The sequence below is a fragment of the Pseudoalteromonas sp. SG45-5 genome (assembly GCF_014164085.1).
In the GTDB taxonomy this organism is placed as follows: Bacteria; Pseudomonadota; Gammaproteobacteria; order Enterobacterales; family Alteromonadaceae; genus Pseudoalteromonas; species Pseudoalteromonas aliena.
In genome coordinates this window covers 92,320-134,491 of sequence record NZ_JACJEM010000001.1, presented here as the reverse complement: position 1 = coordinate 134,491, position 42,172 = coordinate 92,320, and the positions used below count along the sequence as shown (strand labels likewise).

At 38.5% G+C, this 42,172-nt stretch carries 31 protein-coding genes; 13 read left to right on the top strand and 18 right to left on the bottom strand.

The genetic code is table 11. The annotated features are described in order from the left end of the window. Positions 1–112: 112 nt before the first annotated feature. The gene (locus H5119_RS00570) at positions 113–958 is read right to left on the bottom strand and encodes a carboxylate/amino acid/amine transporter (protein ID WP_182700819.1); all 846 of its coding nucleotides are present in this window, start codon (positions 956–958) and stop codon (positions 113–115) included. 114 nt (positions 959–1,072) lie between these two features. Then, the gene (locus tag H5119_RS00565) at positions 1,073–3,208 is read right to left on the bottom strand and encodes a M3 family metallopeptidase (protein WP_182700818.1); all 2,136 of its coding nucleotides are present in this window, start codon (positions 3,206–3,208) and stop codon (positions 1,073–1,075) included. 381 nt (positions 3,209–3,589) lie between these two features. Between H5119_RS00565 and H5119_RS00560 the strand changes: the two genes are divergently transcribed. From H5119_RS00560 to yegD, 6 genes are all read left to right on the top strand, one after another. Beyond that, positions 3,590–4,450, top strand: coding sequence for a mechanosensitive ion channel family protein (locus H5119_RS00560; RefSeq protein ID WP_077537350.1), 861 nt, complete (start codon positions 3,590–3,592; stop codon positions 4,448–4,450). A gap of 402 nt (positions 4,451–4,852) precedes the next feature. Next, on the top strand, positions 4,853–7,138 hold the full coding sequence (locus tag H5119_RS00555) for a TonB-dependent receptor (RefSeq protein WP_182700817.1): 2,286 nt from the start codon (positions 4,853–4,855) through the stop codon (positions 7,136–7,138). A gap of 105 nt (positions 7,139–7,243) precedes the next feature. Further along, positions 7,244–7,543 carry a hypothetical protein gene (locus tag H5119_RS00550; RefSeq protein WP_182700816.1) on the top strand — a complete coding sequence of 100 codons (300 nt, stop codon included), beginning with the start codon at positions 7,244–7,246 and terminating at the stop codon, positions 7,541–7,543. A 433-nt stretch (positions 7,544–7,976) separates the two neighbouring features. After that, positions 7,977–8,633, top strand: coding sequence for an HAD family phosphatase (locus tag H5119_RS00545; RefSeq protein WP_182700815.1), 657 nt, complete (start codon positions 7,977–7,979; stop codon positions 8,631–8,633). 32 nt (positions 8,634–8,665) lie between these two features. Next, on the top strand, positions 8,666–9,508 hold the full coding sequence (locus tag H5119_RS00540; protein ID WP_077538964.1) for a DNA ligase: 843 nt from the start codon (positions 8,666–8,668) through the stop codon (positions 9,506–9,508). Between the two features lie 62 nt (positions 9,509–9,570). After that, entirely contained in the window at positions 9,571–10,935 is a 1,365-nt protein-coding gene (gene yegD / locus H5119_RS00535) for a molecular chaperone (RefSeq protein ID WP_182700814.1), read from the top strand. A 9-nt stretch (positions 10,936–10,944) separates the two neighbouring features. Here the strand turns inward: yegD and H5119_RS00530 are convergent, their stop codons facing one another. From H5119_RS00530 to H5119_RS00520, 3 genes are read right to left on the bottom strand one after another with little or no spacing between them, the layout of a single operon-like run. Further along, on the bottom strand, positions 10,945–11,409 hold the full coding sequence (locus tag H5119_RS00530) for a methylglyoxal synthase (RefSeq protein ID WP_077537355.1): 465 nt from the start codon (positions 11,407–11,409) through the stop codon (positions 10,945–10,947). Between the two features lie 38 nt (positions 11,410–11,447). After that, positions 11,448–12,092, bottom strand: coding sequence for a LysE family translocator (locus H5119_RS00525; RefSeq protein WP_182700822.1), 645 nt, complete (start codon positions 12,090–12,092; stop codon positions 11,448–11,450). Then, positions 12,092–13,288 (bottom strand): multidrug effflux MFS transporter, encoded by a 1,197-nt coding sequence (locus H5119_RS00520; protein ID WP_077537357.1) that lies wholly within the window; start codon positions 13,286–13,288, stop codon positions 12,092–12,094. Before H5119_RS00520 ends, H5119_RS00525 begins: the two co-directional genes overlap by 1 nt. 182 nt (positions 13,289–13,470) lie before the next feature. On the opposite strand from H5119_RS00520, the gene H5119_RS00515 reads away from it, so the two are divergent. Next, on the top strand, positions 13,471–13,944 hold the full coding sequence (locus H5119_RS00515) for a hotdog fold domain-containing protein (RefSeq protein WP_182700813.1): 474 nt from the start codon (positions 13,471–13,473) through the stop codon (positions 13,942–13,944). Position 13,945: 1 nt separating this feature from the next. On the opposite strand, the gene H5119_RS00510 is transcribed toward H5119_RS00515, so the two are convergent. The 12 genes from H5119_RS00510 to bcsR form a co-directional block, all read right to left on the bottom strand. Beyond that, complete coding sequence (locus H5119_RS00510) at positions 13,946–14,428, bottom strand: polymer-forming cytoskeletal protein (protein WP_077537359.1); 483 nt, start codon at positions 14,426–14,428, stop codon at positions 13,946–13,948. Beyond that, positions 14,418–15,584, bottom strand: coding sequence for a M23 family metallopeptidase (locus tag H5119_RS00505; protein WP_182700812.1), 1,167 nt, complete (start codon positions 15,582–15,584; stop codon positions 14,418–14,420). Before H5119_RS00505 ends, H5119_RS00510 begins: the two co-directional genes overlap by 11 nt. Before the next feature lie 217 nt (positions 15,585–15,801). Next, a complete protein-coding gene (gene fahA, locus H5119_RS00500; RefSeq protein ID WP_182700811.1) occupies positions 15,802–17,115 on the bottom strand; it encodes a fumarylacetoacetase in 1,314 nt (437 codons plus the stop codon). Positions 17,116–17,251: 136 nt separating this feature from the next. Then, positions 17,252–18,298 (bottom strand): 4-hydroxyphenylpyruvate dioxygenase, encoded by a 1,047-nt coding sequence (hppD, locus tag H5119_RS00495; RefSeq protein ID WP_182700810.1) that lies wholly within the window; start codon positions 18,296–18,298, stop codon positions 17,252–17,254. Between the two features lie 304 nt (positions 18,299–18,602). Beyond that, positions 18,603–21,344 (bottom strand): metallophosphoesterase, encoded by a 2,742-nt coding sequence (locus tag H5119_RS00490; protein WP_182700809.1) that lies wholly within the window; start codon positions 21,342–21,344, stop codon positions 18,603–18,605. Between the two features lie 114 nt (positions 21,345–21,458). Further along, a complete protein-coding gene (locus tag H5119_RS00485) occupies positions 21,459–22,889 on the bottom strand; it encodes a peptide MFS transporter (protein WP_182700808.1) in 1,431 nt (476 codons plus the stop codon). A gap of 257 nt (positions 22,890–23,146) precedes the next feature. Next, positions 23,147–26,965 carry a cellulose synthase subunit BcsC-related outer membrane protein gene (locus H5119_RS00480; protein WP_182700807.1) on the bottom strand — a complete coding sequence of 1,273 codons (3,819 nt, stop codon included), beginning with the start codon at positions 26,963–26,965 and terminating at the stop codon, positions 23,147–23,149. Beyond that, entirely contained in the window at positions 26,956–28,086 is a 1,131-nt protein-coding gene (bcsZ, locus tag H5119_RS00475) for a cellulose synthase complex periplasmic endoglucanase BcsZ (RefSeq protein ID WP_182700806.1), read from the bottom strand. Before bcsZ ends, H5119_RS00480 begins: the two co-directional genes overlap by 10 nt. Next, a complete protein-coding gene (gene bcsB / locus H5119_RS00470; RefSeq protein WP_182700805.1) occupies positions 28,086–30,332 on the bottom strand; it encodes a cellulose biosynthesis cyclic di-GMP-binding regulatory protein BcsB in 2,247 nt (748 codons plus the stop codon). Before bcsB ends, bcsZ begins: the two co-directional genes overlap by 1 nt. Beyond that, a complete protein-coding gene (gene bcsA, locus H5119_RS00465; RefSeq protein WP_182700804.1) occupies positions 30,325–32,991 on the bottom strand; it encodes a UDP-forming cellulose synthase catalytic subunit in 2,667 nt (888 codons plus the stop codon). Before bcsA ends, bcsB begins: the two co-directional genes overlap by 8 nt. Then, the gene (gene bcsQ, locus H5119_RS00460) at positions 32,991–33,704 is read right to left on the bottom strand and encodes a cellulose biosynthesis protein BcsQ (RefSeq protein WP_182700803.1); all 714 of its coding nucleotides are present in this window, start codon (positions 33,702–33,704) and stop codon (positions 32,991–32,993) included. The genes bcsA and bcsQ overlap by 1 nt, the downstream gene beginning before the upstream one ends. Positions 33,705–33,717: 13 nt before the next feature. Beyond that, the gene (bcsR, locus tag H5119_RS00455; protein ID WP_077537369.1) at positions 33,718–33,915 is read right to left on the bottom strand and encodes a BcsR/BcsP family cellulose biosynthesis protein; all 198 of its coding nucleotides are present in this window, start codon (positions 33,913–33,915) and stop codon (positions 33,718–33,720) included. A gap of 103 nt (positions 33,916–34,018) precedes the next feature. On the opposite strand from bcsR, the gene bcsE reads away from it, so the two are divergent. From bcsE to H5119_RS00430, 5 genes are all read left to right on the top strand, one after another. After that, positions 34,019–35,635: a cellulose biosynthesis protein BcsE gene (gene bcsE / locus H5119_RS00450; RefSeq protein WP_182700802.1), complete on the top strand. Its 1,617-nt coding sequence runs from the start codon at positions 34,019–34,021 to the stop codon at positions 35,633–35,635. 1 nt (position 35,636) lies between these two features. Next, positions 35,637–35,813, top strand: a complete 177-nt coding sequence (locus tag H5119_RS00445; RefSeq protein ID WP_171037458.1) for a hypothetical protein — start codon at positions 35,637–35,639, stop codon at positions 35,811–35,813. Beyond that, positions 35,810–37,390 (top strand): cellulose biosynthesis protein BcsG, encoded by a 1,581-nt coding sequence (gene bcsG, locus H5119_RS00440; RefSeq protein ID WP_182700801.1) that lies wholly within the window; start codon positions 35,810–35,812, stop codon positions 37,388–37,390. Before H5119_RS00445 ends, bcsG begins: the two co-directional genes overlap by 4 nt. A 139-nt stretch (positions 37,391–37,529) precedes the next feature. Further along, the gene (gene tyrR / locus H5119_RS00435) at positions 37,530–39,086 is read left to right on the top strand and encodes a transcriptional regulator TyrR (protein ID WP_077537372.1); all 1,557 of its coding nucleotides are present in this window, start codon (positions 37,530–37,532) and stop codon (positions 39,084–39,086) included. Between the two features lie 94 nt (positions 39,087–39,180). Next, positions 39,181–39,717 carry a thioesterase family protein gene (locus tag H5119_RS00430; RefSeq protein WP_077537373.1) on the top strand — a complete coding sequence of 179 codons (537 nt, stop codon included), beginning with the start codon at positions 39,181–39,183 and terminating at the stop codon, positions 39,715–39,717. A 69-nt stretch (positions 39,718–39,786) separates the two neighbouring features. On the opposite strand, the gene H5119_RS00425 is transcribed toward H5119_RS00430, so the two are convergent. Beyond that, positions 39,787–40,440: an OmpW family protein gene (locus H5119_RS00425; protein WP_077537374.1), complete on the bottom strand. Its 654-nt coding sequence runs from the start codon at positions 40,438–40,440 to the stop codon at positions 39,787–39,789. Positions 40,441–40,702: 262 nt separating this feature from the next. Here H5119_RS00425 and dapE point away from each other — a divergent pair, with 262 nt between their 5' ends. Further along, positions 40,703–41,893: a succinyl-diaminopimelate desuccinylase gene (gene dapE, locus H5119_RS00420; protein WP_182700800.1), complete on the top strand. Its 1,191-nt coding sequence runs from the start codon at positions 40,703–40,705 to the stop codon at positions 41,891–41,893. Positions 41,894–42,172 lie beyond the last annotated feature (279 nt).

Here is a 42,172-nt window from a genome sequence, read left to right as displayed (position 1 = left end):
GCCTAGGGGCAATTTACTCTTTGTTGCTCGGTTTTTACTTAGCCCACTAGGTTACAAACCTCACGCCGCGATTAAATCGCCCCTAGATTGAACAAATTTTAATCCTGAAAGGTCAACAGGCCCTAAAAATTTGATTCACTAATAATGCACCTAACATTATGCCAGCCCCAATACTTAACCTAACTATGTCAGCGTCTCGGTTCCAAATAAGCACGTTAACAATAATCCCAGCCGGAATGAGTAAATTATTCATAACAGCCAGTGCACCCACATTGACAAGCGTTGCGCCTTTATTCCACATAAAGTAACCAAGGCCAGATGCTACAACGCCTAGATAAATAAGTATGCCCCATTGTGTTGATGTGCTTGGCAGCTTATTTGCGTTGCCAAATAAGGCATAACATACACTCGCGACAATTAATGCGCCGATAAAAAACCAGCCAAATACGGTTTTATCATCAAGCTGATTGTTCATCATTAAGCGTTTATAGGTTACTTGGCCTACAGCAAAACTTATATTTGCACCTTGAACTAATAATAAGCCGATTATGAAATTGCTATTTAGATTTTCGTAACGAATGGTAATTGCACCGATTACCGCAATAAGTGCGACTATAAAAAAGCGTGGGTTAAAATGTTTGTTTAATGCATCATTTAGCAGTGTAATGTACAAAGGAGTCATTACTGTAAATAGCAGTACTTCGGGAACGGTTAAAAATAAAAAGGAGTGGTAGTAAAAGCTATACATAACACCAAGTTGTATGGCGCCAATCAGCATGAGCTTTAACGCTTGCGGCCTAGGAGTTTGCTTAAACTTTAAAAAAGGCAAAAAGATTAATGTTGCCAGTGCGATGCGTATTAATACGCTAAACCATGCATCAACCTGACCTGCTAAATACACGCCAATTAAACTAAACGAAAATGCCCAAAGTAAAGTTACTGCAAATAAGTACCGCATAGTCATCATCTTTAAATAATTAATGACAGCAGTTTATCTGTTATATGTGAGGGTATAAACAATAAAAGCCCGCAAGCGGGCTTTTATAAAAGTGAGCTTAATAAATTAAGTTATTTACTCAACTAAACCACGGCGCTTAAGTAATGCGTCGGTAGTTGGTTTTTGACCTCTAAACTCAATGTAGCTTTGCATTAAGTCGCGGCTGTTACCTTTTGATAGGATTTCTTTACGGAACTTGTCACCATTTTTACGTGTTAAGCCGCCGTTGTTTTCCATATGTGCAAAGGCATCTGCTGCAAATACTTCAGTCCATAGGTACGCGTAGTAACCAGCTGAATAACCGCCTGCGAATGTATGACTAAAGAAGTTTGACTTATAACGCGGTGGTACAGGGTAGTAAGCAATACCGTGTTTTTCTAATGCATCTTGCTCAAAGGTTTGAACGTCAGTTACTTTTTCATCAGAACCAAATGAATGCCACTCCATATCAAGTAATGCAGCAGCTAAATACTCAGTAGTACCGTAACCTTGGTTGAATTTTTGCGATTCAAGCACTTTATCAAGTAACGCTTTTGGAATTGGTTCACCCGTTTTGTAATGCTTAGCGTAGTTAGCAAGTACCGTTGGTTCGATCATCCAGTCTTCGTTTGCTTGTGACGGAAATTCAACAAAGTCACGCGCAGTTGCAGTGCCCGCTAAGCTTGGGTATTTAACATCTGAGAATAAACCGTGTGCAGCATGACCAAATTCATGGAACATAGTAGACACTTCATCAAACGTCATTAACGTAGGCTCGCCTGCTGCTGGTTTTGGAATGTTTTGCGCATTATAAATAACCGGTTTAGTGCCTTTTAAGCCACTTTCGCTTACGTATGCACTCATCCATGCACCGCCACGTTTACCTTCACGTGCGTAAGGGTCTAAGTAAAATAAGCCAATGGCACTGTTATCAGCGTTAAATACTTCATACACAGTTACGTCTTCATGATAAACAGGCAGGTCTTTACGCTCTTTAAATGTAATGCCGTAAAGTTTATTCATTGCGAAGAATAAACCGTCGTGAATTACCGACTGCATCTCAAAGTATGGCTTAACAAGTGCAGGGTCTAAATTGTACTTTTCTGCTCGTACTTTTTCAGCATAAAAAGTCCAATCCCATGGTTTAAGCTCAAAGCTTTCGCCAGAATCGTTAATTACTTTTTGAATGGCGGCAGCTTCTATTTTCGCTTTTTCAACTGCTTTTGGTGCAAGATCATCTAAAATGCCATATACATTATCAGTGGTTTGCGCCATACGTGATGTCATTACATAAGAAGCCCAATCTTTATAGCCTAAAAGCTCAGCTTTTTGAGCGCGTAGGTTGGTTTCTTTGATAATGATAGGGCCGTTAGTTTTTGCAGCACGGTTTGCAGAAGCTTTAAAAACTTGCTCACGTAAGTCGCGGTTTTCAAGGCTGCTTAAAATTGGCTGTTGCGTTGTATTTACTAGCGTGATCATGTAGCCGTCTTTGCCCGCTTTTTTAGCAGAAGCTGCAAGACCGGCAATTTCACCTTCAGAAAGACCCGCTAATTTGCTCTTATCAGTAACTAAAATAACGTCTTCTTTGTACGATTTTAAAATGTTCTGTGAAAACGCAGTCGATAGCTGAGCTAGCTCTGAGTTAATTTCACGCATTTTAGCTTTTTCAGCATCGTTTAATTTAGCACCTGCTTTTACAAACTGCTTGTAGTAAAAATCAACTAAGCGTTGATCTTCTGCGTTCAATTTATCTTGGTTGTCGTAAATTGTTTGTACGCGTTTAAATAATGCACCATTTAAGTAGATATCATCTGAGTGAGCCGATAATACAGGCGCCATTTTTTCATCAATGCGTTGGTACTCATCATCTGAGATCAAGCCAGATAAGTTATAAAATGCGGCTGATACACGATTCAATAACTCGCCTGACAGCTCCATTTCAACTAATGTGTTTTCAAATGTTGCTGGAGCTGAGTTATTAGCGATAGCTTGAATTTGCGCTGTGTGTTGTGCAATGCCTGCATCGAATGCAGCTTCGTAATCTTTAGTGCCAAACTTATTAAACTCAGGGGCCATGTACTGTAATGGGCTTGGTTTAAATAAAACATTGTTTGCGTTAATATCTTGCACTTGTGCAGTGTCTTCTTTTGCCGTGTTTTTTGTTTCATCTGATGAACAGGCAGATAGTAATAGGGTACTAGCAATAGTAGTGGCGATCAGTGTCTTACGCATAATAACTCCATAGAAAGATTAGCCGGAATAGGCTTTGCGAGTTGAAAAACACAGCTAACTTATCAAATTTTGATTTATATACAATAAAGTTTATCGGTATTAAGCGCTATTTGGGCGCAAATTAACTAATAATGAGCATTTAGAAGGAAAAGCAGCCCTAAATAATATTATTTGAGCTACTTTAAAATATAAAAAAGGAGGTTGTTTGTGTATTAGGAGTTAACTACGGCTAAAGTCATAAAGAGTTAATAAATTGTACATAAAGCATATGTTGAACTTATTAACTGCACGTTTTAGTTATATTATAGCGCGCTAATTTAATGTTAAAATCTTACTTTATAGCGACTTAATTTAAAGCGCTCCTGCTTATTTGGAAAATAAATGACGTTAGAATACATAAACCAAATTCTCGCCTTTGTTGTATTTAGTTACAGCGATGTACACATTACCGTAGCCAAGATAATTAAAGTGCCTTTAATACTCTTTGCTATTTGGTTTATTGTTACGCGTATTGGTAAGTTAATAAAAAAAACCTTATTGGCAAAAAAATTAAGTCCAGACGCAGTGCATTTATTTACACGTATCTACTTTATTATCAGTATCGCTATTTTGGTTTTTACATCCTTAGAAGTGCTTAGCATTCCTGTTACTGCATTTGCATTTGTATCGGGTGCTATCGCTATTGGTGTTGGTTTTGGTGCGCAAAATATTATCAACAACTTTATAAGTGGTTGGATACTTATGTGGGAGCGGCCAATTCGTATTGGTGACTTTTTAGAAGTCGGTAATGCAAAAGGAGTCGTAGAGACAATAAATACGCGCTCAACACGTATTCGCCGAAACGATGGTGTGCATATGCTTATTCCCAATAGTCAGCTATTAGAAAACACGGTGACTAACTGGACATTAATTGATGGTAATGCACGTTCAGCCGTAAGTGTGGGGGTTGCTTATGGATCAGATGTGTTGCTGGTTAAAAAATTAATTCAGCAAGTGCTCGATGATCACGAAGCTATATTAGGTGATCCAAAGTCGACGGTATTATTTGATGACTTTGCTGATAGCTCACTGGTGTTTAATGCTATTTTTTGGGTGTGTGCAGAGTCTGAAACTATGCTCAGAAAAGTACGCAGTGATATTCGCTTTAGTATTTATGCCGTATTTGAAGAGCATGATGTTGTCATCGCTTTTCCTCAAAGAGATATTCATATAGACGGTGAGATTGCATTTAAGCGTAGCTAAAAACATTTCGTCATTAAAAATAGCAAAGCCGCTACGTGCGGTTTTTTATTTTTAATTTTCGTTATAAAAACCAAACTCGCTACTTTAATAGCCGCTTTCCAAGGAAGGACATATGTCCTCTTTTTCGTGCTTTTAGACGCTAAAGTGTATGAAAATGGCGTGAATTGTAGTTAAATGTTACAAAAAAGTTTACAATTTTATGCAGTAAAATTATTTGGCAGTGGTATAATCTCCAGCGTTCGTTCAGCCTTATCACATCGTTTTTGTACTCTCGATAATAAGGTCCGCGCAGCATATAGCAAGACGCGAAAAATTGGCCGAGCCCGCAACTTACCTCCATGGTATAAATTGCGCAACACATAAACCGTTGAATAAGAGTGCACACAAAAGGTTAAACCCAACATGAAAGCAATGAAAAGATCTACGTTAGCGACCCTAATCAATGCAACGTTGTTCTCTGCAGTAGCAGGTACTTCATTTTCTTCTTTAGCTGCGCAAGAAACAGCTAAAAAAAGTAACCAATTAGAAGTTATTCAAGTCACAGCTCGTAAACGTGTAGAAAACGCACAAGAAGTTCCTGTCGCAGTATCTGCACTGCAAGGTGATAATCTTGACGCCTACAGCTCAGCTGGTATGGATATTCGTTTTTTAAATGCAAAAATTCCAAGTTTATCTATTGAGTCTTCATTTGGTCGTTCATTCCCACGCTTTTATGTTCGTGGTTTAGGTAATACCGATTTTGATTTGAATGCATCACAACCTGTTTCTCTTGTAGTTGATGAAGTAGTTCAAGAAAATGCTATTTTAAAAGGTTTCCCTGTATTTGATGTTGAACGCGTAGAGGTTTTACGTGGACCACAAGGTACATTGTTTGGCCGTAATACACCGGCTGGTCTTGTTAAGTTTGATACAGTTAAACCAAGTCAAGAGTTTGATGGCTATGGCTCTGTTTCTTATGGAAGTCGTGGTGCTATAGATACAAGTGGCGCTGTTGGCGGTGCTTTAACAGATCGCTTATCTGCTCGAGTGTCTTTATTATGGCAAGACAAAGATGATTACATTGATAACCAAGCGCCAGGCTTTGAGGCTAAAGATGAGCAAGGTGGATACACTGAAAAAGCAGCGCGAGTTCAATTTTTATACGAAGGCGATGACTTCAGTGCTTTATTAAACTATCACACACGTGATTTAGATGGTTCACCCATTGCCTTTCGTGCAAACGTAATTAAACCAGGTACTAACGAGTTGGTCGATAATTTTGAAAACGATGTTGTTTATCAAGATGCGGCATCACGCTCTACTCAACAAGTAGAGTCTGAAGGCGTAAGTTTAAAGCTTGAATGGGAACTTGAAAACCACACAATTACGTCAATTTCTGCTTGGGAAAGTGCTGAAATATACTCACGTGGTGATATCGATGGTGGTTATGGTGGTTACTCTATTGATAGTGTTGCCGTTAATATGGGACCTGGTTTCATCCCTTTCTCTTCAGAAAGTGCCGATGGTATTCCTGATCACGACCAGTTAACGCAAGAGCTACGTTTATCAAGTAATTTCGATGGCGACTTAAATTATCAAGTGGGTGTATTTTACTTTGATGAAGAACTAACAATTGAAAACTTTAGTTACGATACATCAAGTAATGGCACTTTAAATGGCTTTGTTCGCCAGCAACAAGATACAACTGCTTGGGCTATATTTGGTTCAGTAGATTATACTTTTACTGATGATTTAAAAGTAACAGCGGGTCTTCGTTACTCTGATGATGATAAAGATTTTGTAGCTGACCGTACACTTAGCCCAATTGGTGGTGGTGCTTTACTTGTAGAGCGTGATGTAAGTGATGACCACGTTAGCTGGGATTTATCTGCAAATTACAAAGTAAACGATGACGTTAACTGGTACGGCCGTATAGCAAACAGCTTCCGCGCACCGAGTTTACAAGGTCGAATTTTGTTTGGTGATGATGTAACAACAGCTGAATCAGAAACAGTAACGTCATACGAAACAGGTATTAAATCAGACGTTTTAGACGGTCAAGGCCGTGTTAATGCAACTGTTTTTTACTACACAATGGACGACCAACAACTTACTGCCGTTGGTGGTGGTGCTAACTTTAACCGTTTAGTGAATGCAGATAAAACGACGGGATATGGTTTTGAGTTAGATACTCAATGGGTATTAAGCGATGAATTCAATGCATCATTTAACTTAAGCTACAATAAAACAGAAATTAAAGATAACGGTTTAGCTGTAGCCGTTTGTGCTCAATGTAAAGTTACAGACCCAACTTTCCAAGTCGCAGGTGCATTTGGACCTGAAGATCGCGCAATCCTTAATGGTAACAGCTTACCGCACGCACCAGAGTGGATCTCGAACTTTACACTTCGTTATACTAAAGAGCTTGCCGATGGTAACTTCTTCGCTAGCGGTGATATTTCTTACCGTAGTAAAATCAATATGTTCCTTTATGAATCAGTAGAATTTGAAGGTAAAGAACTTGTTGAAACAGGCCTTCGTACTGGTTACACATGGTCTGAAGGCGACTACGAATATGAAGTTGCTGCCTTTGTTCGTAACTTATTTGACGAGCAGCAAGTAATTGGCGCAGTCGATTTTAATAACAATACAGGTATTGTTAATGAAGAACGCTATGTTGGTGCTGAATTTAAAGTTAACTTCTTCTAAAGATAACCCTAAATTATATTAATTTTTAAAAGCCTGCCTTGTGCAGGCTTTTATGTTTTTATAAAGCTGGTAAAGTAGCGCTAATTAATTTAATGGGATAAAACAATGGCTGGATTTTGGAATTACCGTGTGATTTTTTGTGAAGCGACTAAAGATGAAGCAGCACAGTACCAAATACACGAAGTAGAATATAACCTAAATGGTAAAGTAATTAATTGGTCTGAAACGGGGGCTGCGCCTTTTGGAACAACGCTTGATGAATTAAAAGATGACTCGGAGCGCTTAAAAACAGCATTTGAAAAACCGGTGCTTAAAGTCGTGCGAAAAGCACGTGGTTATGAACTTGTTGATATTGAAACGGGTGAAGAAGCTATCGGTGAGCCGCCAGCTGGTTTAACTGAATAATACCAATTTTATAAAAAACATGATCATTCTAGCGTATTAAATAACTCACTAACTACGTTAAAAATTATTTATATAGAACAATATGTATCATAATTTTAGCCTTGTTATTGCACTATTTTCTTATCGCTATAATAGATCACTAATTTAATGCAATTGGTATAATGTTAATGATAGAGGTGCTTAAAGCGCCTTTTTTATTGCCAAAATTTAGCTCAAGTTAAATAACCTGAACTCTGGACAATAAATCTATCTCAAGCAGCTATTTTCAGCGCTAACTGCGTTGAATTTACTTGCAATAGGCCCGCTATTGACGCGTAAATTCGCCTTGCTTTCACTGAAAATCTCTGGATAGAGAAAATAAATTTAAATATCACTATAATTCAATATGTTAGTAAATGTCTTAACCAGAGTTCAGGTTAAATAAGGAATAAGGATGACTTTAAAAGCAATATTATTTGATATGGACGGCACATTAGTCGATTCAGAAAGTATGCACTTTGTATGTTGGAGTAAATTACTTAAGCCTTATGGCGTTAGTTATGCAGAAGATGATTTTTGTCAGCGTTTTTCAGGTCGTCCGACTTTAGAGGCCGCAATTGAAATTAAACAAGAGCATAACTTATCAGTAACCGCACAATTTTTAGCAGATGAAAAATACCGCTTGTTTGGTGAATATGTAATAACACATTTACCAGCGCTTATGCCATTTACTGAGCAAACCTTAAAGGCGGTAAAAAATAGTGGACTTAAAATGGCGTTAGTGACAGGCAGTGCTAAAAGTGAGGCCATACCAATACTCAAAGGTTTAGGCTTTTATGAATTATTTGACACGGTTGTGACAAAAGATGATGTAGTGAATCCAAAGCCAGCAGGGGATCCTTACACTCTCGCGCTTAAGCAGATAAATATACAGGCAGGCAATGCAATTGCTGTTGAGGATACATTCACCGGCGTTACGGCGGCCAACAATGCCTCTTTACGTGTTGTCGCTATTGCTAATAAACATACTCAAAGCCATGACTTTAGTCATGTTACATACTGTATGAATAACTTAGGTGAGTTTTGGCAATGGGTGCAATCTCAACTATAGTTTAAGCCAACTTTTCTAGCTTGGATGCGCCAATAATGACGATTAAATACATGCTTTTAATTATAGCGGTACTTTTTACGCAATGTATAAGTGCAGCACAACCGTCTGTTTTATTAGCTAAAGTATACGACGAAACTAAGCATTACGAGGTCAGTCAGTATTTAGTCAGTGAAAAGTTTGATGGCGTAAGAGCCATATGGACTGGCACTGAGTTTGTTACTCGTAAAGGTAATATTATAAATGCGCCGAGTTGGTTTACAGCCCCTTTACCAAATATATGGCTTGATGGGGAGCTTTGGGTAGAGCGCGAAAACTTCGCACTGGTGAGCGGCATCGTAAGAACAAAAAAACCTAATAACCATGATTGGCAAACAATTACTTATAAAGTATTTGATATGCCTGATGCAGCTTTGCCTTTTAGTATTCGCTACCAAAATTATAGTAAGCTTATTACTCGTTTAAACGCCCCTCATATTGATGCAGTCGAGCAATTCCGCTTTGCTAATAATGAACAGCTCACCAAGTACTTCAAACAAACCACTCAACAAGGCGGCGAGGGTGTAATGCTTCATTTAGCCTCTGCTAAACATAGTTCAGGGCGCAGTAATACATTATTAAAGTTAAAGCCTTATTTGGATGCTGAAGCGGTGGTGATTGCACATCTACCAGGTAAAGGTAAGTATCAAGGCATGCTAGGTGCATTAAGGGTAAAAACAGCACAAGGGCAGGTGTTTTCTATAGGTACTGGGTTTAGTGATGCTGAGCGCTCCATTCCGCCCGAGATTGGCAGCACTGTAACGTATCGGTTTCATGGCTTAACAAAAAATGGTTTGCCGCGATTTGCCAGTTTTTTACGAGTAAGAGATAGTTTATAGCGTTTATAATTTTCACAAAGTGTGCTAAATTGCGCGGCCTTTTTGGTAATGTGTGGTGAAGTATGTTTGTAGGTTTTGATTACGGTAGTTCTAATTGTGCTATGGGTGTAATGAACGAAGGTAATGTTCAATTGGTACCGCTAGAGCAAGGGAAGCATTACTTACCGTCTACACTTTACACTCATCACAGTGCGCTGGTGGTTGATTTTGTTGCTAAGCATTTACATGGCACGGCTCACGAACACGACTTTATATCGCAACGCCAAGCCCTTTTAAATACCTTACCCCGTATTAAGTCAGATCTTGATTTACATCCCTCAGATGACACCCTATTTATTGGTCGTGAAGCGATTAGCGAGTACGTGCAGTTTCCTGAAGAAGGCTATTTTGTTAAATCCCCTAAATCATTTTTTGGTGCAACAGGTTTAAAACAAGGTCAAATTAACTTTTTTGAAGACATTGCTACGGCAATGATCTTAAAAATTAAGCAGCGCGCTGAGCACTCTTTAGGCAAAATGCTGACACAAACAGTGATTGGTCGCCCGGTAAATTTTCAGGCCGTTGGTGGTGAGCAATCAAATCAACAAGCCGTGGGTATTTTAGAGCGTGCGGCCAAACGTGCTGGTTTTAAAGATGTTGCCTTTTTATATGAGCCACTTGCCGCAGGTATTGATTACGAAAGTGATTTGACACACGATCAAAAGGTACTTGTTATAGATATTGGTGGGGGCACAAGTGACTGCTCATTTGTACAAATGGGGCCAAGCTTTAGGGGCAACAGTGAACGTGATACTGATTTTTTAGCGCACAGTGGTAAACGTGTTGGTGGAAATGATTTAGATATTGCACTGAGTTACCACGGCTTAATGCCATTACTGGGGTTAGGTAGTACGTTTAAATCGGGATTACCATTACCAAATCAGGCATTTTGGCAAGCGTGTAAAATTAATGACGTAAACTTACAAAGCCAATTTTATAGCGAAAGCCATACCCGTGAGCTAAATGCACAATTACGTGACGTAAGTGCACCAGATCTTTATAAACGTTTAATGCATTTACAGCAAAATAAACAAGGTCATCAGCTAGTACAGCAAGGTGAGGCTGCAAAAATAGCCCTTTCATCAGCAAGCGAATTTAACTGTGATTTAAGTTTTTTAGATAAAGATCTTTATAAAAATCTATCAGTGCACGATCTATCTGTTGCGGTAGAGAGTAGCATTAGTCAAATTGTGACGCTTGCTAAACAAGCCATCAGTGACGCTGCAACTATCCCAGACGTTATTTATTTAACAGGTGGTAGTGCACAGTCACCTTTAATTAAAGCCGCGTTGAGCGAGCATTTAGGTGATATAAAAATGGTTAATGGAGATCACTTTGGTAGTGTAACTGCTGGCCTAACTAAATGGGCCAGCATGCTTTATAAGTAGCTTAAAAATTTATATATCTATTTGTCGGGTTGCGAGGTATTTTTCGTAATCTGGCAAAGTACGTTCAAGCTCAACGTCCATAAGCGGTGAGCTTAATAGCATATCAGCACTGACCTCATTACACGCCACGGGTATATTCCAAACAGCCGCTAAACGAAGCAATGCCTTAACATCAGGATCGTGAGGTTGCGATGCCAACGGATCCCAAAAAAATATCAAAACATGTATTTCATGTTCTGCTATTTTTGCTCCTAATTGTTGATCGCCACCCATTGGGCCACTTAAAAGTTGAATTACATCAAGACCAGTGGTTTTTTGGATTAAATGCCCCGTCGTACCGGTGCCATACAAAGTGTGCTTGCTTAGTATGCTTTTGTGTTTTTCACACCATACTTTTAATGCTGCTTTTTTACCGTCGTGGGCAACTAATGCGATATTTTTTTGCGCGGGAAGAGACTGTCTTTTTTGTTCCATGTTGATTCTTTTTTTTAGTTAACCAAAGTGCAGGTTAGTTAAAATAATAGATTGATAGCAAGGGCGATGAACACTAAGCCGGTGATCCTATCAATCCAAAGTTGGCTATTGGGATTACTTCTAAAAAATTGTGCTATTTTATCGCCAAAATAAATATACGTGCAGTCAATCGGAAAAGCAAAAATAGGGTAGAGCAAGCCAAAAAAAGCCAGTTGTAAAGTAGCAGATGAAAGTGTGGGATCTACAAATTGAGGAATAAACGCAATAAAAAACAATGCAACTTTAGGGTTTAATACTTCAGTCATCATGGCTTGGAACATCACATTACTTTTTTTGCTGGTACTCACGTGAGGTTTATCACATTGCTCATTATGAGCTGCTGGCTGACGCTTGCGCAATGTGCCTTTAATCATCATAAGCCCTAAATAGCACAGATATGCAGCTCCTGCATATTGTACTGTTGCATACGCTGTAGCGGATGCTTTTAGTAGTGCGCTTAAACCAACTACCGCTAAAAAAGTATGTACTACGCCGCCTAAAGCAAAACCAAAGGCACTTTGCATGCCTGCACTGCGCCCGTTAGCAAATGTTTGCGCCATTAAAAAAGCATTGGATGGACCCGGTGCAACCGCCATTAAAAAGCTAGCCAATAAAAACGAGAGTAAAAAGTCAGGGTTGATCATCATGCGCTTTTAGCCGGATGTAAAGTATGGGCTTTTTTAGTCATTAAAATAAACCAAAGTGGCACCAATAATAAAAGGTGAAAAGCAATTAACCAAGGTGTACTTAGCCCTAAAAATTGAGTTAAAACGACAAGTATACTGGCCCCGCTCATTTGCATTGCCCCCAGTAATGCTGAGGCTGTACCTGCTTGTTTAGGAAAGCTAGATAGAGCCATACCTGCTGCAGAGCCTAAACTTAACGCAAACCCTAATGCTGCAATTAAAATAGGTAACATAAGTGCAAACGCCGTTTCTATACTGCTAAGAGCAAGCATTAATAAACCTGAAAAAACCAACAAACTTACACCGAGTCGCAAAGCTTGCTGGCTATTTCGTTTAATGTACGTTGGTAATATAAAGCTCGCGACAATACTTATTACAGCATTTAACGTAAACCAAAAGGTAAAATCAGCTACCGTGCCACCTAAATGTGTAATGATCCAGCCAGGCGCGAGTGTTACATAAACCAAAATAGCCGACATCGCGACCATACAAATTAGACTATTAAATAAAAATACCGGTGTTTTAATAATCGGGGTAAAGCGACGTAAATCTAAAATATGGCCTTGATAATGGCTATCGGCTGGGCGTGTTTCTCTAAAAAAGAATAGTGTGACAATAAGGCCGACAATAGCAAAAACGGTTAAAAACATAAAATTCATACGCCAGCCAAACTGTACGGTCAGCCATGCACCTAAAATAGGCGCCATTGCAGGAATAAAACACACAATCCCATTTAGATAGGTGATCATCTGCCCGCTGCGTTCTGGGCCATATTTATCGCGTACTATCGCAAATGCGACAACAAAGGTGGCACACGCTCCTAAACCTTGAAAGGCGCGTGCAATCATCAATACATCAAAAGAAGGCGAGTAGTAAGCGAGCAATGCCGAACTTGCGTATAAACTAACTCCAACAATAGCCACAGGTTTTCGACCAAATCTATCCGCCAGCGGTCCCGCAATTAATTGACCTAAACCAACAGTTAACATAAAAATAGCAACGGTTTGTTGTACTTGTTGTTCTGTAACTGCAAATTGCTCTGCAATAGTAGGAAAGGCGGGTAAGTAAATATCGATTGCCATAGGGCAAAATATAACGAGTAACGCTAAGATAAGTAACAAAGTCGTATTTGGTTTTGCGGGCTGTGTTTGCATTGAATCTCCTTTTGCCGAGTATTTTAGGTGGGCGCCCATAAAAAAGAAAGGGCTTATGACCCCTGTGGATGCTATCCGCTCTATTTTTTATTTACATTAAGCTAAAAGGCAAAGTAAATGCACTTTTTTAAACTGGTCTGATGTGTTAATTTGAAAAAAGTAACCGTTGATGGAAAATAATAATGAGTAATAAATCCGCACTTGTAAAAACGTGGCTTAGGTTTAAGCGTTTACCTTTTGGTAATTGGCTTTTTACTAAAGCTGTTTGCTTTAAAGCGCCTTACTTTGGCTCTGTGAAGCCTTATGTACTCGATTTGCGAGAAGGGCATTGTAGCGCAGTGGTTAAAAACCGTCGTAGTGTTCATAATCACATTGGAACTATTCATGCTATTGCCCAGTGTAACTTAGCTGAGTTGTGTGCTGGCGTTATGGTGGATGCCACTGTGCCAGTTAAAACACATCGCTGGATCCCTAAAGGTATGACGGTTCAGTATTTAGCTAAAGTGGATACAGATGTGACAGCAATTGCTGAAATTGATTTACCGCATAAATGGGTTGATAAAGAAGACTTGGTGGTGCCTGTAAAACTTTATAATACCCGCAATGAGCTTGTTTTCACTGCAGATATTACAATGTACATTACTGAGAAAAAGTAACTTAAATTTTATCAGTAGCTTGTTTATTTACAAATGACAAGCTGCTGCTATCTTCCTCTAATAATATTTTGGCTTCGCTTGCTGGTTTTAGCTTATCACTAATAAGCTCAACTTCTTCTTTTTCGAAGCGTTGTTTTAAACTGCCTTCAATAATAGCCCCAGCATCAATACTCAATGTATCGTGAAATACATCGCCATGCACATGCGCACTTTCTTGAATTTTCACCTCACTCGCATTGAGAGTGCCAATAATTTTACCTTTAACGACAACACTTTTAGCTTCAACTACACCTTCGACAATACCGGTAGAGCCTATAACTAAATGCTCAGCTTTAATATCGCCATCAATGCGGCCATCTAACTGTACTTCGCCTTGGCTGATTAATGTGCCCGTCATACGTACATCTTCAGAAATAATTGAAGGAGTATGAGATACTCTTTTTAAAGATGAATTATCTACTTTCTGCTTTTTTTTACTGAACACTAGAAAACGCCTTTGTTATTTTTAGAGGATTGACTTGTTTGCCATTAAGTAACACTTCGTAGTGTAAATGAGTGCCAGTACTTCGTCCTGTACTGCCCATTAAACCAATAACATCATTTTTAGAAATTGTTTGATCTTTTTTCACATTAATTTTATTTAAGTGGCCAAAACGTGTTACTAAGCCATTTTTATGTTTAAGCTCTATAAAGTTACCATAACCGCCATTACGGCCAGCTCTAAGTACTACGGCGTCTGCTGGAGCAAATATTTCTGTTTTATGCCAACCTGCAAAATCCACCCCTTTGTGAAACGCATGACGACTGTTCATAGGATCGTTACGAAGACCAAAACCGCTTGAGATATAATACTTTTTAGCAGGTAATGGAAGCGTGTTTGGCAACTCAGTTAAAAAGCTTTCTAAGTTATTTAATAATAATAATTTGTCTACAACCGCTAGAAAGTGCTTAGGTATTTTAGTTTCGTCAAATGTGTCAAAAGGACCACCTTGTGCAACTGTTTGATCGCCTAACGCTAAACGCTTTTCAAGCACTGATTCAAGACCCGCGCCTTTTAACATTGCTACAATAGCTTTACGTCGAATGCTTATTTGCTCATCGAGTTGACTAAAGCTATTTTCGTATTGCAGGTTTAAATGTGCTGTTCGCTGCGCAAAGTCAACCGTTGTATTTAATGTGAGCGCAGCGTTTTCTTGTGCGTTATCATCTATTAACGGCTCATGAAATTCGTTTTCATTTTCGTTGATTGGTAATTTTAGATCGGTATCAAGTTTTATGGACTCTTTACTAATAGAGGCCGGCAACGATTCGATCATATTTTGTAGCAGCGCCTGTTTTTGCTCTAGCACTTCAAGTTGTTCTAGTTGCTTTATGTAAAGTGCGTGTTGATCACTCGTTTTTTTCTTCCAAAGAGTTTGCTTATCTTGTTGGCTTTGCTCAATATTTGAGATCTGATTTGTTTGCGAATAAACACGAAAACTAGAAATACTCATCCATGTGACAGTTCCTAAAATAAGCAATACAGCAAAAAATTGAAGCCAAGGTGCTAAAAGAACATGCTTAACTTCGCCATTTTGACGAATAAGCAGCTGACGAGCTGGGAAAAATTTATGATAAAAAGATTTTATAAATACTAACATGGCATATAAACACTGGCTATTAACCGAATTAAGATATCAATCTGAGCCTAAAAAGCCAGAAATAAATTGTAACCACTCAAAAATTAATAAAAAAGGGCTGCTTTTATTCAGCAGCCCATTTATAACTCATTGTGTTTTTTATACTATTTAACCTGAACTCAACGCAGTTAGCGCTGAAAATAGCTGCTCGAGATAGATTTATTATCCAGAATTCAGGTTATTTAGTTGGCAGTACCGTACTCTCTACTGAACCAAAGCCAATACGTACATAGCCTTCTTTTTCACACCAACCACGCATAATAACGTTATCGCCATCTTCTAAAAAGCTTCGTTGCTCACCATTACTTAGCGTGATTTTTTCTTTGCCACCACGAGATAGTTCAAGCAAAGAGCCCGCCTCTTCATGGGTAGGGCCTGATTGCGTACCTGAGCCCAGCATGTCACCAGGCATGAAGTTACAGCCATTTACCGTGTGATGAGTAACCATTTGCGCTACAGTCCAGTATGAGTGTTTAAAGCTAGATGTTGATACACGCGTTGGCGTGTGACCCTCATTGCGCATTTTTTGCGTTTGGATTTTAACATCCATTTGTATATCAAAAGCACCTTGCTCACGGTTCGCTTTTGATTCTAAGTAATCCATAGGTTGCGGATCGTTCTCATCACGCGTCCAGCTTGTTCTATAAGGAGCTAAAGCCTCAGTTGTTACAATCCACGGAGAGACAGTAGATGCGAAGTTTTTAGCTAAAAATGGGCCAAGCGGTTGGTATTCCCATGCTTGTAAATCGCGCGCAGACCAATCGTTAAATACACAAAAACCAAACACATGGTTTTCAGCATTCTCAATAACGATTGCATCGCCCAGTGCGTTACCTTTACCCAAATAAATACCAAGTTCTAACTCGTAATCAAGGCGCTTACATGGACCAAATGACGGTACTTCTGCATCAGGTGCTTTAGTTTGACCTTTAGGGCGGTGAAATGTTTGACCCGATACATCAATAGACGAAGAACGTCCGTGATAACCAATAGGTACCCATTTGTAATTTGGCAGTAATGGGTTATCTGGGCGAAATAAGCTGCCCACAGCGGTTGCGTGGTAGATTGACGTGTAAAAATCGGTGTAATCTCCGATACGACAAGGGAGTGAAAACTCAATATCAGCTTGTGAGACAAGCGCATCGCTCAGCGTTTGTTGATGCTCGGAGCCTACTCGTAGTGCTTTTGAAAGCGCTAAACGCAGTGCTGACCAGTATTGTTGACCCAAACCCATAAACGTATTTAGGGTGGCTTCACTTGCTGCATTAGCGGCTGTTTTAGCATCACCTGTTAAAACGTTTAATTTGCTCAGTTTTGCTAAATCAATTACTTGGTCGCCAATAGCAACACCACCACGAAAGGCTTCATCAGCGCCTTTACGACGAAACTCTGCAAACGGTAAGTTTTGAATAGGGAAGTCGCAGTTATCAACATTAGCTGATTCTACCCAGCTGATTAAATTAATATCGTGGGTTTCGTTAATTAGGCTCATTACATTTCCTTTGGATTTTACGGTATAGCGATAAAGTACAGTTTATTTAATCATACTTGTACTCAGCGCAATACTTTTTAAATATTAAAACGACAAAAAGCAGCGAATTTCGCTGCTTTTAATTTACTCAAATGTTTTATAAAACGCCGCGACGCTCTTGGTCGCGTTCGATTGATTCAAATAATGCTTGGAAGTTACCTTCACCAAAACCACCATCATCAACGCGTTGGATCATTTCTATAAAGATTGGGCCAAATAAGTTTTTAGAGAAAATTTGTAATAAGTAACAATTTTCACTTTGGCTATCAACGAGTATTTGATGCTGACGAATCTTTTCTTTATCTTCAGCAACCCAAGGTACACGGTCAAAAATAGTATCGTAGTACTCTGGGATAATATCCAAAGTAGCAATTGTTGATTTATCCAGCTTATCAAGAGAGCTTACTAAGTCATCGGTTAAAAACGCTAAATGTTGAACGCCTGGGCCATTGTACTGACCAAGATATTCGTCAATTTGGTTGTTATTATCACCTTTGCCTTCATTTATCGGAATAGAGAAGGTGCCACAAGGAGATTTAAGTGCATATGAAATGAGTGCTGTTTTTTGACCTTTAATGTCAAAGTAGCGCACTTCGGTAAAACCAAATACGTCTTTATAAAAGTTAGCCCATTTTTCCATGGTGCCTTTATAAACATTATTCGTTAAATGATCGATTCGGATAAAGCCTTTATCTTCAACAACATTTTGCGTTTCAAGGTCTTCAAAATCACTTTCGTAAATAGTACCTTTGTCGCCAAATTGTTCAATAAAGTAAATTAGGCTGTCGCCAATACCATAGATTGCAGGGTAGGGCATGTTTTTATGCGTTGAGTCGGTCGCTGGTTTTGCACCACGCTCTACTGCTGTTTCAAATGCTTTTTGCGCATTCTCAACACGCCAACCCATTGAACAAATAGCAGGACCATGGCTTTTAGCAAATTCTGCAGAAAAACCTTCGCGCTCGTTATTTAATAAAAAATGAATATCGTTTTGGTTATAATAAACAATGTCTTTACCTTTGAATTTTTTAAGCTTAGAGAAGCCAAAATCAGTAAATACTTTATCCATATAATCTGCATCAGGTGTGGCGTATTCAGTAAATTCGATACCCACTAAACCTAAATAATTATTTACTTCACTCATTATCATTACTCCCGCAATTAAGCACTGCGATTATGTGTTGTTGTCATATTGCAGTAGATAATCAACCAGAATTTTGCTTAGGGGAAGAGGGCGGCACTATTTAATATGCAGTCGATGTGTAAATTTTATAGGACGGTTATTACTAAGTAATGTGTTTGCAATACAGTTAAATGAATTGAGGTACTGTGGCAATAACTTATATTGCAATAAAAAGACCTCAACGTATTGTTTTTAAATGATATAAATTGCTATTGTGCTGCGCAAAAGCCCCTTTTTTAGTGAGTGATTAAAAGTTTACTTGTACTTAATTGTTTACAGTTAGAGACGCGTTACCAAAGAACTTGTTACGTTGCTCTAACCAAAGGTTAGGTTTTATAACAGGTGCGGTTTGATAATGGCGTTCAATTGCTTGATTCAGAACACGTGTTGATTGCTCAAAGGTTAGTTTTTGCTGTGCGGTGCCCATACTTTTTATTTCATCGCGGGTCATAGCATGGCCAGCATAAAGCAGCGCATTTAAATAACCAGGTACTGTTTCAAAATTGTTATCGGTAAATAAAAGCACTGATTTATTGAGTGCCCAACGGCGATTAATTTCGCCATCTTCTTTTACGCCTACGAGTTCACCGTCAATATATACTTCAAATACGCCATTTGTAGGTGCTGCGTAGAAAACAAATGCAACGCGGTGCCATGTATCTGGTTGAGTATTGCCAAAGTAGCCACTGTCGCTTGTTGACTTTCCGTAGCCGCCACTTGGGTCGATAAAGATATCTGCATCGTCCTCAAGGTAATTACTGGTTTCTGCTTGTATTACCGCGCGGTAAATATCGCTGCCTTCTGAAGGCCAATACAAGTCCATTACAAGTGTATAATCAGAGACCATTCCTTCATTTGCAAAATCACCGTTTGCAGCTGTATTGAGGTCAATCAATAACCCTTCAGTAGGAGAGTGCCTTGAAAAAGCCATTACACCAGAGGGGCCATCTCTCAAATCTGATATGTTTAGCTCGGTTGTGGTTTTATATTGAGTCTCTTCAGGGCCCCAATCTGTAGTTTGTGGGTCGAAATAACTTAGTACCGAAGGACCGAAGTCTGGCGTTAGCGGGCTTGCGTCATTATTAAAATTCCATACCGTAATATCTGTTTTATTATCACATGAAAATAGTTGATTGTTTGTATCAAGGTATAAACATTGGCTGGTTCTAAAGCGTGCATACTGATCGAGCAACCACCACGCTTCAGCAATTGGCTCTACATTTGAGAAAGTCACACCGTTAAAAAATAAATCAGCATTTAAAGCCGCACCTTTAAATAAAGCTACGTCGTAATTTTCTGTCGCTTTTATATCTTCGGGCTTTAGTAAAAACCAGTTAGGTTGACTGGCAAACATAGCGGTTAAATCACTGCCTGATACGGTGACTTTATAAATAGAATTAAATCCTGGTGTATTTGATGGCTGCCTCTCTACGTAAAAGGCTTTGTGGAAATCTTCTTGCGTGAGGGTACCCGGTGTCCAACGCTTTTGTACAAGTTCAGGGTTCAAAAGTGCTGCGCTAATTGAGCTCGAATGCAGTGTGGCTAAGGCGGTTATTTCAGCTAATTGCAAGGGACTAGGGTAATTTTCTGAAATAGCGATTTCTGTTTGTGCATCAGGAGCGTAGCGACCCATAATCGCATTAATTGCTTGTTGAGTTGTTTCATCGAGCTCGCTGATACTCTCGGTTTCAACTGTTTTATAATCAACAATAGGCGCAGACTTATCAGCTAAGTTAAACTTAAGTGTTAAATCGGTAATACCTTTAGCATAGAAATCGGGCTGAACAATAATAGCGCCGTTATCTAACGTCTCGTAGCTTTCACCGCCGTGGGTATGACCGCCAAGCACTAAGTCGATACCCGCTACATTGGTTGCCATTTCGGTATCAAGGCCTACACCTAAATGACTGAGCATGACAATATAATCTACGTCGCCGCGATATTGGCTTACAATACTTTGTGCAATCTGCTGCCACTGCCAACTCATTTTAAATTGTTTTATAAAATCAGGGATTGGTTCATCTTGAATTGGTTCATCAAGTTCATTCCATGGCACAGAAGTCATCCCAAATACGCCAAGTGTAATACAACCCGCTTGTACTTTTGCAAACCCCACAGCTGCAAAATCTTGGAGCTGCTGACCTTCGTAACGCGTATTACTTGCCAGTACGATGGCATTCTCGTCTTGTGAATAACTTAATAATTTTTCTGGGCCCCACGCGTAATCATGATTTCCAACAACGCGGACATCAAATTGCATCGCTTTAATTGCTTCTTCGGTTGCGATGCCTTGCGATAGCTGTTCAGCAACAGTGCCTTTTTCATAGTCATCACCACCGTTTGTAAATAAAGTATGAGGTGTTTGACTTGCTGCCTGATTGTAATAGGCTTTTATTCGGCTGAAGTATTGTTCTTGATAGCCAAAACGAGCATGTAAATCTGCAACGTGGACAAACCTTACTGACTGCTCTGTTGCGTTAGCGTCGCAAGTTGGGCCGATATTTGCGAAAGCTTCATTGCGCTGCATTTGTATTGCATAGGTACCAAGTTGATCCACTTGTGCGCTGACTAAACCTTCAGTAACGACTGAATTATTTATATTGACCCATGTGTCGCCAGTTAAGCGTGCAATAAATAATTGACCACCCAGCGCGTATGCTTGAGGTATTTTTATACCAATAGTCGCTGAACTTGTAAATATGAGTGTGTTTGGTGTCAGGGAATGAATATCTGAGATGATATTTTGGGCTGTTGTTGTTTCATCAGCTACAATGTTTGTGTAAGTAATATCAGTATTATTAGTGACTGCGTTAGCGGGAATCGTAACCGTAAAGTTTTCGTCATCGAGCGTGGCTGATAAACCGGAGGAGACAGTAACATTAAGTTGGCTAGGCTTTGGCGGATCGTTTGGATTTTGAGTAACAGCGTCACCAGAACCACCGCAAGCGCTTAAAAGTAGAACTAAAAAGGCCAAGCATTTTGCACGAAAAAAAGTAGACGTTTGCATGGTTTGCTGTTCCTAATGCCAGTGTAATGTTTATCTAAACATTGTATCAGCTAACAGAAAACCTATAAAGTGATAAGAAAACCTCCCCTGTAAAAGTACAGAGGAGGTTAATTGTTACTGTTTGTTAGCTGTAACTTCTAGTTCTTCAGCTAAAATATGTTCATGTGTATGAGGTTCGTGTTGACCCTCTGCACCATGCATCCATTTAACTAATTTATCACTTAGTAAATACATAATCACAGCCGATATAACGGCTGTAGCACCTAGGCCAATAAAGATACCAAGTGCATTGTCTAGCGCTTCTTCACCTTCACCTAAGTATGAACCTACAAAGCCAGCAATTTTGTTTGCTACAGCAGTACATAAGAACCAAATACCCATAAGCATCGATGCTAAGCGTAGTGGTGCTAGTTTACTTACCATTGATAAACCAATTGGAGACAAGCATAGCTCACCTAACGTATGGAATAAGTAAAAAAGAACTAACCACATCATGCTAATTTGAAGCGTGTCACCTTGACCTTGAGTCATAAGCGCAAGGATCATAGTTAAAAAGCCTAGCGCTAAAAAGATTAGGGCAATAGCAAATTTAACCGGTGAATTAGGCTCTTTTTTATCAAGTTTTAGCCAGATAATTGCAACCAATGGCGCAAAAACAATGATAAAAATTGAATTTAGAGATTGAAACCATGATGCCGGAATTTCAAAATTAAATAGCATACGATCAGTGTAGTCATTCGCAAAAAGGTTCATTAAGCCACCAGCCTGTTCAAAACCCATCCAGAAAATGATACTAAATACACTCATAGTAAAAATAACTTTAATACGGTCGGTTTCAACTTTAGTAAGCGGAACTTTAGTATTTGAAGTTGATTGCTCTCGAGCAAGCTTTGCTGCAGGTACAACCCCGATATCACCTAGGTATTTTTTACTTAGTGCGACTTGCATAGCAACAGAGATCAACATACCAATACCTGCTGCGATAAAGCCAAACTGCCATCCCATAGATGCGGCTACAAAACCAGCAACCAAAGGACCAAATGCACCACCTAGGTTAATACCCATGTAGAATATAGTGAATGCACCATCACGGCGTTGATCGCCTTCGTTGTATAAGTCGCCAACCATTGTTGAGATATTTGGTTTAAATAAACCATTACCCAAACACAGTAGTGCTAAGCCAATATAAAATATGTTTTCTTCTTGGCCTGCTAAGTAACTATGTGGAATACCCATAGTAAAATGACCGGCGGCCATTAACAAACCACCAATGATAATGGCTTTACGTTGGCCTAACACGTTATCAGCTAACCAGCCACCAAATAACGGTGTAATGTACACAGCCATGGTAAACGTACCATAAAGGCTTAATGCGTCTGCATTACTCCAACCAAAACCGCCTTCTTGAGTAATGGCTACAAGATAAAGAACCAAAATAGCACGCATGCCATAGTAGCCAAAGCGTTCCCACATTTCTGTACCGAACAACAGGAATAATCCCTTAGGATGACCTAAGAAATCACCTGATTTAGGTAATGAACTCATATTTACTTCCTAACTTTAAGAATTGTTGTAATGGCCTTATAATTTTTTGCTTTAGCTATTTTAGTATTTAGACTTACTAGAATGCTCGACCATCAGTATATTATTTGCAGCTAAGGTAATGGTTTGCTGAACGGTAATACCGCTATAAGGTAAGAGTCACACCCTTATCCTAGCTACAATTGCGCATTAGTATACATAGACCTTTGTGCTAGGGGAAGCATTGCGCGGGTGGTTCGTATAAACTGTATACAATTGTTTTAAAAGTTGGCGTAAGGGGTTATTGGTGTGCCAGGAAATTCAAGTGTTCCATAGACAGGGTTAAAGTAATATCGTATGTAGAGTTGGCCAAAGTTAGGCTCGTAAAAATCTGAACGATCTATTGCTACATAACCGCCAAAAAACCAGTGTGGTGTTATTCTATATTCAAAGCTTCCTTCAAGGTTGTACGATACACCAGAACTTGTATCCCCCTCAAACGCAGGGTTTACGCCTGTCTCAAGTTGACGAACAAACGCCTCTTCTTGCAAGTTTGGATCATTAGGGAAAAAGTCAATTGCCTGAGTTTTTGTTTGTGAATACGATACGCCAGTTTTGAAACGGTATACAAAATCATTCCCCCAACGTGCGTCATAACTAAATGGTACAGACACGCCTAAGTAGTTTTGCGGACTGTAGTAGCCGCCATGGCCCCATGTTTCTTCACTTAAATTATATTTGTATGCCCAATGTAATAAGCTAGCACCCACCGTAAATTCACGTTTTTGATTACTAATAACACGGTAGTAAGTACCTGCCATAGCACGATAGCGCTGATTATCTTTTACATTTTTACCTTTATACAAAGTGAAATCGGCACTTGACCAAAAGCCCCAATCACCACCTAAATCATGTGAAATATTTGCAGTAAGGCCTGTAGAGCGTACGCCACCCCAAGCTTCTTTTGTATTTGCATCCTCAAGACCCGCATAAGAAAGCACTGAACTTGTTACTGGACGTTTCTCTAGTTCAAGGCTGTAGCCAAAGTCGCCTAAATCGTCTGCATAGTTAACGCCCCATACTATATCTTCAATTAAAAAGCCCAGTGGGGTAGTACCTATATCTAAACGCCAATTTTTATTTTGCCAGCCTAGCCCGATATCTACACCACTTTCTTTTGGGCTTATTTCTTCAATAGCACACGTAAAAATACATACAGCACCTTGTCCATAACGGCTGCCCGCAAATTGCTCATCAAAACGTGTTGTTTGCGCACTAATTGTTGTGGGGTCTATTTTTACAAATCCTTGGCCTTGCCAAAGTGGAAAATAAGCTTCAATCGGCACTAAACCAGCGCCAAGTGTTGCTTCGCTCTGTGTACTTATTTGGCCGCTAAAATTAACACCCATAGCAATATAAGCTTGATCTTTGTTTTGCTCATCAATTAATTCGCGCTTAGCGCCATTTACATACCAATCATCGGCTTCATCGATTTGTGAGAGCGAGGTATAAAGTTCTTTTTCGCTTAATGTGCGATTAGGAGACAGGGTTTGTGCATACCAAATTTGAGCTTGCTCTGTTTCATTAAAATTACTGGCTACTTGAGCTCCTAAATAACGTAACTCTGGATCGTTCGGCGATTTTTCAATGAGTTTCTTTGCTAGATAGAGTGCATCTCCTGAGTAATTAAAGTCATTAAGAGAGCCCATAATTTGGCGCTGCAAATAACTTTCTTGCGATGTAGTTTGCGTTATGGCTTGCTGCGTTACCTCTTTGGCCCGAAAGTCGTCACCTAGTTCTCTATACGCTTTTGCGATAGACATTAACGCTTGGGGTTCAATGGCTTGATTATTTTTCACCTTTTGCTGATAAATAATCAGCGCGGCTTCACGTTGTTCAAGTGATAAGTTTGCATTAATTAATGCTGTCGTGATCACAGGGTTGTTTTTATACTTTTGGTCAAGTTGATTTAACTTAGCAATTAAATCACTGCCATTGTAGAACTGATTAATATAATTACTTTGTAATTGCAGATACTGATTAACCTCGTTTTCAGATGCATTTTCAGGCAGTTTATAACGTGTAAACCACTGCTTTATATTTAGCTCATTTTTTTGCTCTAATAGCCATTCACCATAAAGTAAATGCCAATAGGGGGAAATCGTTGGCTGAGCAATTAATGCATCATTAATAAGCTTCAGAGCATGTATTTTCTCATCTATTCTATACCAATTGCGAGATAACTCAGCCTGCATTACGGGGGTTAAATTTTGTGCTTCTAGTGCACTTAAATGATAGATAGCCGTGGCTTTATTTTTAGCATCAAGGTAGCGTTCACTTTGAGCAAGCGACTCGTTAAGCTGAAGCTGTTGCTCAAGTGCAATAATATCTGCACTCTTGGCGCTAAAAGGAACATATTGTAAAGACGCAATAGCACCTTGATAGTCATCAATAGCGCGCAGAAAAAGTGCGTGACTGTAACGAAGTTGAGGGTTTAACGGAAATTGCCACAGTACATTATTAAATAGTGTTCGCGCTTCCTTTGTTAAGCCTTTTTGCTGGTATATAAAGGCTAAGTCGTAATATAACCATGGTTGATCTGGTGCTAAGCTTATTGCGTTCTCTAGCGTTTTTTCGGCTAGTTCCAAATTTCCCAATTGTACAAATTTACTCGCTTTGTTACGAAGTTGGCTACTTAGATACTGTGAGTAAGGTTGTTTAATTAGCTCTTTTTGAGTATAGGTTAAGCTGTTGTAAAAAGAGCTTAATGCGAGTTCATTTTGTTCAAGTTCAGCTATTTCAAGTAAGCCCGATAAAGCGCCGATATTGAGTGGATCATTTTTTAAAACAATTTTATATGTAAGTGCTGCTTGAGAGTATTGTCCTTGCGCAAATTGTAATAAACCGCTGTTATATAAAACAGCGTTAGGGTCTTGCTCTAATGTATTAGCTAAATCTAATTTAAGCTTTGCGACTTTGAATTCGCTGCTATTAATTGCATCTTTGGCTTGGCGGATATAAAGCCAAAACTGGGCTGTTTTAGCTAAGTCCTTTAACGTTTCCCTTTGTGCAAAGTCTGCCGTATATTTTTGTGCTTGCGTAAAATACTTGTATGATTTTTTATTATCACCTAAACGCAAATAAAGTATGCCTAGGCTTCGCATTATTGCACCGTCTTGCGGGCGACCATTTACAGCCTTTAAAAGTAGAGGTTCAGCGGCTTTTAAATTATTTTTTTCAAGTAACGTATCACCTTTAACCCATAATTGATAAGCAGGGTCGGCAAGTAAAGTTTGGCGTGCTTTTAGGCTTTTTTTAAAATCTTGATATTGCAACTCACCTTTACTGCTAAATGGGTAAAGCGTGAAGTAATATTGGAACTGTCGATCGGTAGCGCTATTAATTGGCATGTTTGCTAGTGAACCGAGCCAAATCTCCTCTACTTCATTACTAAAACTTGAGGTTGAACCGTACTTACCTAAAATACTAATTGCTTTTTTATCACTCGGATCGCGTCTCAGCAAATGCCTTGCGTAGGCTATTTCGACTTGGCCTATATTAGAATAGCTTTTTAATAGTTTAATATATCCGCGCGTAACGTTTTGCCATTGGGAAGCGTCTTGCGCGTACCAGCTTAAATGTTCTAGTTCATAATTGAGTGTGGGATAAACGTTATTAAATATCTTATTATAAATTTGCCGAGCTTGTTCATATCTGCCAGCGCGTGCTAGTAATTTAGCATCTTGAATAGCAGACTTATCTTTACCCTGAATTCGAGACATAACCCGTAGCTTTTCAATACAGGGAGCCTGCTTTATTAGGCCGTTATCTATTTTACTTAATAACAGGTTTGCTTTGTCGGATGCGCCATTGGCAAAATCATAATGAACTAGAGCGCACTGCGTTTCTATACGAGTAGGTGCGATGGCTACGAGTTTTTGTAAGCTGCTTTCAATCAGCTTTTTATTTTGCTGCGCTTCGCCAATACTTATTTGACTTAGTAACCAATCAACAGATTGTGTATCTATATCATTGACTGTTTTGGCACTTACCCCAAAGCTAAGTGCCAAAGTGAAAACGAGGACAAACCTTAAGGGCATTCAATGCTCCACATTGGTTGTAGCGTCCCGTCTGCTGTAATTGAAAAACGTTTATTTAACGTACTTGTGCCAAATAAATTAAGTACACTGTCGTAATAACGTGTTTGGGTGAATGACTTATCGACCATTAATTTTTGTTTAATTGCCATAATTAATGATTCATTGCCTTGATCTGCCAATAGAGGTAGTAGCGCTGAGTTGAAGCCCAAAGGACCTGTTTTTTCGGATTTACCTGATTTAGCAAATGTATTTAAAGGTACATACCCACGCTCATTAATCGTTTTTATAAATGGATTAAATTGCGCTAGTAGCTCTTTTTTATATGGTGCATCATTTGCCATCATGCTAGCCCATAAATATACTCTAATAGCATTATAGCTGCCTATATCACTGGTTTTTCTATCATAGTAAAAACCGTTATTAGCATCGTACATAACCCAATCAGGGCTAACACCTTCAGTAGCTGTGTCTAAAATAAGCTTTGCGGAGCCTTCGTGTAACTGATGCCAAGGTGAGTGTGGGTAGAGCTTTTTAAATTGCTGATATATAAACAACGGTGAATAGCTGGGGTTGAGTTTAACGCGTGCGTTTTCAAACTCAAAGCCAGCGGGTGCTGGTAGCAAGGACAAACCTAGGCCAGAAATATAAGCCGTTTCTTCTCGTATTATGCGCTGTGCAAGTACGGCAGCTAAAATGCTGTAGCGACGATCGCTCCAAAGCCTGGCAGCTTGAGACAAGCTGTAGGCAATCCATAAATCAGAATCTGATGCAGGGTTTGAGTCTAATATTCCCCCCACATTTTGTTTATTAACCCCCCATTGCCATGCAGGTAAACGGGTACTTAAGTCACCCTCAGATAAGTGCTCTTGTGTCCAATCTAATACTAAGTCAAACATTGCTCTGTCGTTTGCGACTACAGCAAAAAATAATGCATAAGATTGGCCTTCAGAGGTTGTAATGTTTTGCTCGCTGCCTAAGTCAATAACACGGCCATCTTGGCTTATAAAGCTATTTTTAAAGACTTGCCATTGGTGCCAAGGTTGGCACTGCTCTACTTGCGCTTTTGCGTTAAAAGTAAATAGTGCAATCACAGCAAAAAATATATTAATGATTGATTTCATTACTTATCTCCTTCCGCTAAGCGTTTGTAAGTGAGTGCTTGGAGTAATCGCCACAGAATAAATGAGATGAGTAGCAGTATTAAAACAGACAACAGTGCCAGCACAAATGGGTGATCCGATAAATGGAACCAAATTAGAGTATGTACAGGAATATGACCAACAAAGTACTGCTTATCCGTTTTAATTGTTTTAATACCTTGGGAGTTTATAACGGCGGCACTGCCTTTAATTTGAGCAAGTTGAGCTGAGTTCATTAATGCATTATTGAGCAACGTATATGCATTTTGAGACGTTGCACTTAACGATACAATAGAGCGCTCAGAATCAAGCGGTGATTGAAAACCTGTAATAACGGCTATATCGCCACTACTTTTAATACTAACGTGTACTTTCTGTGTTGTTTGCTCATCATACGCGCCATTGTATAAAGCTTGTTTTATAGCGCGTTGATTGTTGCTGAGTAAAACATTTGTGTGTGAACCTTCATCTAAGTTGTTAGCAAGGCTATTGGGTTTTGCGATAACTAACACATCTTTGTCGTTTAGGTTAGCGTCTTCGTTTAAATGGGCAACACTTATTCTATGTGCCGGATAACCCGTTATTGCCCCAAAGTGGCCTGTTAAATTAAATAAAACAGACAGTGCTTTAGCTGATGGGGTTTCATCTATTAACACTAACGTTTGCTGTAAGTCAGCATATTTTGTAAATGGAAATCCGCTATTAGCAAATACATTTAAATCGGGTAAAGCCATATAGTGATCAAACCCACTGACATCAATATGCGAATTTCCATCAATCACCCCATATTCTCCGCCAGCAGGAGCAACACTGCATTCGCCTTTTTTAAGTACAGCGAATCTAAAATCAAAATTTAGCTCATTGCGGTTGGCTAAATTAATGCCATTTAGAGAAAATCCCTCAGTACTTTGAGTCGTATCAGTATTCGCTATTAATGGCAGTAATGTTTGTGTGGTTTTTAGCAGAGTGTCTTTTTTATCTAATAAAAAACCGCTAATAAATTCTTGGTTAATTAGCATATTTAAACGTGAATCTAAGGTTTCGCTTTCTGGCGTATTACGGTATTGCAGAGTAATAGGGATGCCTTTTTCACGCCATGTGAACAAATCAGGTGCAAAGCGAATATTTAGCTTTACAGGGCCATTATTAAGACCTTGAGTTTGTAATTGCGTTGGGTAATCAATGAGCTCATCAAAATGAACAGGGCGGTCACTTCTGAGCCAACGAGGAGCGTCGTAAGCCTTTCGAAGGGGGAGTTGGTTAATCGCTTCAATGCTTGCTGTTCTGCCTGTCATAATTTTATGACCAAATACCAGCCCTGTTACCGCTGTTTTTAAATCTTTTTCGTCGCGGCCAATAATTAACAGCATTTTATTATATCTGTGAATAGGGCTTGAGATTAGCTCAACTGTTGGCTTTTCAACATCTGGATAATCCTTTAAAAAATCAGGTTTTGAGTCATTAGTAATAAATACCACGCTATGTTGCTTAGGTGCTTTGTTTATCATTACTGGGAAATTAGCCCCACGCCAATCAGCTTGAGCTCCAAACCAACTCGATAATGTGGCGGCTGCTTCTATAGCTTGTGTGTTTGGTACTTTTGAAAATACAAAAGGGAGGTTAAGTTTGTTGTAGTCTTTAGCGTCAAAAAATGGTTCGGGTAGGTATTCTAAGCGACTGTCGATTGCCAATTGCTTTTGCTCAAGTGTGATGTTGCTCGACTTGTTTATTTCTGTCCAAATAGAGCGGCTAAAATAGTCTTGGCACTTTAAATCGTAGTAACCAACCAATTCAAAGCGGATTTGATTGTAATCCTGAATGTATTTAGCATTTAGTTCTAGATTGTGACTAACTGTATTTTTCACCACACTTAATTTTTCATTAATGGGCAACACTGTAACTAAATTATCATTAAAATATACTTTTAGATGTGACACATTTGCGATTAACGACGGTGAGTTAGTATATGAGAAGTTAAGTTTTAAGTTTGTACTTAATTTATCAATTCGGTTGGTAAAATCGACACGAGAGTTGTTATTTACTCCGTCAAGCTTATACCCTGTGAAACCCAGCGCTTCAAAATCCAAGCGTAGGCTAGATATTTGAGCGCTTTCTGGGTAGCCATTTATAAACATAGATTTATTTTGCATTGGCTCAATAGCGTGTGCGTGCTGCGCGCAGCTAATAAGCAACAATGTTAGAAATGTATTGAGCAACTTTTTAATCATAATTATTATGCACTATCGGTTTTTTTGGAATAAATGAATGTATATAAACCACCAAACGAGTTAATAGTTTTATGGTCGGTTGTAAAGGTCTAGGAGCATGAAACAATAAATTGCTAAAGCCTCTTAAACTTGTTTTTTGCACTTCTTTAAAGCTATATGATGGGCGATCATGTTTAAAGTTACTTTGCCAATCAAGCCAGGCATCAGCTCTTGAAAAAGTGCATTGTATAAATGCTTTTTGTTTTTCTAGTGATAAATCTTTAAGTGTTAAACCAATTTGCATTTTACGCGTATTACATACATAAGTTGTAAATGAAAACTGCTTATTTCCTCGGCTCATTAATAGCTCAACCTTGTCATTGACTCGGCATGAGTGCACGTGATCTATTTCAATACCAACACCATTATCTGAGTAGTCGGTAATTTTAACCTTTAATGTATGGCCATTCGCTAGGCGAATACCAGCAGGAAAATGCGCCTTAATTCGATGTGATTGCCTAACTTGGCGAGCTTCAGCAGCAACTGCAACCGCAGCACCTAAAATGATTATATTATAAATTGCCCAGCACATACTTATAACTAATACGCCTATTTGAGAAGGATCACCAAAAATCAGGCGTAAAATACCAAAAATAATACCTGCAACATTAATAGCTAAGAGTATAAGGTAAGGTTTAGAAATCCCCCAATCATAATGCTCTTCATCATTTAACCCGCCTTTTTCTGTTACATTAAACTTGCCTTTATTAGGATTAAATAGCGCAACAGTGGTTGGTTTTAATATATACCAAGCCAAAACTGATTCATAAACTTCGCCCCAAAATGAATATCGATATTTACCCTGGATACGAGAGTTAGTCGCTTTTATTTGAATTAATGTCGGTACTACATAAATAAAGATAGCTAAAAAAGGCGCATAAATAATGTAAGCGTTAAAATATATAAGTGCTAAGGGGGCGGTTAAAAATACGATTCGAGGGATGCCCGATAAAAAGTGAAGCATCGCATTTATATAGCATAAACGTTGAGCAAGACTGAGGCCCTTTCCAAGTAGGGGGTTATCGAGTCTAAAAATTTGTGCCATACCGCGAGCCCAGCGAATTCGTTGGCCAATATGGGCCGACAAACTGTCGGTTGCTAAACCTGCTGCTTGCGGAATATTAATATACGCAGTTTTATAACCTGCGCGTTGCATGCGTAATGCAGTATGAGCATCTTCGGTTACTGTTTCAAATGCAAAACCGCCAATATTGTCAAGTGCTTCACGTTTTAATACCGCGCATGAACCACAGAAAAATGTGGCATCCCACATATCATTACCATCTTGAATCAAGCCATAAAACAGCATGTTTTCGTTGGGGATTTGGGTGTGGTTATTTAAATTTCTCTCAAACGGGTCGGCAGAGAAAAAGTGATGTGGGGTTTGTACTAAACACACTTTACTGTCTTTTAAAAATTGCCCCATAGTCATTTGTAAAAATGATCGGGCAGGTACGTGATCGCAGTCAAAAATTGCAATGTATTCGCCGTTAGTAAAACGCATTGCACTATTCATATTGCCTGCTTTTGCGTGTTTACTATCAGGGCGAGTTAAATAACCGGCTCCAACTTCTTGGGCAAACTCGCGAAACTCAGGACGTTTGCCATCATCAAGTATGTAAACGTTAAGTTTATCTATAGGCCAATCAATACTTAGCGCTGCCAATGTTGTCGGTTTTACAACACTCAATGGTTCGTTATAAGTTGGAATATACACATCGACCGAGGGCCATTTATCGGTGTCTTTAGGTAATGGAATTGGTTTTCGCTCTAATGGATTAATCGTTTGAAAAAAGCCAAGTATTAGAACAAGCCACGCATAAGTTTCTGCTAATAATAAGCCTGCGCCTAAAACAAGCGCAAGAGGGTCATCCCAATTTAAGGTTTCGGTGTAGCGCCACCATAAGTAACGTGAAGATGTTGTTACCGATAAGGTGATCATCACTATGGTTGCCATTTGACCTTTTATCTTTTTTAAAGAGTAAGCTACGAGTAGGATAAAGCTTATAAAAATAGCTTGTGCTTCTAAGCTAAAAGGAATAGTTACAAAAATCGCCAGTAAAAATAGTGCAAATGTAATTACGACGTACCTGACCGATTTGCTTTTCCACACTCGCGCATCTGCTATAGAGTGAAAAGCACTTTGCCTAGTCGTTTTTTTATTTTTTGATAATACGCGTTTGAATAGCTTTCCTAATTTTAAATCAATCCAGCGGAGTTGCCTGAAAAAGAAATTAACAGAGTGATAAAAGTGATGTGATACTTTTTCTTTAACATGACTTTTTTTAGCTGTGTTTTTCACAAAAACCAGAAAAATACTCTGTAAAATAAAGCGTAATGTATTTGAGTATAAGTGAGTTCTGTAGGGTGACTTTAAATGTGGATAGTTCTGCTTTAACGCATAACTAATATTTTTTTTACGGGTCTCAAATTTAAAAAAAAGAGAGCAAAAAATGACTATAAATGGCATTGAAATTGCCTCAATAGCGCTCATTTTATGCTGATTGAAATTACCGTAAAATTTAAACATAATTAAACGCACTAATTTTTGCGTAAAAAACAGACTAAGTAAAAGGCGAAAAGCCTTTTCAAAAGAATGTTTATAAATTAATTGTGCCATTAGAGTGCGGCTTTACTAGCGAGCCATCCAGCTAGCGTTTCAAAATCATCATTAGCAACGCTATACGGTGCGCAATTTAGTGCAACGTTACGATAAGCTGTCGATTCTTTAATTACTTCATCATGGTTTATGAAAAAAGGAGCCATTAGAGGTAGTGTAGATTGCCAAAGTGAGAACAAATCAAATTCGAGCACTGACGCTGAGTTATATTTGTTGACTAAAAAAAAGTGATGCCATGCGTTAGTGGTGTTTTTCAATTTTTGTAAACGCTTGTAGATAAGGCTATGACATATTGAATCGCAGTTCACTATTTCAATGATAATATCGTCCTCATCTAAGGTGTAATTATTAATATCTACGTGGCTTGGGCAATCAAAAAGTATCCATGTTGTATCTGGAGTGTCTAATTTTTTGCAATTATTAGCTAATTTATTTAGCTCTAAATTAGAAGGCGTGTTGTCTCCGTGAGGTAAAAAAATAACACCATCGTTGTCTTGATGAAAGTGCTTAAGAACGCCTTCAAAACTATTGGCGTTACTCCACCCTTGGGTATTTTTCCAAGGTAAACCAAAATGTAAACACAAGTCATTTTTTGAGTCTAAATCTATAGCGATAACATGAACAGCTGATTTTTTTAACACGCAGGCAAGGTTAGCTACTATTGCAGTACAACCGGTGCCACCTTTTAACCCTTTTAAAAAAACTCTTTGCACGTTATAAATTTACCTATTCTTTTTGTATGCTAGTGGTAGCCATAAGTTCATCATTAATTTCTTTCAAAAGCGCATATTTATTAATAGTGTGAATGTTTTTTTGTTTATCTGTAATTTCAATATAATCATCTTTTTTCCCACCAAAGCGACGAGCTAGATTTTCTATATCATTAGGTGTTAGTTTTGGGGGCTTAAGAGACAAATGTCGCATTACCTATATTAATTAGTTTTATTTTGAGATTTTAACGCTTCCAATGTGTACTATACAATATAGCTGCTTAAACTAGTAAAGTATTTTAAATAAAAGGTCTTCTGTGCATAAACTTAACATAACAGGGTTGGACGCTGCTGCTAATGAAATAAAATTAGCTGCAAGTTATGCTATTTTGGCTCCCTTTGATAACTTAGCAGTAGAGTTTGCCTTACAGTCTGTTGATGTTAATGGCAAAAATGATGTGTTTATTGTTTCTTCTCAAATAGAGTCCTTTTATGAATCGCCTTTTTCAGATGCACTTTTTGACGTTTATGATCAAGGGCGAGTGCATTCTTTTTCGTTTACTAAAGAAATGACTGATTGGGGAATAAAGCGTATCAGTCGCGGAGTAATTAAAGAGCTAGGCGCATATAAGAGCATAGAGAACGCCTTAGTGTTTCTTCATTTTAATACAAAGCAATTACGCGACTTTGATGATGCCCAACTGATGCAGATCATTACTAAATACAATGTATTTTTAAACACTGTAAATACGAGTTTACTCTTTTTAATATCTGGCCCAGAAGTTGTTAACTTAAGGTTTTTAGTTCGACGTTTAAATAAGTTATTTAGCGGTATTGTTTTTATTGATAATGATGCTGCAGTGCGTGTACTTGAATACGATTATTGGAGCCACAGCACTGGCGTAATTGCGGATAAGCAATACCAGCTAACTTTGCAAAATAATCAATATGTTGTGCAAGAAAATAAAATTGAAGAAAATACCTTTAATAACAACCATTTTAATGATGAAAGTGATGTGTGGTTAGTCCAAAGCTCGGTTCCTGAGGGCACCAAATTGCCAGCTCATTATCGTACTGTGAAAGAAAATAATGATTTATTTAATAGAGGTCCTCGGCTTAAGGCAGCGACATTGGTTTTTTCTGTAACCCGATATACAGATTTAGCATTATTGGCTAAGCAGTGTTTTGAGCTTAGAAAAAACTGTGGTCGCTGGTTGAAACTTGTTATCCAAAATGTTGATGGAATTATTCGCCATCAAGATGAATGCTTATTTTTAACACTCGGTGTGAACTTAATTTTATATAGTTTTTCAGAACCATCGCGGTTGCTATCACAAATTCAATCAATTCAAGGCTTTAAATTTTCAAGGCCATTGCCGCCTTCGGTTGATGATGTTTTGCAATACACAGAAAATACCTTTTCGAAAGGTTACTTGCCGTTTATCGACTTTACTAATCAGGTAGAAAAACACAGTGATTCTGCAGTTAATTTAGGTGTTAGTGGTGTGTTAGTCATACTTGAGTTACTACCTCGCATTGATCCTATTCATCCTCTTCACTTATTTCATATTAAGCGTGAAGGGGATGTATTTAGCGTAGTAGACAATAAGGTTTATCTCTATTTGCATGCATGTAGGGAAAATGACGTAACCAATGCAATTAACCATTTATTTAAATTACAAACGAGTGACTTTTTTTCTCGACAAAACATCATTTCAGATCACTTTTATATACAACAAGAATGTAAGCAGTTACGTCGTTTTTATAAAGATAAACAGATAGATGATTTTACAAAGCAGCTTAAAGAAAATGAAGACTATAAATTTGTGCCCGATGTAACAAAAAACCTAAATATTGATATTTCAACGCCTGAATTGCTGACTGAAATACGCCCAGATGCAATACCTTTTGTTATGAAGATGAAGGAGCAATAAAGTGAGCTTAAATCAATTTTTAATTACCGGTTTTATTGCGCTTATTCTGGGGGTTTTATTATGCTTAATGAGCACTTATGTTTTAGACAAATTAAAAAAATATTTTTATAAAGTTACATTTAAACACGAAGTTTTAGAGCCCTATACACCAACAAAAAATAAAAAGGAAAACAATTGAAACTCTTAGGCTTAGGGGTGTGGAACCTTTATTTTTTAGTAAAATTTGCATTGTTTTATTACGGGGCGATTAGTTTTGATTTTTTAAGTAACACTGCATTTGCTGCTTTTTTAGCAGTACATTTCAAAAATGCACGAATAGAAAAGTTAAAGCATCTGAGCGCTGTAATGCTCGGCGTTATATTACTTTATAAAGATTCTTGGCTACCGCCAATAAATCGGCTTGTTAAACAGGCTGATAACATCCAAGATTTTAATGCTAGTTATTTTGTAGAGTTAGTTGGGCGAGTAATAAATGTAGATATGTTACTTGGATTATTTATTATCATCGTTTTTTTCTGGTATAGCTCACAATGGATCCGATTTACGACTGTGACGGTTATTGGTCTAACCTTTATTGGGTGGAGTCATTACAAAGCAGCTCAGCAACCGGAAATAACTCAGGGTTTAGCTGTAAAAAAGAGTGAAAATATACTCGCAGACCCTGCAATTGTAACGACAGAAAAAAAGTCACCCGATCAACAATTAAGTGATTTTTATCAACAACAACGTCTACTCATGAGCCAGTTTCCTCAACAGGTAGAAGGCGATTTATTTGATGTTATTGTTTTAAATATTTGCTCTATGGCTGTCGATGATTTGAATACAATCGATGTTAGCTTAGCCACTATGTATAAAGATTTTGATATTGTTTTTTCAGATTTTAATTCTGCAACGTCATACAGTGGCCCCGCAGCGATAAGACTTTTGAGGGCTAGTTGTGGACAAACAAGTCAAGAAGCCCTATTTAACGACACACCTGAGCAATGCTATTTATTTAAAAACTTAGAAAAACTTGGCTACCAACATAATGTAGTAATGAATCATGACGGTCATTTTGATGAATTTAAAGGTTTAATAAACAAATACGGCGGTTTGACTAGTAAACCGTTTAATATCGATTCTATGCCTATTGCTCAATATGGGTTTGATAACAGCCCTATTTATTCTGATGGGGCAGTGTTGAATAGTTGGCTGGATAATGATGCAAAAGATTGTAAGCCTTGTGCTATGTACTACAACACAACAAGCTTACATGATGGAAATCAGTTCGCTAATAGCGCTCGTATGAATAGTCAGCAAAGTTATCCCCAGAGGCACGCTAATTTATTTGCTGATATTAATAGTTTTATTAAAAACCTAGAAAAGCGCGGTCGAAATGTAATGCTCATGATAGTACCTGAACATGGTGCTGCGCTAAAAGGTGATAAGGTGCAGTTTGCTGGTTTGCGCGAAATACCAAGCCCTGCCATTGTATCTGTACCAGTGGCCATTAAGTTTATTGGCCCTAATGTTCAACGTTACTCGCAGATAGTAATCGATGACTCAACGAGTTATTTTGCCCTTTCGGAGCTGGTAAGCAAAACGTTTCAAACAGACGTTTTTGGTGGAAATAATAGCACCGCTAATTTAGTTGAGAACCTGCCGAAAGCCCCAAAAGTGGCTGAAAACGCAGATACTATTATGATGTACGTTAACAAGCGACCTTATATACAGTTAGATGGCGGTGATTGGTCAGTATACCCGCAAAGTAATTGATTTTTTATTGGAATATTGAGTGTAGCGGGTTATGTATTTTAAAGCTCAGCTTTGTCCAAAAATGTTTACAATAAGCTACCTTCTCAAAGCGACTTAGCGTATTATTCTGCCAATATGGTTTTTCCTACTTTGGGGATGTATGCGTCTAGATATTCATTGTGCTGACAGAATTGGTATTGCTCAAGAAATCCTTAATATTTTAGTTAACTATGGTGTTGATTTAAAAGGTATTGAAGTCGATTCAGTTAACTGTCGTATGTATGTAAGTTTTCCCGAGATTGAATTTGAGCAATTTCAAAAAATCATGCCATCTATTCGTTTAATCGACGGTGTGCATGATGTACGTACAACTGCTTTTTTACCTTCTGAGCGTGAACATAATGAGCTAAATACATTACTGCGCGCATTGCCTGATGGAGTTATTTCGATAGATGCCAAAGGGTGGGTGCGCTTGTGTAACGATGCAGCGTGTAAAGATTTACAGTTGCATGAAAAAGACGTTATTGGTGCAAATATTAATAATTTGCTCAAAGGGTTTAATTTTACTCGTTGGTTAGAGAGTAAAGAAGTACTAGGCCAAACTACGCGTGTAGAAGTGGCAGGTGAAGATTTTATTGCTGATATTTTACCAATTGCAGTTCCTCAAGGTAATGAAGGTGATGTGCTTGCTGGTGCGGTAATTAATATTAAATCACAGAGCCGTTTAGGTCAGCAAGTGAGTGCCTTTCGACGTTATGGACAAGAAAGTTTCGCCACTATTCATAACTTTAGCACCGCTATGCGTCGAGTTGTCCGTGAAGCACGTAAAATGTCACAATTAGAAGCCCCAATATTGATTACAGGTGAAACAGGCACAGGCAAAGAGCTGCTTGCTCGAGCTTGCCATTATGCTTCCAACCGATCAGTCAAACCTTTTATTGCTTTATCGTGTGCATCGTTACCGGATGATGTCGCTGAATCTGAATTATTTGGTTATGCAGGTTATGAAGAAAACGCAGCACCAAAACGAGGTGTTTTAGAGCAGGCTGATGGTGGCACTGTGTTTTTGGATGAAGTGGGTGAAATGTCAACTCAACTACAAACTAAGCTACTACGCTTTTTACAAGACGGTACGTTTAGAAAAGTAGGAGATGAGAACGAGGTTAAAGTAAACGTACGCATTATTGCAGCTACGCAAAAAGATTTACCTGCAATGGTACAAGAGGGCGTATTTAGAGAAGATTTATATTACAGAATAAATGTTCTAACGTTAGAAATTGCCCCGCTTAGAGATCGCAAAGCTGACGTGGGGCCACTTGCAGAGCACTTTATACAAAAATATGCACAGCAAAATGGCCATCCTGTACCACTTTTATCTCAAGAATGTTTAAGCTTTTTACAAGAATACCCGTGGCCTGGTAATGTTCGTCAATTAGAAAACGCAATTTACCGCGCAGTGTCATTACTCGACGATAGTGAGTTACGTGTAGAGCATTTACAGTTACCTACATTTACGCACGAGTTAGGGTATTTAGAGTCAGATTTTGAGGGCTCGCTTGATCAAGCGGTAAAACGGTTTGAGGCAACATTGCTTCGCAAGCTCTATCCGGCTTATCCGAGCTCCCGCCAATTAGCAAAGCGTTTAGGGCTTAGCCATACCGCAGTGGCAAACAAATTACGTGACTACGGTATTAACCGTAAAACAGTAAAAGTTTAGCAAAATTAACGTATCACTTGATAATAATGAATGATATTTTTTTCAAAAACCTGTGATACACTCAAATTAACAACAAACTGGTAAGACCTCTCCTGTGAACTTATATATTCGACTGCTTTTATTGTTTTTTAAAATTAAGCGTAATCATCAGTATCAAGGTTTACTTGATACAGTAGATATTGATTACAAGGCATTACCAACAGATTGCGATATAAATTTGCATCTAACTAACTCTCGTTATTTAGCTATGATGGATTTATCACGCACGTGGATGACTGAGCGTGTTGGTTTGCTAAAGCAAATTTTGAAGCGCCGTTGGTTCCCTATCGTTAACGCAACGGCGATTACTTATATCCGTGATATTAAACCAATGCAGCGATACACCATTAGCACTAAGCTTGTAGGCTGGGATCATAAATACTTTTATATCGAGCAAAAGTTTCATTCCGCACGAGGTTTACATGCTATCGCCTATGTACGAGGTGTGTTTAAAAGCAAAAAAGGCGTTATAAGTGTAGAAGAAATGCTTGAAGTGGCGGGCTTTGAAGGTAAAACTCCAATTTTACCAACAGAAGTAATGCATTGGAAAGAAATGCTAGAACAAAAAAAAGTGAATAACCTACCTAAATAAAAAAAGGCCTTTCGGCCTTCAACACACATAGTAGATATAGCTAAGCATTGCTTAGCTATACCATATACTTTAAAAGTTATATTTAACACCAAACATAGCAACAACTGGGTCAAGCTCTACTGTTGAAGTTAATGCTTTAGCACCATTAGCATAGACCGTCGCGTCAGTATCAATATCCATAATAGACACCATTGCATGTAATCCCCAGTTTTCGTCAATTTTATAGTTAGCACCTACTTGTGCTACAAATCCAAATGAATCATCTAGTTTTACTTCTACGTTGTCAGTACCAAGTGTTGTTTTAAGCGCTTGTGACGGTTGTTCATCAAAAAACATTGTATAGTTTATGCCAACACCTACAAACGGTCTCAACGCGTAGCTTGTATCTAAAAAATGGTACTGGGCGATAAGTGAAGGTGGTAATTGTTTTATATCGGCAATTTTATTGCCAGCTAAACCGCCAGTGCCATTTACATCATGTGAGAAAGGAGTTGCTGCAATAAGCTCTAATACCCACTGATCGTTAAATGCGTAATCTATAGTAATACCAAGCTGAGTATCTGAATCACCTTTTAGGCCTAGAGTCGGCGCTTCATTGATTGTAGAGTTACTGTTATCAGGGTTTACGTTAATAGCGCCAACATTTACGCTAAAGTTAGCGTGTGCAGCTGGAGATAGTGCAAGTAAAGAAGTTAGTAATGCAATGCTCATTGTGGTTTTCATGTTGTTCTCCAAGAACTACTTTTTGATTGACGCTATTATTGCAGCCAAAAAAAATAAAAAATTGTTCTAGATCAAAGTTTCAAATATGTTTGAATGTTGTGAAATGGTTTCTTGATTTAGATTAATGTTAGCGTCAATTTTTTAAAGCAATGATTGACATAGGTAGATTGTGAATGGTCACAAGAATGTATCAGTGTTGACATCGATTAGTCATAATCTAGCGCTTTAATTAAGGCTCTTTAAGCTATTAAGAGTGTTTAATATGTCTTTAGCCATGATTGAAAAAACAAATAATAGCAATGTCTTGCATGCACAGGTCGTTGCGTATTTACAAACACTTATTCAGTTCGAATCAGTGACACCTAACCAAGCTGGTGCAATTGATTGGCTAAATGATCATTTAACTGAGCTAGGATTTAGTTGTGAGCAGTTTAAAGTAAAAGGCGTGACCAATTTGATTGCACATATTGATTTTGCACCTGGCCCTTGCGTTGCATTTTCTGGGCATATTGATGTAGTACCGGCCGCAACTGGCAATTGGTTAAGTCCGCCTTTTGCAGGACGTATTTTAAACGGTGCCGTTTATGGTAGGGGCGCTGCGGACATGAAAGGCGGTGTTGCCGCTATGCTCAGTGCAACAAAAAGCTTAATAAATAGTAATAAAAAGAAAATCGGTTCGCTTTATTGGCTTGTTACCTCTGATGAGGAGGGGGAGGCTGAATTTGGCTCTCAGGAAATAGCCTATAGGCTTGCTAAGCGAGGAGTTATTTTGGATGGTTGTATAGTTGGAGAGCCAACAAGCCATTTGCATGTGGGTGATACGATTAAAAATGGTCGACGTGGAGCATTGTCTGCGCGTATTGTTGTTAATGGTAAAGCAGGGCATGTTGCCTATCCAGAACACACAGTTAATGCGGCGCACATCGGGGCTAAAATAGTTAATCTATTAAGTACACAAACGTGGGATCTTGATGAGACAAGTTCAAAAACGACTTTGCAAGTAACCGGAATTAATATCAAAAATGTGGTTGATAATTTAGTGCCGAGTAACTGCGAAATTACATTTAACGTGCGTTATAGTCATGGTTACAATAGCGATGCAGTTAAATCGCGTGTTACTGAGGCTCTGAATGAGTTTGCGGCTTATTACAGTATTGAGTGGCAACGCCCTTGTGAACCTTATTATACCAGTGCAGCTAAGGATTGGAGTTTACTCTCACATATAGAACACACTATTTATCAACAAACGGGAAGTTACCCTTTATTAAGTACAAGTGGCGGGACTTCTGACGGCCGATTTTTTGCAAATAACCACACTCAAGTAATTGAGTGTGGTGTGCGTAATCATACAATTCACCAAGTAAATGAAAACGTGCCTATTGAGGATTTATTGAAGATAAACGCTATTTATACTTCGCTACTTAAAAGTATGTTTATCAATTTGAGGGATTAAACCGGATGCTAACGGCGTTAAAATGTCTGCAGAGCAATGCTGGAGCAATTGCTGAGAATAACTAAATAACAAATTTTTTCTTGTTAGCTACATGGTTTTATTCCCTCAAAATAGAGTATTTAATTAAGCGAATTGATATTAAAGGCGTCAGTGTTTATTCTTTCCCGAGATAGCGTTTTGCTTTATTTTCTTTTACATTTTCAAGATCGACTAACACTAAACCATCAATGCAATTATTAAAATCAGGGTCGATACTAAAGCTTAAAAATTGCACCCCGC

What these genes read in the sequence shown, in the direction of transcription:
- bcsB (WP_182700805.1), bottom strand. Translation starts at nt 30,332, where the DNA reads ATGATTAAAAAGTTGCTCAATACATTTCTAACATTGTTGCTTATTAGC.
- H5119_RS00515 (WP_182700813.1), top strand. Translation starts at nt 13,471, where the DNA reads ATGAGTAATAAATCCGCACTTGTAAAAACGTGGCTTAGGTTTAAGCGT.
- H5119_RS00525 (WP_182700822.1), bottom strand. Translation starts at nt 12,092, where the DNA reads ATGATCAACCCTGACTTTTTACTCTCGTTTTTATTGGCTAGCTTTTTA.
- hppD (WP_182700810.1), bottom strand. Translation starts at nt 18,298, where the DNA reads ATGAGTGAAGTAAATAATTATTTAGGTTTAGTGGGTATCGAATTTACT.
- fahA (WP_182700811.1), bottom strand. Translation starts at nt 17,115, where the DNA reads ATGAGCCTAATTAACGAAACCCACGATATTAATTTAATCAGCTGGGTA.
- H5119_RS00520 (WP_077537357.1), bottom strand. Translation starts at nt 13,288, where the DNA reads ATGCAAACACAGCCCGCAAAACCAAATACGACTTTGTTACTTATCTTA.
- bcsR (WP_077537369.1), bottom strand. Translation starts at nt 33,915, where the DNA reads ATGCGACATTTGTCTCTTAAGCCCCCAAAACTAACACCTAATGATATA.
- H5119_RS00550 (WP_182700816.1), top strand. Translation starts at nt 7,244, where the DNA reads ATGGCTGGATTTTGGAATTACCGTGTGATTTTTTGTGAAGCGACTAAA.
- H5119_RS00560 (WP_077537350.1), top strand. Translation starts at nt 3,590, where the DNA reads ATGACGTTAGAATACATAAACCAAATTCTCGCCTTTGTTGTATTTAGT.
- bcsA (WP_182700804.1), bottom strand. Translation starts at nt 32,991, where the DNA reads ATGGCACAATTAATTTATAAACATTCTTTTGAAAAGGCTTTTCGCCTT.
- H5119_RS00425 (WP_077537374.1), bottom strand. Translation starts at nt 40,440, where the DNA reads ATGAAAACCACAATGAGCATTGCATTACTAACTTCTTTACTTGCACTA.
- H5119_RS00480 (WP_182700807.1), bottom strand. Translation starts at nt 26,965, where the DNA reads ATGCCCTTAAGGTTTGTCCTCGTTTTCACTTTGGCACTTAGCTTTGGG.
- H5119_RS00505 (WP_182700812.1), bottom strand. Translation starts at nt 15,584, where the DNA reads ATGTTAGTATTTATAAAATCTTTTTATCATAAATTTTTCCCAGCTCGT.
- H5119_RS00530 (WP_077537355.1), bottom strand. Translation starts at nt 11,409, where the DNA reads ATGGAACAAAAAAGACAGTCTCTTCCCGCGCAAAAAAATATCGCATTA.
- H5119_RS00545 (WP_182700815.1), top strand. Translation starts at nt 7,977, where the DNA reads ATGACTTTAAAAGCAATATTATTTGATATGGACGGCACATTAGTCGAT.
- H5119_RS00565 (WP_182700818.1), bottom strand. Translation starts at nt 3,208, where the DNA reads ATGCGTAAGACACTGATCGCCACTACTATTGCTAGTACCCTATTACTA.
- H5119_RS00490 (WP_182700809.1), bottom strand. Translation starts at nt 21,344, where the DNA reads ATGCAAACGTCTACTTTTTTTCGTGCAAAATGCTTGGCCTTTTTAGTT.
- yegD (WP_182700814.1), top strand. Translation starts at nt 9,571, where the DNA reads ATGTTTGTAGGTTTTGATTACGGTAGTTCTAATTGTGCTATGGGTGTA.
- dapE (WP_182700800.1), top strand. Translation starts at nt 40,703, where the DNA reads ATGTCTTTAGCCATGATTGAAAAAACAAATAATAGCAATGTCTTGCAT.
- tyrR (WP_077537372.1), top strand. Translation starts at nt 37,530, where the DNA reads ATGCGTCTAGATATTCATTGTGCTGACAGAATTGGTATTGCTCAAGAA.
- bcsZ (WP_182700806.1), bottom strand. Translation starts at nt 28,086, where the DNA reads ATGAAATCAATCATTAATATATTTTTTGCTGTGATTGCACTATTTACT.
- H5119_RS00555 (WP_182700817.1), top strand. Translation starts at nt 4,853, where the DNA reads ATGAAAGCAATGAAAAGATCTACGTTAGCGACCCTAATCAATGCAACG.
- H5119_RS00485 (WP_182700808.1), bottom strand. Translation starts at nt 22,889, where the DNA reads ATGAGTTCATTACCTAAATCAGGTGATTTCTTAGGTCATCCTAAGGGA.
- H5119_RS00570 (WP_182700819.1), bottom strand. Translation starts at nt 958, where the DNA reads ATGCGGTACTTATTTGCAGTAACTTTACTTTGGGCATTTTCGTTTAGT.